Source organism: Enhydrobacter sp. (genome assembly GCA_025808875.1).
Lineage (GTDB): Bacteria > Pseudomonadota > Alphaproteobacteria > Reyranellales > Reyranellaceae > Reyranella.
In genome coordinates this window covers 2483809-2538783 of the sequence record CP075528.1, presented here as the reverse complement: position 1 = coordinate 2538783, position 54975 = coordinate 2483809, and the positions used below count along the sequence as shown (strand labels likewise).

The 54975-nt window shown below is 66.4% G+C and carries 57 protein-coding genes and 3 tRNA genes (2 of these 60 cut by a window edge); 29 read left to right on the top strand and 31 right to left on the bottom strand.

What is annotated here, in order from left to right; genetic code table 11:
* Together mfd and KIT25_12640 are read right to left on the bottom strand one after the other, a co-directional pair.
* A protein-coding gene (mfd, locus tag KIT25_12645; GenBank protein UYN97913.1) for a transcription-repair coupling factor crosses the window boundary here: on the bottom strand, positions 1 to 2192 show its 5' portion. Its footprint begins 1216 nt before the window's first position; the window shows 2192 of its 3408 coding nt (coding positions 1-2192); the start codon lies at positions 2190 to 2192; its stop codon lies beyond the left edge, outside the window.
* Between the two features lie 86 nt (positions 2193 to 2278).
* Entirely contained in the window at positions 2279 to 2584 is a 306-nt protein-coding gene (locus KIT25_12640) for a succinate dehydrogenase assembly factor 2 (GenBank protein UYN97912.1), read from the bottom strand.
* 33 nt (positions 2585 to 2617) lie between these two features.
* Here KIT25_12640 and recG point away from each other — a divergent pair, with 33 nt between their 5' ends.
* Complete coding sequence (recG, locus tag KIT25_12635; GenBank protein ID UYN97724.1) at positions 2618 to 4699, top strand: ATP-dependent DNA helicase RecG; 2082 nt, start codon at positions 2618 to 2620, stop codon at positions 4697 to 4699.
* A 3-nt stretch (positions 4700 to 4702) separates the two neighbouring features.
* On the opposite strand, the gene KIT25_12630 is transcribed toward recG, so the two are convergent.
* The 8 genes from KIT25_12630 to KIT25_12595 all read right to left on the bottom strand — a co-directional run bounded on the left by KIT25_12630 (position 4703) and on the right by KIT25_12595 (position 13532).
* Positions 4703 to 6703, bottom strand: coding sequence for a DUF4139 domain-containing protein (locus KIT25_12630; protein ID UYN97723.1), 2001 nt, complete (start codon positions 6701 to 6703; stop codon positions 4703 to 4705).
* A gap of 311 nt (positions 6704 to 7014) precedes the next feature.
* Positions 7015 to 7422: an iron-sulfur cluster assembly scaffold protein gene (locus KIT25_12625; protein ID UYN97722.1), complete on the bottom strand. Its 408-nt coding sequence runs from the start codon at positions 7420 to 7422 to the stop codon at positions 7015 to 7017.
* Positions 7419 to 8639 (bottom strand): SufS family cysteine desulfurase, encoded by a 1221-nt coding sequence (locus KIT25_12620; protein ID UYN97721.1) that lies wholly within the window; start codon positions 8637 to 8639, stop codon positions 7419 to 7421. Before KIT25_12620 ends, KIT25_12625 begins: the two co-directional genes overlap by 4 nt.
* A complete protein-coding gene (locus KIT25_12615) occupies positions 8636 to 10288 on the bottom strand; it encodes a molybdopterin-binding/glycosyltransferase family 2 protein (protein UYN97720.1) in 1653 nt (550 codons plus the stop codon). Before KIT25_12615 ends, KIT25_12620 begins: the two co-directional genes overlap by 4 nt.
* Positions 10285 to 11016 (bottom strand): XdhC family protein, encoded by a 732-nt coding sequence (locus KIT25_12610; GenBank protein UYN97719.1) that lies wholly within the window; start codon positions 11014 to 11016, stop codon positions 10285 to 10287. The genes KIT25_12615 and KIT25_12610 overlap by 4 nt, the downstream gene beginning before the upstream one ends.
* Complete coding sequence (locus KIT25_12605) at positions 11013 to 11339, bottom strand: XdhC family protein (protein UYN97718.1); 327 nt, start codon at positions 11337 to 11339, stop codon at positions 11013 to 11015. The genes KIT25_12610 and KIT25_12605 overlap by 4 nt, the downstream gene beginning before the upstream one ends.
* A gap of 3 nt (positions 11340 to 11342) precedes the next feature.
* A complete protein-coding gene (locus tag KIT25_12600) occupies positions 11343 to 12590 on the bottom strand; it encodes a VWA domain-containing protein (GenBank protein UYN97717.1) in 1248 nt (415 codons plus the stop codon).
* Positions 12591 to 12608: 18 nt separating this feature from the next.
* Positions 12609 to 13532, bottom strand: a complete 924-nt coding sequence (locus KIT25_12595; protein ID UYN97716.1) for a MoxR family ATPase — start codon at positions 13530 to 13532, stop codon at positions 12609 to 12611.
* A gap of 108 nt (positions 13533 to 13640) precedes the next feature.
* Here KIT25_12595 and KIT25_12590 point away from each other — a divergent pair, with 108 nt between their 5' ends.
* The gene (locus tag KIT25_12590; protein UYN97715.1) at positions 13641 to 14384 is read left to right on the top strand and encodes an SDR family oxidoreductase; all 744 of its coding nucleotides are present in this window, start codon (positions 13641 to 13643) and stop codon (positions 14382 to 14384) included.
* Positions 14384 to 15790, top strand: coding sequence for an amidase (locus KIT25_12585; GenBank protein UYN97714.1), 1407 nt, complete (start codon positions 14384 to 14386; stop codon positions 15788 to 15790). Before KIT25_12590 ends, KIT25_12585 begins: the two co-directional genes overlap by 1 nt.
* 10 nt (positions 15791 to 15800) lie before the next feature.
* Here KIT25_12585 and prpB read toward each other — a convergent pair whose 3' ends face one another.
* Genes prpB through KIT25_12565 form a run of 4 tightly spaced genes read right to left on the bottom strand, consistent with a single transcriptional unit; the run spans position 15801 to position 18704 of the window.
* Positions 15801 to 16721 (bottom strand): methylisocitrate lyase, encoded by a 921-nt coding sequence (prpB, locus tag KIT25_12580; GenBank protein ID UYN97713.1) that lies wholly within the window; start codon positions 16719 to 16721, stop codon positions 15801 to 15803.
* A gap of 26 nt (positions 16722 to 16747) precedes the next feature.
* Positions 16748 to 17668 (bottom strand): hypothetical protein, encoded by a 921-nt coding sequence (locus tag KIT25_12575; GenBank protein ID UYN97712.1) that lies wholly within the window; start codon positions 17666 to 17668, stop codon positions 16748 to 16750.
* Positions 17653 to 18321, bottom strand: a complete 669-nt coding sequence (locus KIT25_12570) for a DUF1007 family protein (GenBank protein ID UYN97711.1) — start codon at positions 18319 to 18321, stop codon at positions 17653 to 17655. Before KIT25_12570 ends, KIT25_12575 begins: the two co-directional genes overlap by 16 nt.
* Complete coding sequence (locus KIT25_12565; protein ID UYN97710.1) at positions 18318 to 18704, bottom strand: acyl-CoA thioesterase; 387 nt, start codon at positions 18702 to 18704, stop codon at positions 18318 to 18320. Before KIT25_12565 ends, KIT25_12570 begins: the two co-directional genes overlap by 4 nt.
* 110 nt (positions 18705 to 18814) lie before the next feature.
* On the opposite strand from KIT25_12565, the gene parE reads away from it, so the two are divergent.
* From parE to KIT25_12550, 3 genes are all read left to right on the top strand, one after another.
* Positions 18815 to 20836, top strand: a complete 2022-nt coding sequence (gene parE, locus KIT25_12560) for a DNA topoisomerase IV subunit B (protein UYN97709.1) — start codon at positions 18815 to 18817, stop codon at positions 20834 to 20836.
* A 70-nt stretch (positions 20837 to 20906) separates the two neighbouring features.
* The gene (locus KIT25_12555) at positions 20907 to 21464 is read left to right on the top strand and encodes a hypothetical protein (protein UYN97708.1); all 558 of its coding nucleotides are present in this window, start codon (positions 20907 to 20909) and stop codon (positions 21462 to 21464) included.
* Between the two features lie 43 nt (positions 21465 to 21507).
* On the top strand, positions 21508 to 22554 hold the full coding sequence (locus tag KIT25_12550) for a quinone-dependent dihydroorotate dehydrogenase (protein UYN97707.1): 1047 nt from the start codon (positions 21508 to 21510) through the stop codon (positions 22552 to 22554).
* On the opposite strand, the gene KIT25_12545 is transcribed toward KIT25_12550, so the two are convergent.
* The 3 genes from KIT25_12545 to KIT25_12535 are packed head-to-tail and all read right to left on the bottom strand — an operon-like array spanning position 22546 to position 25073.
* A complete protein-coding gene (locus KIT25_12545; protein UYN97706.1) occupies positions 22546 to 23736 on the bottom strand; it encodes a Rieske 2Fe-2S domain-containing protein in 1191 nt (396 codons plus the stop codon). The genes KIT25_12550 and KIT25_12545 overlap by 9 nt on opposite strands.
* A 38-nt stretch (positions 23737 to 23774) precedes the next feature.
* Complete coding sequence (locus KIT25_12540; GenBank protein UYN97705.1) at positions 23775 to 24650, bottom strand: hypothetical protein; 876 nt, start codon at positions 24648 to 24650, stop codon at positions 23775 to 23777.
* Positions 24651 to 24656: 6 nt separating this feature from the next.
* Positions 24657 to 25073 carry a DUF350 domain-containing protein gene (locus tag KIT25_12535; GenBank protein ID UYN97704.1) on the bottom strand — a complete coding sequence of 139 codons (417 nt, stop codon included), beginning with the start codon at positions 25071 to 25073 and terminating at the stop codon, positions 24657 to 24659.
* 91 nt (positions 25074 to 25164) lie between these two features.
* On the opposite strand from KIT25_12535, the gene KIT25_12530 reads away from it, so the two are divergent.
* The 5 genes from KIT25_12530 to KIT25_12510 are packed head-to-tail and all read left to right on the top strand — an operon-like array spanning position 25165 to position 29616.
* Entirely contained in the window at positions 25165 to 26070 is a 906-nt protein-coding gene (locus KIT25_12530) for an EamA family transporter (GenBank protein ID UYN97703.1), read from the top strand.
* A 3-nt stretch (positions 26071 to 26073) separates the two neighbouring features.
* Complete coding sequence (locus KIT25_12525; protein ID UYN97702.1) at positions 26074 to 27234, top strand: CoA transferase; 1161 nt, start codon at positions 26074 to 26076, stop codon at positions 27232 to 27234.
* Positions 27231 to 28775: an acetyl-CoA acetyltransferase gene (locus KIT25_12520; protein UYN97701.1), complete on the top strand. Its 1545-nt coding sequence runs from the start codon at positions 27231 to 27233 to the stop codon at positions 28773 to 28775. Before KIT25_12525 ends, KIT25_12520 begins: the two co-directional genes overlap by 4 nt.
* A gap of 7 nt (positions 28776 to 28782) precedes the next feature.
* Complete coding sequence (locus KIT25_12515; protein ID UYN97700.1) at positions 28783 to 29124, top strand: phytanoyl-CoA dioxygenase family protein; 342 nt, start codon at positions 28783 to 28785, stop codon at positions 29122 to 29124.
* Positions 29125 to 29178: 54 nt separating this feature from the next.
* The gene (locus tag KIT25_12510) at positions 29179 to 29616 is read left to right on the top strand and encodes a phytanoyl-CoA dioxygenase family protein (GenBank protein UYN97911.1); all 438 of its coding nucleotides are present in this window, start codon (positions 29179 to 29181) and stop codon (positions 29614 to 29616) included.
* Here KIT25_12510 and KIT25_12505 read toward each other — a convergent pair.
* The 5 genes from KIT25_12505 to KIT25_12485 all read right to left on the bottom strand — a co-directional run bounded on the left by KIT25_12505 (position 29586) and on the right by KIT25_12485 (position 35577).
* Positions 29586 to 30047 (bottom strand): GNAT family N-acetyltransferase, encoded by a 462-nt coding sequence (locus KIT25_12505; protein ID UYN97699.1) that lies wholly within the window; start codon positions 30045 to 30047, stop codon positions 29586 to 29588. The genes KIT25_12510 and KIT25_12505 overlap by 31 nt on opposite strands.
* On the bottom strand, positions 30044 to 32725 hold the full coding sequence (locus tag KIT25_12500; GenBank protein ID UYN97698.1) for a valine--tRNA ligase: 2682 nt from the start codon (positions 32723 to 32725) through the stop codon (positions 30044 to 30046). The genes KIT25_12505 and KIT25_12500 overlap by 4 nt, the downstream gene beginning before the upstream one ends.
* 67 nt (positions 32726 to 32792) lie before the next feature.
* Complete coding sequence (locus KIT25_12495) at positions 32793 to 33404, bottom strand: DUF2497 domain-containing protein (GenBank protein ID UYN97697.1); 612 nt, start codon at positions 33402 to 33404, stop codon at positions 32793 to 32795.
* A gap of 32 nt (positions 33405 to 33436) precedes the next feature.
* A complete protein-coding gene (locus KIT25_12490) occupies positions 33437 to 34834 on the bottom strand; it encodes a TolC family outer membrane protein (GenBank protein UYN97696.1) in 1398 nt (465 codons plus the stop codon).
* Positions 34835 to 34917: 83 nt separating this feature from the next.
* A complete protein-coding gene (locus KIT25_12485) occupies positions 34918 to 35577 on the bottom strand; it encodes a protein-L-isoaspartate O-methyltransferase (protein UYN97695.1) in 660 nt (219 codons plus the stop codon).
* A 133-nt stretch (positions 35578 to 35710) separates the two neighbouring features.
* Between KIT25_12485 and KIT25_12480 the strand changes: the two genes are divergently transcribed.
* Both KIT25_12480 and KIT25_12475 read left to right on the top strand, forming a co-directional pair.
* Positions 35711 to 35784 (top strand) — tRNA-Cys (locus KIT25_12480).
* A gap of 55 nt (positions 35785 to 35839) precedes the next feature.
* Positions 35840 to 35914: transfer RNA gene (locus tag KIT25_12475), tRNA-Asn, on the top strand.
* Between the two features lie 19 nt (positions 35915 to 35933).
* Here the strand turns inward: KIT25_12475 and KIT25_12470 are convergent.
* A complete protein-coding gene (locus KIT25_12470) occupies positions 35934 to 36395 on the bottom strand; it encodes a winged helix-turn-helix transcriptional regulator (protein UYN97694.1) in 462 nt (153 codons plus the stop codon).
* 132 nt (positions 36396 to 36527) lie between these two features.
* Between KIT25_12470 and KIT25_12465 the strand changes: the two genes are divergently transcribed.
* The 9 genes from KIT25_12465 (at position 36528) to KIT25_12425 (ending at position 44482) form a co-directional block, all read left to right on the top strand.
* Positions 36528 to 37142: an NUDIX domain-containing protein gene (locus tag KIT25_12465; protein ID UYN97693.1), complete on the top strand. Its 615-nt coding sequence runs from the start codon at positions 36528 to 36530 to the stop codon at positions 37140 to 37142.
* A 61-nt stretch (positions 37143 to 37203) separates the two neighbouring features.
* The gene (locus tag KIT25_12460; GenBank protein UYN97692.1) at positions 37204 to 38205 is read left to right on the top strand and encodes a cysteine synthase A; all 1002 of its coding nucleotides are present in this window, start codon (positions 37204 to 37206) and stop codon (positions 38203 to 38205) included.
* Complete coding sequence (locus tag KIT25_12455; protein UYN97691.1) at positions 38202 to 39113, top strand: ribokinase; 912 nt, start codon at positions 38202 to 38204, stop codon at positions 39111 to 39113. Before KIT25_12460 ends, KIT25_12455 begins: the two co-directional genes overlap by 4 nt.
* A gap of 10 nt (positions 39114 to 39123) precedes the next feature.
* The gene (locus tag KIT25_12450) at positions 39124 to 39825 is read left to right on the top strand and encodes an alanyl-tRNA editing protein (protein UYN97690.1); all 702 of its coding nucleotides are present in this window, start codon (positions 39124 to 39126) and stop codon (positions 39823 to 39825) included.
* Positions 39826 to 39839: 14 nt separating this feature from the next.
* The gene (sseA, locus tag KIT25_12445) at positions 39840 to 40700 is read left to right on the top strand and encodes a 3-mercaptopyruvate sulfurtransferase (GenBank protein ID UYN97689.1); all 861 of its coding nucleotides are present in this window, start codon (positions 39840 to 39842) and stop codon (positions 40698 to 40700) included.
* Entirely contained in the window at positions 40700 to 41554 is an 855-nt protein-coding gene (locus KIT25_12440) for an SDR family NAD(P)-dependent oxidoreductase (protein UYN97688.1), read from the top strand. The genes sseA and KIT25_12440 overlap by 1 nt, the downstream gene beginning before the upstream one ends.
* Positions 41551 to 42135, top strand: a complete 585-nt coding sequence (locus KIT25_12435; GenBank protein UYN97687.1) for a GNAT family N-acetyltransferase — start codon at positions 41551 to 41553, stop codon at positions 42133 to 42135. Before KIT25_12440 ends, KIT25_12435 begins: the two co-directional genes overlap by 4 nt.
* Positions 42136 to 42159: 24 nt before the next feature.
* Positions 42160 to 43353 carry a cystathionine beta-lyase gene (metC, locus tag KIT25_12430; GenBank protein ID UYN97686.1) on the top strand — a complete coding sequence of 398 codons (1194 nt, stop codon included), beginning with the start codon at positions 42160 to 42162 and terminating at the stop codon, positions 43351 to 43353.
* Positions 43354 to 43432: 79 nt separating this feature from the next.
* Positions 43433 to 44482 (top strand): mandelate racemase, encoded by a 1050-nt coding sequence (locus KIT25_12425; GenBank protein UYN97910.1) that lies wholly within the window; start codon positions 43433 to 43435, stop codon positions 44480 to 44482.
* Here KIT25_12425 and KIT25_12420 read toward each other — a convergent pair.
* Entirely contained in the window at positions 44479 to 44958 is a 480-nt protein-coding gene (locus KIT25_12420; GenBank protein ID UYN97685.1) for a transcriptional repressor, read from the bottom strand. The genes KIT25_12425 and KIT25_12420 overlap by 4 nt on opposite strands.
* A gap of 47 nt (positions 44959 to 45005) precedes the next feature.
* Here KIT25_12420 and hisI point away from each other — a divergent pair, with 47 nt between their 5' ends.
* The 3 genes from hisI to KIT25_12405 are packed head-to-tail and all read left to right on the top strand — an operon-like array spanning position 45006 to position 47138.
* Positions 45006 to 45431: a phosphoribosyl-AMP cyclohydrolase gene (gene hisI, locus KIT25_12415; protein UYN97684.1), complete on the top strand. Its 426-nt coding sequence runs from the start codon at positions 45006 to 45008 to the stop codon at positions 45429 to 45431.
* A complete protein-coding gene (locus KIT25_12410) occupies positions 45428 to 45919 on the top strand; it encodes a hypothetical protein (protein ID UYN97683.1) in 492 nt (163 codons plus the stop codon). The genes hisI and KIT25_12410 overlap by 4 nt, the downstream gene beginning before the upstream one ends.
* A gap of 16 nt (positions 45920 to 45935) precedes the next feature.
* A complete protein-coding gene (locus KIT25_12405; GenBank protein UYN97682.1) occupies positions 45936 to 47138 on the top strand; it encodes an MFS transporter in 1203 nt (400 codons plus the stop codon).
* Here KIT25_12405 and KIT25_12400 read toward each other — a convergent pair.
* On the bottom strand, positions 47095 to 48630 hold the full coding sequence (locus KIT25_12400) for a M81 family metallopeptidase (protein UYN97681.1): 1536 nt from the start codon (positions 48628 to 48630) through the stop codon (positions 47095 to 47097). The two genes, KIT25_12405 and KIT25_12400, sit on opposite strands and share 44 nt — an antisense overlap.
* Before the next feature lie 50 nt (positions 48631 to 48680).
* On the opposite strand from KIT25_12400, the gene KIT25_12395 reads away from it, so the two are divergent.
* A complete protein-coding gene (locus KIT25_12395) occupies positions 48681 to 49019 on the top strand; it encodes a hypothetical protein (GenBank protein UYN97680.1) in 339 nt (112 codons plus the stop codon).
* Here KIT25_12395 and KIT25_12390 read toward each other — a convergent pair.
* From KIT25_12390 to KIT25_12380, 3 genes are read right to left on the bottom strand one after another with little or no spacing between them, the layout of a single operon-like run.
* On the bottom strand, positions 49016 to 49903 hold the full coding sequence (locus KIT25_12390) for an NAD(P)-dependent oxidoreductase (GenBank protein ID UYN97679.1): 888 nt from the start codon (positions 49901 to 49903) through the stop codon (positions 49016 to 49018). The two genes, KIT25_12395 and KIT25_12390, sit on opposite strands and share 4 nt — an antisense overlap.
* A gap of 1 nt (position 49904) precedes the next feature.
* A complete protein-coding gene (locus KIT25_12385) occupies positions 49905 to 50234 on the bottom strand; it encodes a DHCW motif cupin fold protein (protein ID UYN97678.1) in 330 nt (109 codons plus the stop codon).
* 5 nt (positions 50235 to 50239) lie between these two features.
* Positions 50240 to 50863: an HAD-IA family hydrolase gene (locus KIT25_12380; GenBank protein UYN97677.1), complete on the bottom strand. Its 624-nt coding sequence runs from the start codon at positions 50861 to 50863 to the stop codon at positions 50240 to 50242.
* A gap of 24 nt (positions 50864 to 50887) precedes the next feature.
* On the opposite strand from KIT25_12380, the gene KIT25_12375 reads away from it, so the two are divergent.
* A complete protein-coding gene (locus KIT25_12375) occupies positions 50888 to 51436 on the top strand; it encodes a GNAT family N-acetyltransferase (protein UYN97676.1) in 549 nt (182 codons plus the stop codon).
* Between the two features lie 4 nt (positions 51437 to 51440).
* Here the strand turns inward: KIT25_12375 and KIT25_12370 are convergent, their stop codons facing one another.
* Complete coding sequence (locus KIT25_12370; protein ID UYN97675.1) at positions 51441 to 52055, bottom strand: TetR/AcrR family transcriptional regulator; 615 nt, start codon at positions 52053 to 52055, stop codon at positions 51441 to 51443.
* A 181-nt stretch (positions 52056 to 52236) separates the two neighbouring features.
* Between KIT25_12370 and KIT25_12365 the strand changes: the two genes are divergently transcribed.
* Positions 52237 to 52860: a LysE family translocator gene (locus tag KIT25_12365; protein ID UYN97674.1), complete on the top strand. Its 624-nt coding sequence runs from the start codon at positions 52237 to 52239 to the stop codon at positions 52858 to 52860.
* 259 nt (positions 52861 to 53119) lie between these two features.
* Here the strand turns inward: KIT25_12365 and KIT25_12360 are convergent, their stop codons facing one another.
* Entirely contained in the window at positions 53120 to 54097 is a 978-nt protein-coding gene (locus tag KIT25_12360) for a hypothetical protein (protein ID UYN97673.1), read from the bottom strand.
* A 19-nt stretch (positions 54098 to 54116) separates the two neighbouring features.
* A tRNA-Arg gene (locus KIT25_12355) sits at positions 54117 to 54193 on the bottom strand.
* Positions 54194 to 54778: 585 nt separating this feature from the next.
* On the opposite strand from KIT25_12355, the gene KIT25_12350 reads away from it, so the two are divergent.
* Positions 54779 to 54975, top strand: the 5' portion of a protein-coding gene (locus KIT25_12350; GenBank protein ID UYN97672.1) for a hypothetical protein. Its footprint extends 106 nt past the window's final position; 197 of the gene's 303 nt are visible here — the first part of the coding sequence; it begins with the start codon at positions 54779 to 54781; its stop codon lies off the right edge, out of view.

The following is a 54975-nucleotide window of genomic DNA, read 5'->3' as shown; positions in this document are numbered from 1 at the left end:
CGCTCCTTGTGAGCGACGCCGAAGTGCTGTTCCTCGTCGACGATCAACAGCCCGAGATCCTTGAATTCGATGCTCTTGGCCAAGAGCGCGTGAGTGCCGATCACGATGTCTGTCGAGCCGTCCTTGAGTGCCGCCTTGGTCTCCCGCACCTCCTTCGCGCCAACCAGCCGAGAAAGCCGCCCGATTCTCGCGGGCATGCCCTGGAAGCGTTCGACGAAAGTGCGGTGATGCTGACGGGCCAGCAAGGTCGTCGGTCCGATAACGGCGACCTGCTTGCCCGACAGGACGGCGACGAAGGCAGCGCGCAATGCGATCTCGGTCTTGCCGAACCCGACATCGCCACAGATCAGCCGGTCCATCGGCTTACCCGAACCGAGATCGTCGAGCACGTCCGCGATCGCCTGCAGCTGGTCGTCGGTCTCGGCATAGGGGAAGCGTGCGCAGAACTCCTCGTACAGCCCGTCCTGCGGTACCATGGTCTCGCCGCTGCGCACGGCCCGCTCGGCTGCGATCTTGATCAGGCGATCGGCCATGTCGGCGATGCGCTGCTTCAGCCTGGCCTTGCGCGACTGCCAGGCGACGCCGCCCAGCCTATCGAGTTGCGCGCCGTCCTCGGCTGCGCCGTAGCGACTCAGCACGTCGATGTTCTCGACCGGCACGAAGAGCTTGTCGCCGCCGTCGTAAGTCAGACGAAGGCAATCGTGGCGTGCGCGCTGAATCTCGAGGGTGACGAGCCCCTCGTAACGCCCGACACCATGCTCGCGATGCACCACCAGATCACCCTCGCTGAGAGCCGCCGCCTCGGCTATAAAACGTTCCGAGGGACGCCTTTTCTTCGTCGGTCGCGAGAGGCGGTCGCCGAGGATGTCCTCCTCGCCGATGACTTCCAGCGAATCGAGAACGAAGCCGTGGTCGAGCGGCCACACGGCGACACCGACGACACCTGCCGGCAGATGCCGCACCATGGCTTGGTCGCTGACGGGAACAGCGGTGATTCCGCCATGCTCCTGCAGGATATGCTGGAGACGCGACGCCGACCCTTCGGTAAAGGCCGCGACGACGACACGTCGGCCGGCAGCCTGCGCCGCCTTGACGTGATCGGACACGGTGTCGAACAGGTTCACGTCCCGTGACGTGCGCGCTTGCGCAAATCCTTCGTGGCGACGACCGCCGAGATCGATCGCATTCGGCGTGTCGGGCGGCGCGTCGAAGGTGGTGAACTGACCGATGCTGTGGCCGTCGAGAAGACGCTCCCATTCGGACGGCTTGAGATACAGCCGCTCGGGCGGCAGCGGCTTGTAGTCGGCGCCAGCCGACATGCCTCCCCTCGCGCCGGTCTTTAGCCGTGCGTCGTAGTAGTCGGTGATCAAATCATACCGGGCCTGCAACGCCTCGCCGACCTGATGGTCGGTGGTAACGATCGCGGCGGAGCAATAGTCCATGAGCGTTTCCAGCCGGTCGTGGAACAGGGGCAACCAGTGCTCCATGCCAACATGGCGCTGCCCTGCGGACACTGCCTCGTAGAGGATATCGTCCCCCGACACGTTACCGAACAGTTCGCGATAGCCACCGCGGAAACGCTCGATGCCCTCGCGCGTCAGCAGCACCTCCCTGACCGGCAGCAGCACGACTTCGTCTCGTGCCCCGGTCGACCGCTGACTCATGGCGTCGAACGAGCGGATGGATTCGAGCGTATCGCCGAATAGGTCGAGGCGCAGCGGCTCAGGGGTGCCGGGCGGAAACAGATCGATCAGCCCTCCGCGCATGGTGAACTCACCCGGTTCCATCACGGTGTCGGCTCGCGAGTAGCCGTTTTCGCCGAGGAATTTCGCCAGCCAGTCGGCGTCGAGGGTCTGGCCGCTGCGCAGCACGTGTGCGGCTTCGGCATAGAGGCTGCGAGGTGGAACGCGCTGCAGAACGGCACCAACCGAAGCAAGGACGAGGCGTGCCGGCTCTCCTGCTCTCCTCGGAGTCGCCAACTTGGCCAGGGTCGCCAGCCTTTCGGAGACGATGTCGGGGTGGGGCGACAGGCGATCGTACGGCAGGCAGTCCCAGGCGGGGAACACCAGCACCTCGCGCTCCGGTGCGAAGAAGGCCAAACCTTCCTGCAAGCGCTCGAGGCGCTGGCCGTCTCGCGCCACGTGCAGAATGTCCTGCCCGCCGGTGGTGCCTGCGATCTCGGCGAGCACCAGCGCGTCGGCGCCCTCCGGCAGTCCGGCGACGACCCAGCGACCGGGCCTGCGATGCAGGACGGAAAGCCGCTCGGCAAGCGTCGCCACTAGAACCTCACGCGAAATGCCAGCAGCTTACGCAGTACGGGCGTGTCGTCCTCGGGCGGAATTGCGTCCTTGCCGGTGACCCAATCGAAGATTTGGTTGTCACCTGTCGCAAGCAGGCGCTCGTACTGGTCGAGTTCGGCTTGGTCGAATTCGGCAACGTGGGTGCGCGCGAACTGGCCCAGGAGAATGTCGTTCTCCTTGTTGCCACGATAGACGCTGCGATAGAGCAAACGCTTGCGCCGCGTCTCGAGATCTACCCGGCTGTCCATTTTTCCCCAGGCTGGGTTCGAAAAGGGGCGTAGCATATAGACGCGAGCAATGGCCAAGTCACGGGGCCAATGCGCCCTCAGAACCTCACCCCTCTCTTTGCCCAAGCGACGGCCCTGCCCGGCATAGGGCCGCGACTCGGCAAGCTCGTGGAAAAGATCGCGGGACCGCAGGTCGTCGACCTGCTCTGGCACCTGCCCACAGCCGTGATCGACAGGCGCAACGCACCCGACGTGATCAATGCGGTAGCCGGCGAAGTCGCCACGATCACCGTCACCGTCGATCAGCACCACGTGCCGCACAACCCGCGTCAGCCCTATCGCGTCTGGTGCAGCGACGAGACCGGCCGTCTCTGTCTCACCTATTTCAATGGACGCGAGGACTACCTGAAGAAGCTGCTGCCGCCCGGCGAGGTGCGCGTCGTCAGTGGAAAGATCGAGATCTACCAAGGTGAAGCCCAGATCACCCACCCCGATCATGTCGTGCCCCTCGCCGAACGCGATTCCATCCTGCGCGTCGAGCCAGTCTACGGCCTCACGGCCGGTCTCACGCAAAGGCCGCTGCAGAAGGCGATTGCCGCCGCGATCGAACGCGCGCCGCCCCTCGAGGAATGGCAAGACAGGGCCTTCCTCGCACGCCGGAAGTGGAGCGACTGGAAGTCCTCGCTCGCTGCCGTTCATGCGCCGCAAGAGCCGAACGACCTGTCGCCGCAATCTCCGGCGCGGGCGCGGCTCGCCTTTGACGAACTGCTGGCGAGCCAGCTCGCGATTGCCCTGGTTCGACATCATCAGCGCACGCTCGCGGGACGCGTGACCTGGGGAACCGGTGTACTGCAGAAGCGCGTGCTCGATGCCCTTCCCTACCGACTGACCGGCAGCCAGACCTTCGCGCTCGCCGAGGTCGCGGCCGATATGGCCAAGCCCGAGCGCATGGTTCGCCTGCTCCAGGGCGACGTCGGCAGCGGCAAGACGCTGGTGGCCTTCCTGGCCATGCTGATCGCCGCCGAGTCCGACGCGCAGGCCGCGCTGATGGCGCCGACGGAGTTGCTGGCCCGTCAGCATCACGCCACTATCGCACCGCTGGCGGAGGCGGCTGGCATGACGGTGGCGCTGCTGACGGGTCGCAACGGCCAGCGTCAGCGCAAGGAGACGCTGGCGGGTCTGGCCGACGGCTCGATCCGGCTGGTCGTCGGCACTCACGCACTCGTCCAGGAGGACGTCGAGTTCTCCGACCTCGCCCTCGCTGTTGTCGACGAGCAGCATCGTTTCGGCGTGACCCAGCGCATGGCACTCTCGTCCAAGGCCCGGGCGGTCGACCTGCTGGTGATGACTGCCACGCCGATCCCGCGCACCCTGATGCTGGCGGCTTACGGCGATCTCGACGTGTCGAAGCTCACGGAAAAGCCGGCTGGACGACAACCGATCGACACGCGCGCGGTGCCGCTCGAGCGCATTGGCGAGGTCGTCGACGGCGTCGGGCGGGCCGTCGCCGGTGGCGCGCGGGTCTACTGGGTCTGTCCGCTCATCGAGGAGTCGGAGGATGTCGATCTCGCCAATGCCGAGGAGCGCTTCCAGCAACTCGGCGCCCGCTTCCCGGGAAAGGTCGGCCTCATCCACGGCCGACTGAAGAGCGCAGAGCGGGAAGCGGCCATGGCGGCGTTCGCCGACGGCCGGCTGTCGATCCTCGTCGCGACGACGGTGATCGAGGTCGGTGTCGACGTGCCGGCGGCGACCGTGATGATCGTCGAACATGCCGAGCGTTTTGGATTGGCGCAGCTCCACCAGTTGCGCGGGCGCGTCGGCCGCGGCACGGCGAAGTCGAGTTGCCTGCTGCTCTACGCACAACCGCTCGGCGAGACCGCGAAGGCGCGACTCGCCATCATGCGCGAGACGGAGGACGGCTTCCGCATTGCGGAGGAAGATTTGCGCCTGCGCGGTGCCGGCGAGTTGCTCGGAACCCGGCAGAGCGGCCTGCCCGACATGCGACTCGCCGACCTCGCGGCCCATGCCGAACTGCTGCAGGTCGCACGCGACGATGCGCGGCTGGTGATCGAGCGTGATCCCGATCTCGAGACAGAGCGGGGCGCTGCGTTGCGCGCCCTGCTCTATCTGCTCCGCCGCGACGACGCCGTTCGCACGTTGCGAGCAGGTTGAGGCTCAACCGAACTGCGAGGCGTAGGCACGTAGCGCGTCGCGGGCGGCCTGAACGGCCTTCTCAGCATCGCTACGGCGCTTGGCCAGCGCCTCGAGCTCGGTCTCCTGCCTGTCGAGCGTGGCGAGATAGCGGCGTTGCAGATCGCTGTTGGCGGGCACGTGCGCGAGGTTGTCGCGCAGCCGCGCCTGCTCCTGGACGATCTGCTGGCGCGCGCCTTCGAGACTGGCAACGACACGCTGGGCGTCGGCCACAGCCTGTTGGAGGTGCAGCACGCGCGTCAGCGCCTCGCGGGTCTTGGCGTCGAACTCACGGGCCTGGGCATAGACCCTGATTTGATCCGGGGTGCCGTCGAGCAAGCGAAGTTCCTGTTGCTGGACCTGCTCTTGCGCCAGTTCGAAAACCTGCGTCTGGTCGCCGCCCGGAAGCTGGAACGGAAGGCGGTAGTTGCCCTCGCTGATCTCGACGGCCTTGGCGTCAGGCCTGGCGAGCGTCCATCCCGGCAGGCGCCGCTGCACGATCACGAGCTGACGTGGTTCCTTGGCGGGTCCGCGTACACGGTAGGTCGTGGTCTGCCGCACCAGTCTCTGGAAACGCAGCACACCCTGCACGATCGTGCCGGAGGCGATGCGGTCGGTTTGCGCGGCGTCTCGCTCGACGACGATCTTTTCTTCGAGTGCATAGGCCAGCAGCCGAGTCTCGCCGACAGGGAAGCCGGACAGCCGCGCATCGCCGACATAGGCGACATTACCGGCCTTGTCGCGTTCGTAGATCGTCAGGATGCCCGGCGGCAGGCCGCTGTCGCCGTCGTTGCTCAGGCGCACCGCGGCAAGCGGATTGCGCGCCGCCGTCTCCGATTGATACAGCGCGAGCCGCTGCGCCGGCACCTGGCGGTCGAGGATCGGGATCGACAGGGTGCCGCCGCTCTCGACGCTGACGGCACGCGGGAACTTGAAGACGACCTGCGTCGCCGCGTCGGTCGCCTCGATCCGGTCAGCCGCCGATGCCATCGGGGGTGGAGGCGATGCGGTCGCCATGCGCTCCTGGAAGCGGTCTGTCTGGGCGGGCATCGGCGCCTGAATCGCCTTGGGGCGGCCGCTGGCCTCTACTCCGCCGCGGTCGATGCCCGGCATCAGGCGGCCGGCAACCTCGACCGGCACCTCGGGGCGCGCGACGTAGTAGGCTTCGTAGAGGGCCTGCCGGAACGCCACCGGCCGGCCGGAGACGAGCGTGAGCTCGACCTCCTTCCAGTTCTGCCCGCTCAAATTCTCGACGATGGCCCACCCCTGCAATCCGGCCTTCGGTGCCGCCGAGTCGGCTGGAAGGGTCAGACGATATGAGGCCTTCCACACCGGCACCTCGACGATGTAGGCGACGCGAACCGTGCGCTTGCCTTGGCCGCGGGCGGCCAGTTCGAGCGTGCGTGCTTCCCTGGCACGATTACCCTGGATGGCAAGCAATGCCTGGCCGACCTTGTCGCGCAGCACGGGATCGCTGAACTGCAGGTTCTCCGCCTCCTCGAGCAGAAACTGTTGCAGGCCGCGATCGGTGAAGAGCGTGACACGGGTGCGCGTGGTCGTCGCCTTGCCGTCCGCGAGCGTAACGGTCTCGGGTTCGACCGCGACAATGCGGCCCGACGCGGCACGGCTGCCGCCGACGCTCACCTGCGCGCCCTTGAGGGCGGCCAATAGCGCCGCGGGCGATTCGAGTGTGGCCTCGTCGAACGGCAGATCCTTGAAGGTCTGCTTCAGAGGCTCACGGCCGGGCAAACTCAATCCGCCGATACCGCCCTTGTCGTCATAGACGACCAGGCTCTTCAGAACATCGTCGACTTGCTCCAGCCCGACGGTGAGCCGCAGCGTCACGTCGTTCTCGACCGTCGCCTCGTATTCGAAGTAGCCGAGCCCTCCGGACGATAGCATGACGCGCTTGAGCGCCAGGTCCTGCGCCGCCGCCGGCAAGGCGACCACGACCGCCACGAGCATGACGATCCATCGAGGAATCATGAAAGGAACCTCCCGCTTCACTCGCTCCCACCGTGGGCCGGGACTGTGACGCAACCACGGCGCTCTTCCGACGAGAGGGTTGTCGGTGGAAGCCCTCACCGTGAGGTGGGCGATCCTGAACTCGCTGCGTCCTCGGAGCGTCCACGCGCCGTGGACTGGTCGGATGCCGATGGCATCGGCTTCCGAGGCGATTCGTCCACGAATCCTCACCGTCCCCGGAGTCCACTCACCCCCAGGCGCGATGTCTCACCGGGTGAGACATTCTAAACCGCTGATTTAGTTGGATATTCTCGAATGTCTCACCGCGGTTCCTAGGCCAAGGCATCCTTCAGGGCATCCAGCGGCAGGAGCACGCACTCATGCCGGGACTTGTAGCCGGCGACGGGCACGAATGCGTCGAACGGCGCGCCGGCTTCTCCCCGCTCGCGACCGATCGCCCGCTCGGCCTGCTGACGGACTTCCGCGATGCCGGCGGCGTTCCGGCCAACCGCCACCGCCGCGAGCGCCGATGCCGAGGCCTGGCAGAGCAAACAACCCCGGACCTGGTGGGCGACCTCCACGATGCGACCCTGTTCATCCAGACGGACATCCAGGACGACGCGGTCTCCGCACAGGGGATTGTCGCGCCGCGCCGACCGGCTCGGGTTGGCAAGCTTGCCCGCGCCTGTCTTGGCCTTGGCCAGGGCGACGATGCGCTCCTGGTAAAGCGGGTCGTTCATCGCAAGGTTCGCGCGGCATGCTCGACGCCCGTCAGCAGGGCATCGATGTCAGTGTTGTTGTTGTACGGCGCGATCGACACGCGCGTCGTGCCGTCGAGATCGAAGCGGTCCATCAGCGGTTGGGCGCAATGGTGCCCGGCCCTCACGGCGACGCCGAAGGAATCGAGCGTTTGCGCCACGTCGTGCGGATGCACGCCGTCGAGTTGGAAGGAGACCACCGGGTATCGGTTCTGCAGGCTGGGCGGGCCGAACAGCCGGCTGCCATCGACCCTTTGCAAGCCATCCATCAGTCGTTGCACCAATCCCATCTCGTGGGCGTGCGCGCCAGTCCAATCGAGGGCGCTCATCCAGGCACAGGCGGCCCCGAGGCCGATTGCCGGGCCGATCGGCGGCGTACCGGCTTCGAAGCGACGGGGCGGCGGTGCCCAGGTCGTCTCGGCGAATGTCACCCGCCCGATCATCGAGCCGCCGCCATGGAACGGCGGCATGGCATCCAGAAGTTCGGGGCGCGCCCACAGCGCGCCGATACCGTTGGGGCCGTACGCCTTGTGGCCGGCGAAGACGTAGAAGTCGACATCCAGGGCGGGCAAGTCGACGGGACCGTGTGGTGCACGCTGGGCGCCGTCGAGCATGACCTTGGCGCCGACACTGCGCGCCATCCCGACGATGGTGCGTACGTCGGCGAGCGCCCCCGTGACATTGGACACGTGTGCCACGGAGACGAGTTTCGTCCTGGGCGTCAGCAGCCGCGGCAGCGCCGCAATGTCGATGCGCCCGTCCTGCGTGACCGGCAGCACGTCTATTTCCACTCCGCTTCGCGAGCGCAGGAGCTGCCATGGCACGATATTGGAATGATGCTCGAGCTCCGACAGCACGATCCGGTCGCCCGGCTTCAGCAACGAACCGTAGGAGTAGGCGACGAGGTTAATGGCCGCTGTGCAGCCACCCGTGAAGACGACTTCCATGGGCTCGACGCCCAGGAACGCAGCCACCTGGGCCCGCGCATTCTCGTAGGCTTCCGTCGCCCGCTCGGCGAGCCGATGGACGCCGCGCAGGACATTGGCGCGGCCGGTGGTCTCATACCGGCGGACCGCGTCGAGCACGGCGAGCGGCGTCTGCGCCGATGCGCCATTGTCCAGGTAGTGAACGGGCCGGCCGTCGATGACCTCGGACAGGATCGGGAACTGGCGCCGCACCGCGATGACGTCGAAACTCATTTCACTTCCTTGGTGCGCCAGGCCGCCAGCGCCTCTGGTGTGTCGATGTCCGTGACCGCGGCGTCGCCTTGCATCTCGACCTCGCACACCAGGTCCGCATGTTCGCCAATCAGGTGCTTGGCGCCGCTGTCTCCGGCGAGTCCGCCCATTTCGGGAAAGAAGCGCCGCGCCCACAACACCGGATTGCCGCGCTTGCCGCCGACGGTGGGTACGCAGATCGCCCGCCCTTCGACCGGATTGAAGGCCGCCATCAGGCGATCTAGCAATGCGGCGTTCACGCTGGGCATGTCGCCGAGCTGGACGATGACGGCGTCCGTGTCCGATCGAAGTGCCGCGATGCCGGCCCGGACCGAAGTGCTAAGCCCGTCGGCATAGTCCGGATTGACCACGAAACGCAGGCGCGCATCCGAAGGGAGGGCATTCTCCACGGCCGCCCTGACCTCGCCCGCCATATGACCCAGCACGACAACGACTTCGACAGCCTGGGACGCGAGCGCCGCTTTCATTGCGTGCACCACGAGTGGACGTCCTTTGGCATCGGCCAGCAGCTTGTTCGGTCCACCCATGCGCGTCGACCGGCCGGCTGCGAGCACCAGCACGGCGACTCGCGGCGCCTGCTGCGGTGCGTCGCTCTCGCCACCCTCGTCGTCGCGTGGCTGTGGTCGCGTTGGAATTTCAGCGAGCAGGCCACCGGCGCCCATCTTGACGATCTCGGCGCGGCCGACGGGGAGACCCGCCGCGAGCCGCTCGAGCACCATGTCGAAGCCGTTGTATTTCGGTGACTTGGCGCAGCCCGGCAGGCCGAGCACCGGCCTGCCGTCGAGTTCGCCGGTCAGTAGCAGGTTGCCGGGATCTACCGGCATGCCGAAATGAATGACCTTCCCGCCGGCTTCCTCGATACCCGATGGAACGACGTCATGACGGTCGACGATCGCCGATGCACCGGCGACCAGGAAGAGGTCGCATCCTTCGGACCTCAATTCGACCAGTGCGGCAGCGATCGCCTTGGCATCGTGTGCGACGCGCCGTTCGCCCACCAGTTCGCTGCCGAGCGAGGTCAGACGCTTGCCGGTCGTACCGACGGCCTTGTCGAGAACCTTGTCGCGCGTTCCCGGCAGTCTGGTCTGCACCAGGCCGGCCCGCATCTCCTTGAACGGGACCACGGATACCAGCGGCCGGTTGGCCGAATGCGCGACATCGATGGCTCGCTGCACGGCGGTACGCGGCGCGGCGTAGGGAATGATCTTGACTGTCGCCACCATCTGCCGCGGTTCGACACGTGCGTGGGGCGGCAGGGTCGCGACGGTGACCGATTCATCGAGCTCGTTGAGCTCGTCGATGCGCTGCTGGTCGACGATCGCCAGGCCGGCTTCGCGCGCGAAGTGATTGCAGCGGCCGGTGAACGGCGCAGTGACCTCGATTCCCTCGCCTGCCAGGGCCTTCGCGACGGCTGCCGCCGCCTCGTCCTCATGCATGTCGCCCGCATCGAGACGCGCGGCAATGACAGTCGATGCGCCAGCTGTCTTCAGTCTGGCGACATCGTCGGCCGACAGCACGCGCCCCTTGGAGAAGTTGACTCCGTTCGCGCGCCAGCTATGCGCCAGAATAGCGCCCTTGGCCTCGTCGATCGGGGTTTCCCCGAATCTCACGCAGCGGCCACCTTGGGGGCCGACAGCGCCTCCAGGCGACGCGCCCTCACCTCGACGATCTGGCCGAGGATCGACACCGCGATCTCGGCCGGCGACTTGGCGCCGATATTGAGGCCGACCGGGCCATGGATGCGGGCGAATTGCTCCTCCGTAATGCCGGCCTCCGACATCAGTCGCTCCTTGCGTTTGGCGTGGGTCCGCTTGCTGCCCAGCGCGCCGACGTAGAAGACATTCGATTTGAGCGCCGCTTCCAGCGCCGGATCGTCGAGTTTGGGATCATGTGTGAGGGTCACGACCGCCGTGGACACGTCGAGGCCCATTTTCTCGAAGGCCTCGTCCGCCCACTCCTGCACCACCTTCACGCCCGGGAAGCGGTTCGTCGTCGCCCAGGCGCCGCGCGGGTCGACGACCGTCACGTCGAAGTCGAGCATCGCGGCCATCGGCGCGAGCGACTGCGCGATATGCACCGCACCGACGATGATGAGCCGCGCCGGCGGCACGTAGACATTCAGGAAGATCTTCTGGCCGCCGATCTCGATCGTTTCGCTCCTGCCAGTGTCCATGGCGCGACGGGCAATCGACACCAGCGCTGCATCGGACGCCTGCGCGCCCTCCGCCTTGTCTCGATAGACGAGCGTCTCGGCCGCATCGCTCAGTCGGGTGGCGAGCACGATCGCACGCCGCTGTACGCGCGCCTCCTGCAACGCCTTGAGGGTTCCGTTTTTCATCGGTCGGTCACCTTCTCCACGAACACTTGCACCTTGCCGCCACAGGCCAGGCCGACATCCCAGGCCTGCTCGTCGGTGACGCCGAAGTCCAGCAAGCGCGGCTTGCCGTCGGCGATCGAGGCCAGTGCCTCCTTCACCACGGCACCCTCGATGCAGCCGCCGGACACCGAACCGACCATCGCGCCGGTGTCGTCGACCGCGAGCTGGCTGCCGACGGGCCGCGGCGAGGATCCCCAGGTGGTGATCACGGTGGCGATCGCGACGTCTTTGCCTGACGCCTTCCATTTGCCGACCTGGTCCAGCACATCCAGCGCATCGCTCATGGTCTACTCCTTGCGCAATTCAGTTTGCCAATCCACGAGTCGCCGGTCGACCCGGTGGGACGTTACGTCCAGCGCCGCGATCAGCCCGGCCAGGCTCTCGAGATTGTGCACCGGCCGGAACTCGTCGACATGGGGCATCATCGCCTTGTTGCCCTGAGACTTGGGCTCATAGCCGCCATATCGCAAGAGCGGGTTCAGCCAGATGAGCCGTCTGCAGGATTTGTGCAGACGCTCCATCTCCTCGCCCAGCCCGGCTGCGCCCTCGCGGTCGAGTCCGTCGGTGATGAGCAGAACGACGGCCCCCTGCCCGAGCACGCGGCGCGACCATTTGTTGTTGAACTCGTGGAGAGTCTGGCCGATGCGCGTGCCGCCCGACCAGTCCTCGACCTGTGCCGATGCCTTCTGCAACGCGATGTCGACATCCTTGCTGCGCAACGACCGCGTCACGTTCGTCAACCGCGTGCCGAAGGTGAAGCAGTAGACGCGATCGCGATCGTTGGTGATGGCGTGCATGAAATGCAGGAACATGCGCGTGTATCGCGCCATCGAGCCCGAGATGTCGCACAGAATAACGAGCGGCGGCGGCCGGCGGCGCGGCTCCCGTTTGCGCAACTCGGTCAGCCCCTCGGGACGAAGTGCCCGTCGCAGGGACGCTCGAAAGTCGATGCGCGGCCCGCGCCGGGCCGACCGATAGCGTCGTGTGCGTCGTTCCGGCACCGGCAGTCTCAGCCGCGATATGGCGCGCAGTGCCTCGTCGACCTCCGCCTGAGACATCTGCTCGAAGTCCCTGTGCTGCAGGATCTCGCGGTCGGACACCGTGAAGGTCGCCTCGATTTCGACCTCCGGCTTCTCCCCCTCTTCCTCGGGCGCCTCGCCTCGTCCGGGTTGCAAGGCCTCCTGCAGCCGGCGGCTGAGGGTCTTGCGTTGCTCGGGGTCGGCCGGGACATCGACCTGGGGCAGCAACATCTCCATCATCTTCTCGAGCAGGCGCGGGTTGCGCCAATAGACGTGAAAGGCCTGATCGAACAGCTCGCGCTGATCGCGCCGATTCACGAACACCGAATGGAGCGTCCAGTAGAAATCGTCGCGTTTCCTCAGCCCCGCTGCCTCCACCGCCTCGATCGCGCGCAGAACCTGTCCGGGCCCGACCCTGAGTCCGGCTGAGCGCAGCGTGCGCGCGAAATGCACGATATTGCTGGCGAGCCGGCCCGTTCCAGGAGGCTCGCGCGAGGCGTCGGTCAGGGTGTCCATGCGCGAGCCCCCGATGCGCTAACCCAGCGGCTGGGCGGCGATGTCGGACTTGACCTTGCGCAGGATGTCGGCCGCCTCCGAGCCCTGCAGGCGCTGGATGTCGTCCTGGTACTTCAGCAACACGCCGAGCGTGTCGTTGACCGTGCGTGGATCGAGATCGAGGGCGTTCAACTCCGAGAGTGCCGTCGCCCAGTCGATCGATTCGGCCACACCCGGCGACTTGAAAAGATCGAGCTTGCGCAGTTCCTGTACGAAGCCGACCACCTGGCGCGACAGCCGTTCGCCGGCGCCCGGTGCCTTGACCTTCAGGATTTCGAGCTCGCGCTGCAAGTCGGGATAGTCGACCCAGTGATAGAAACAGCGGCGCTTCAGCGCATCGTGGATCTCGCGCGTGCGATTGGACGTCACGATCACGATCGGCTTTTCGGCCGCCTTGATCGTACCGAGCTCCGGGATCGTCACCTGAAAATCGGACAGGACCTCGAGGAGATAGGCCTCGAACGGCTCGTCGGTACGGTCGAGCTCGTCGATCAGCAGCACCGGCGCGCCTTCGACATGGGGCCTCAGCGCTTCCAGCAGCGGCCGGCGGATCAGGAAGCGCTCGTCGAAGATGTCGGATGCCAGTTCGTTGCGGTCTTGGACGCCCTGGGCTTCGGCCAGGCGAATTTCGAGCATCTGGCGCGAGTAGTTCCACTCGTACACCGCCGAATTGATGTCGAGACCCTCGTAGCATTGAAGCCGGATCAGCGGTCGACCGAGAGCAGAGGCGAGAACTTTGGCGATCTCGGTCTTGCCGACACCGGCCTCGCCTTCGCAAAAGAGTGGCCTTCCGAGCTTCAAGGCAAGAAAGAGCACGGTCGCGAGGCTGCGATCGGCGATGTAGTCGCCCTTCTTCAACAGCTCGATGGTGGCGTCGATGGACGTGGGCACGGACGAAGACATGATACTCCGGAGAACTCGGGGGCGAGACGAAGGTATCAGTGTAGCGGATGGGTCGGTGGCCCGATATGGTAGGAATCGCCCCGACAATTCAAGCGCTTGGGAGGCAGCATGGGCCCCGACTTGTTCAAGGATCGATCCGCCATCATAACCGGTGGGGCCCGCGGCATTGGACTGGCTTGTGCGGCAAAAATCGCCGCCGGCGGCGGCCGGGTGGCATTGTGGGATCGCGACATCGCGCGCGCGCGCCAGTCGGCGACGGCACTTGAGGGCGCGATCGCCGTTGAAGTCGACGTGACCAGCGAAACCTCGGTGAACACCGCCCTGGCGACCACAGAGAAGCTGCTTGCGTCTCCCGACATCCTGATCGCCAGCGCCGGGATCACCGGCCCCAATACCACGGTCGCGCAATATCCCGTCGATGCGTGGAGGCAGGTGATCGACATCAACCTGACCGGCGTCTTCCTCTGCAATCGCGCGGTCGCGGCGGGCATGGCCGGGCGTGGTTGGGGGCGCATCGTCAACATCGCCTCGGTGGCCGGCAAGGAAGGCAACCCGAATGCGTCGGCATACTCCGCATCGAAAGCCGGTGTCATCGGCCTGACCAAGTCGCTTGGCAAGGAACTGGCGACGTCGGGCGTGCTGGTGAACTGCGTGGCGCCAGCGGTGGTGAAGACTGAATTGTTCAGCCAGATGACGGAGCAGCATATCCAGTACATGCTCTCGAAGATTCCCATGAACCGGTTTGGCGAGGTCGCCGAGGTCGCCGAGATCGTCGCCTGGCTAGCGTCACCGCTTTGCACCTTCAGCACCGCGGCCGTGTTCGATCTCTCCGGCGGAAGGGCGACCTACTGATGACCTTGCACACGCTCACCCTCACGGAACTCGCTTCGGGCCTCGAGGACAAGCGCTTCTCCTCCCGCGACATCGTCGACGCATTGCTCGCGCGCATCGAGAAGGCGGACAGCAAGCTTCATGCCTTCACCGAGATCTACGCCAGGGAGGCCCGCACCCTCGCCGATGCCGCCGACATGCAGCGCTCGACGGGCCTTCCGCTCGGCAGGCTTCACGGCCTGCCCATCGCCTACAAGGATCTGTGCGACATCACCGGTCGCATCGGCACCGGCGGCTCGAAGATGCTGGAGAAGCGCATCGCGACCGAGACCGCTACCACCGTCGAGCGACTGACCGCGGCCGGCATGGTGCCGCTCGGCAAGCTGCACATGGTCGAATTCGCGTTCGGCGGATGGGGCACCAACCCGCTCATGGGTGCGCCCTGGAATCCATGGGATATGAAGACCCATCGCGTGCCCGGCGGCTCATCGAGCGGCACCGGCGTCGCCATCGCCGCGCGCCTGACGCCGGCCGGCATCGGCAGCGACACCGGCGGCTCGGTACGGATACCCGCCGCCTTCAACGGGATTGTCGGCCTCAAAGTTACGTTCGGGCGCATTGGCCTCAACGGCACCATGCTGCTCAGCTGGACGCTCGATTCGATCGGCCCGCTGGCCCGCTGCGTTGAGGATTGCGCGCTGTTGTTGAATGCGCTCGCCGCCCCCGATCCTCACGACCCGGCCACATTCGGACAACCGTGCGAGGATTTCACGCAGGCGACGCGCGGCGGCGCGGTGAAGGGGATGAGGATCGCGCTTCCCGACGAGAAGCAGCTGCCGGACTTCATGCATCCTGCGGTGACGAGCGCATGGCGCGATGCGGCGCGCTCCTTCGAAGGGTTGGGCGCGACAGTCGTGCCGTGCAAGCTGCCCGACTGGTATTTCGATCTCTCGCAGCCGGCCGGAACGATCATTGCCTCGGAGGCCTTCTCGCTGCATCGTGACTACATCGAAGACACCAGCAAGGCGATCGGTCCCGGCGTACGCTCGCGCGCCTTGGCCGCCAAGCAGGTGCCGCCCGGCGCCTATGCCCAGGAATTGCGCCGCATGGCGGGCCGGCGCCAGGCCTTCGCCCGGTGGTTCGACGCTTACGATGCCATCCTGTTGCCCACCATGGCGGTGCCGGCGATCCCGCTTGCCGATGTCGACGAAGCCTCGCCCATGCCGGGCTACCTCACACGGCCGGCGAACTACCTGGGGCTCTGCAGCCTCGCCATGCCGGCCGGCTTCTCGTCCAGTCTGCCGATCGGTATCCAGATCGTCGGCAAGCCGTTTGCCGAGCGCGACGTCCTCAAGCTCGGCAAGGCCTTTCAGGACGCCACCGACTTCCATAGGCGCGCGCCCGACCTGGCGAGTCTCGGGCTGTGACGGTCGTGCCCTACCGTTGCGGCATGCCTTGGGGGACGACGGTCTTCACGATCGAGGCGTCGAGCGCCTCGTAGCCGGCGTAGTCGATGGTGGCGTACAGCTCGGCGCGGGTCTGCATCTCGCCGATCATGTTCTGCGTGCCGCCGTCGCGCCGGATCGCGGCGTAGAGCCGTTCCTGCGCCTTGTTGGCGACGCGCAGCGCCGACACCGGCCAGATCACCATGGCGTAGCCCATGGCCTCGAACTCGGAGGCGGTGAAGAACGGCGTGCGGCCGAATTCGGTCATGTTGGCGAGCAGCTTCACGCCGGGCATCGCCCTGGCGAAGGCGCGGAACATCTCGGCATTGTGCAGGGCCTCGGGAAAGATCGCGTCGGCGCCGGCCTCGAGATAGCGCTTCGCGCGAGCGACCGCGCCGTCGATGCCTTCGCTCGCCGCCGCATCGGTGCGCGCGATGACGCAGAGATCGCGCCGTGCCCTGGCGGCGGCCGCCACCTTGGCCGCCATGTCGTGCGGATCGGCGAGTTTCTTGTCGTTGAGATGGCCGCATTTCTTGGGCAGCAGTTGGTCCTCGATGTGGACGGCTCCGGCGCCCGCCTCCTCGAAGGCACGCACCATGTGCATGACGTTCAGCGCCTCGCCATAGCCCGTGTCACCGTCGACCAGCACCGGCAGGCCGCTCGCGCGGGCGACCTGACGAATGAAGAAGCAGACCTCGTCGATCGTGATGATGCCGAGATCGGGCAAGCCCATCGAGGCCGACATGCCCGCGCCCGACAGGTACAAGGCGTCGAAGCCGACCAACTTCGCCTGCAAGGCGGCCAGTCCATTGTGCGCGCCGGGGAGTTGCAGGATGCCCGGCCGCTCGATCAATTCACGAAATCGCCGTCCCGCCGATCCGGCAGGTTGATCGGCAGCAACAAGATACGGCATGGGCGTCTCCTGGCTTCGCGGCGCCACTACTTGAAGAAGCGCGACAAGGCGCCCAGCAGCAGCGTTCCGGCGGTGGCGATGACGATCAGCGACGCGGCAATGGCGGTGAAGCGGCCGATTTCCCTCGACCGGCCTTCGGCGATGATGAGGCGGTGCGCGGCCATCGAGATCATGCCGATGGCGCCGAGCGTGATCGCCATGCCCACCGCGATCGCGATCACGCCAATGACGCCCGCCCAGATCACCCCCATCGCCACCGACAGGAGCACGACGATGAGGGCGCCGGCGCAGGGCGCAATGCCAGCCGCCGTCAGCAGAATCCAGCCGGAAATACTGCGCTTCTGCGGGGCGTCGTGGTGATGATCGTGACCGTGATCGTGGTCGTGGCGATGTCCACCAGGCTCGTCGCCGTGATGGTGTTCGTGGAGGCGGCCGGTAATGCCCGCCCATAGCCGCCAGAAGCCGACCAGCAGGATCAGGACGTAGGCGAAGATCTCGACGTTGCGCACCTCGCGCAACGCGCCCAGCAGGCCGACGGTATAGAAGAGCTTCAGCACGGCGGCGAGAATCAACGCCGCGAGCGTGTGCGTGAAGGCGATCCAGGCGCCGGCCAGGATGCCCTCGATCCAGGCGTGCGGGCGGGTGCTGTCGAGGAAATAGGCGACGACAATGGCCTTGCCGTGGCCGGGCCCGAGCGTGTGCACCACGCCGTAACCGAAGCACACGATGATCAGCGTCCACAGCGCGAGCGACCCCGTCCCGGACTGGATGTCGCGCAACGAGACCGACAGCGTGCGCTGGATGCGCTGCTGGTATTCGGCCGAGTAGCGGGCGAGTTCGGCGACGCCGTCGCTGAACACCAGCCCCGCCCCGAGCACAAGCAGCAGCAGAATGCCCACCCAGAGGAAGGGGGAGCGCAGGACGTTGGTTCTCAGAGCGTCTGACACGTGACGAGGTCGGCAAAAACGGGATAGCCGCGAATGAACTCGGCCTTGTAGCTCGGATGCTTGGCGGCGGTGCATCCGGCGGGCAGCGCCGTCCTGTCGAGCTCGATGCGGATGAAGTCGTCGGGATCGAATGTGGCGATGGAGAAATGCGTCACCGGCTGGGGCAGTTCGAAGCGCATGACATAGACCAGGTTCCGCGGCCCGCGCTTCTGCGGCACCGGCTGCTCGACGCGCTTGTTGGACGGCATCGGTTGCCCGCCGTCGCCCGCCGAGCGGTCCCAGTCGGCCGGCTTGAAGCTGGCGGGATCGTCGACGCGGGCACTGAAGACCGGGCGCTTGGGCGGTCGGAAATCCTTGGCGCCGGTGTTGAGCCACGTCATGAAGCCGTACTTCTGCAGCTCCGGCATCATGTCGTTGGCCAGCAACTTGACCTCGTTGGCCGAGAACCTGCCGTCGCCGTTCTCGTCGATCAGCGGGATCTCGATCTCGCTGGAGAACGGATCGAAACGCCATTCGATCTCGACATGGGTGAACTTGCCGTCCTTGGTAACGACGCGCACGAGCTGGGAAATCCAGATGTGCGGATGCGCCGCGACGGCCGCCGGCAGCACCAGGACCGAGACCACCGACAGGATTGCGACGAGAAGCTTCATGCCCTTCCCTCGGGTGGCACCGGCCGAGGCCTGCCCTCGCCATCGATCGCCACGAACACGTAGGTGCCATGGGTCACCCGAATTTCGGCACCGTCATGGCGGCGTTGCACCATGGTCTCGAGGTCGATGGTGATCGACGTCCGGCCGATCCTGGCGACACGGCCGTAGATCGACACGACGTCGCCCACCTTGATTGGCTGCACGAACGTCATGGCGGTGATGGCCACGGTGGCGACCCGGCCCTTGGCGGCCCGTGCCGCCAGGACGCCGCCCGCGACGTCCATCTGCGACAACACCCAGCCGCCGAAAATGTCGCCATTGCCGTTCATGTCGGCAGGTTGCGGCACGGTCCGGATGATCGGATCGCGCGGGCCCTCGGCCATCGTTTCCCCACTGGATGTGGTTGCTTTCCTGCGGCTTTCCTACCATATCGATAGCATAGCGGCCATCCGGCGATCCCCTCGCGCGGCCGACACGAGACAAGAAGCAACAGATGGCAAAGAACGGCGACCTGTTCGAACGCTCGGGCGGCAAGCGTGCCGGTTCCGGGAAGGACACCTCCTACACGGCCCGCGACATCGAGGTGCTGGAAGGGCTCGAGCCCGTTCGCAAGCGGCCGGGCATGTATATCGGCGGTACCGACGAGCGGGCGTTGCACCATCTCGTCGCCGAAGTGCTGGACAATGCCATGGACGAAGCCGTTGCCGGCCACGCCGACACCATCCACGTCGAGTTGCTCGCCGGCAACAAGGTGCTGGTGCGCGACAACGGACGCGGCATTCCGGTCGACCCGCACCCCAAGTTCAAGAACAAGTCCGCGCTGGAGATCATCCTCACGACGCTGCACTCCGGCGGCAAGTTCAACAGCAAGGTTTACGCGACGTCGGGCGGCCTGCACGGTGTCGGCGTCTCGGTGGTCAACGCGCTCTCCGACGAGCTCGTCGTCGACGTGGCCCGCGACCGTCAATCCTGGACGCAGACTTTCTCGCGCGGCAAGCCCGCCTCCAAGTTGAAGGCCAACGGTCCGGCGCCCAACCGGCGCGGCACCACCCTCACGTTCCATCCCGATCCGGAAATATTCGGAAAGCAGCTCTTTTCGCCCGAGCGCCTCCATCGCATGGCCCGCTCCAAGGCCTACCTGTTCCGCGGTGTCGAGATCCGCTGGCGCTGCGACAAGAGCCTGCTGCCCAAGGGCGGCGGCGTGCCGGAGGAAGAGTCGTTTCACTTCGCCGGCGGCCTCAAGGACTACCTGGTGTTCGAGATCGGCGAGCGGCCGACCGTGGTGCCCCAGCCCTTCGCCGGTGAGGCCAGGACCGAGACTAACGGCAGCAAGGGCGGCAAGGTCGAATGGGCGGTGTGGTGGCCGACCGACGAGGACGGCTTCGTGCGTTCGTACTGCAATACCGTACCGACCGCCGAGGGAGGCACCCACGAATCGGGTTTCCGCAGCGCGCTCGTGCGAGGTCTCAAGCGCTATGCCGAGCTGACCGGCAACCGCAAGGGCTCCATCATCACGGCCGACGATGTCTTCGATGGCGCAGCCGGTCTCGTGTCGGTGTTCATCGAACAGCCGCAGTTCCAAGGCCAGACCAAGGAGAGGCTGGTCTCCGTCGAGGCGACCAAGCTGGTCGAAACCGTCGTGGGCGACAATTTCGAGCACTGGCTGACCGGCGACAAGGAAGCGGCCAACGTGCTGCTCGAGCATGTCGTGGAGAAGGCCGAGGAACGGCTGCGCCGCCGCCAGGACCGCGAGCAGCAGCGCAAGACCGCGACGCGCAAGCTGCGCCTGCCGGGCAAGCTCGCCGACTGCTCAAACAGTTCGGCCGCCGGCACCGAGATCTTCCTGGTCGAAGGCGATTCGGCCGGCGGCTCGGCGAAGGCCGCGCGCAACCGCGAGACCCAGGCGATCCTGCCGTTGCGCGGCAAGATCCTGAACGTCGCCAGCGCCAGCGCCGACAAGCTGCGCGAGAACCAGGAAGTCCAGGACCTCATCCAGGCGCTGGGCTGCGGCGCCGGCGCCCACTACAGCGACGATCGCTTGCGCTACGAGCGCGTGATCATCATGACGGACGCCGACGTCGACGGCGCGCACATCGCCTCGTTGCTGATGACGTTCTTCTACCGCGAGATGCCGAAGCTGATCGAGAACGGCCATCTCTTCCTCGCCCAGCCGCCGCTCTATCGTCTGAGCCGGGGCGGCCGCACGGAGTATGCAATCGACGACGCCCACAAGGACGAGCTGCTGCGCACGACCTTCAACGGCACGGCCAAGGTCGAGATCAGCCGCTTCAAGGGCCTGGGCGAGATGCAGTCGGTACACCTGCGCGAAACCACCATGGACCCAGCCAAGCGTGTGCTGCTGAAGGTCGACATACCGACCGCAGCCGACGCCGAGCAGCGCCGGGAATCGATGCGTACGGCCGCCCTGGTCGAGGATCTGATGGGCCGCAAGCCGGAGAAGCGCTACGCCTTCATTCAGCAGAACGCCAAGTTCGCCCGCGATCTCGACGTCTGAGCGCGCGAGAATGTGACGTGTGTCGCAGCCGGCAGGACGGCATAGTGTCGGCAGGAGAGAGGTAGCGTCCATGCACAAACGAATGGCGATTGCACTGGCGGCTCTGTCGATTGGAACGGCAGCCTCGGCGGCAACGCTCGGCGGCTACGATTACGCCACCCAGTATTCCTACAGCGAATTCTTCACGGCGACCGACGGCAAGACGTTCCGGGTCATCCTCGACGGCAACCCCTTTCCCGGCCTGCCTGTCGACGAGGTGGCCCGCCGCATGCTGCCGGTGATGCAGGCGGCGAAGCCCCCGCCCCGCCTGACCTTCACCTACGACGTCCCGGCCGAGAAGCCGCGGCCGGACTACCGGATGGTGCTGGTGTTCGATCCCGCCAACGACCTCGGCGCCGATCGGGTATGCGAGGGCGTGTCTCGGCACAAGCCTGGCACGCCCGGCCGGGTCTATGTCTTCGCCGTCTACTGCCGCAACGATCAGGCGATGTCGCAGGTCACGGGCTGGACGTCCACCGGCACTCCTGACGACCGAAACATGGATGATCTCTACCGGCAGCTTTTCTCGGTTCTGTTCGACCGCTCGCCCGGCATCATGCCGCGCAGCGACGGGCCCAGCTTTCGGTAAGAGCGGCGAGCGCTCCACAGGAAACGTCTGCTAACTGTCGGCGATGGTCAGCTGGTATGCCCTCGCCGACAGCGTGCTCTCGCGTCTTGACGCCGAAGCCGCGCACGGCCTCGCCATCCGTGCCCTCAAGTCAGGACTGCTGCCGCAGGATCGTCAGAGCGACCCATCGCCTCTCGCGGTCGAAATCTGGGGGCGCCGCCTGCCGAATCCGATCGGACTTGCCGCCGGCTTCGACAAGAACGCCGAAGTGCCCGACGCGATGCTCGGCCTGGGGTTCGGACTGGTGGAGATCGGCAGCGTCACGCCGCGACCACAGATCGGCAATCCCCGACCCCGGGTTTTTCGCCTCCGGGAGGATCGCGGTGTCATCAACCGTATGGGTTTCCCTGGCGAGGGGCTCGATGCCGTGCGTTCGCGGCTCGCGTGCCGTCCGCGGCGAGGTTTCGTCGGAGTCAACATCGGTGCCAACAAAGACAGTCCCGATCGAGCTGCCGACTATGTCACCTGCGCCGCGGCACTCGCCGCCTACGCGGACTATCTCGTCTGCAACGTCTCCTCGCCCAACACTCCGGGACTGCGCAGCCTGCAGGGCCGTGGGCAGCTGACGGACTTGCTGAAACGGGTCAAGGACGCGATGGCGCCGACCGCCGTTCCGCTCGTGCTCAAGATCGCGCCCGACGCCACCGAGCTCGATCTGGACGACATCGTCGCCGTGGCGAGAGAACTGAGGATCGATGGCATCATCGTCGGCAACACCACCTTGTCGCGCCCCGCGACACTGCGTTCGCAGCGGCGAGACGAAGCCGGGGGCCTGTCGGGAGCACCGCTAACCGCCCTTTCCACCGAGGTGCTTCATCAGACGGCGCGGCGCGTGGAAGGGCAATTCCCGCTGATCGGCTGCGGCGGCGTCGGTTCGGGTGCGGACGCGTACGCCAAGATTCGCGCCGGGGCGACGTTGGTCCAGGTCTATTCGGCGCTCGTGTTCGGCGGCCCGCCGCTCGTTCGTCGCATCAAGGACGAATTGGCGGAACTGCTGCGGCGGGACGGCTTCACGTCGGTGCAACAGGCGGTCGGCGCCGACCTACGCTGACGGATCGTCGAGAAACTGCCCGGCATCGAATTTCACGTAGGCGTCTTCCTCATTGAAGGCAACGCCAAGCGGGTCGCCGCCGGCCGCCACGATATCGACCTGCTTTTGCAGCAGAAATCGCAGCATCCCCACGCCCTGGTCCGAGGACATAAGGTGCTCTTCCGAGTGGAAGGCGATCGGCCCCTGCCCGACCTGCGCCTCGGTGTCGCCGGGAAACTTCTGGTGCTCCTCGGGCGAAAGCTCGTCCCAGGTCTTGCCGTTGTAGCGCGACCTGAACTTGGCGAGCTCGCCCTTCTCCTTGACTCGGCCGGCCACGTAGATGCGGTAGTGCGTGTCGTCGATCGGCAGCGTCCAGCCGATCGATTCGACCATGCCATACTGCGCCACGCGTGGGTTGGCGACGACGCGGAGGGTCGGCAGGACCGCCTCGGTGACACGCCGGAAGGTCTTGCCGCCCGGCCCAGGCCGAATGGACGTCGCCTTCACGCCCATCGCGCCGTATTCGAACTTCACCTTGGGGAACGCCGCCATCTGTTCGACGAACTGCGGACCACTGAACGAGCCGTGCAGGATCGGCACATGGTACGGGTCGACGACATTCTCGAAATGCTGCAGCCAGTTGCACGGCGCGATGACGATGCCGCCGCTGCCGATGCTCGAGTCGTCAGCCTCGACGAACTCGCCGGGCTCCATCACCTCGAGGCATTCGTAGCGCGGCAGGATCGGCTTCTTCTCGGGTGGCCCGAGATAGGCGAACACCAGGCCGTAACGTTCCTGGGTCGGATACCAGGGTTGCCGCACGCGCTGGCACTGTGGCCCGGTCGGGTTGGGCTCGGCCGGCATCTCCAGACATCGACCTTCGATGTCGAACAACCAACCATGGTAGCAACAGCGAATGCCACGCTCCTCGATCTTGCCGTAGTAAAGCGTCGTGCCGCGATGACAGCAGCGCGGGTAGACAAGGCCGGTCCTACCTTGGCCGTCACGGAACAGGATCAGCTCTTCCCCCAGGATCTTGACGGGCCGCGGCGTCGCGCCAGCGTCCGTGGCCATGCCCACGGGATGCCAGTAGCGCCGCAACAGTTCTCCCATGGGGGTCCCGCGCCCAACCATGGTGAGGGCTGCATTGTAGCTGGGCTGTTTCAGCGCATAGGCCGAGCCCGCATCCTGGATGACGCTCATGGCGCGATCCTATCGAGGCGAGCCATGGGTGCCTAGGCTCAGCTCCGGGGTCGAGTCCGACCGCTGACCGAGCAAAAGACGAGGGAAACTGCGCCGGAATCGCGCACACGGCGGCCCTGACCAATGTAGTCGATGCCGTCGATCGATGTCGGACCGGCATCGACGATGGGAACGTCCGCCGGAAGGATCTCGCGCAACCGCGAGATCGGCGTCGTGACGACGCGCGCCGCCTTCTCCGAGTGAAGAACCGTCACCCCTTGGACAGCGCCAGTCCGGTCGACTTGCGGGCCTCCCGAAATGCCGCCCAGCGATCCAAAACCAGGCGGATCGCGTCGTTGTTCAACCCACACCCAACCTTGCTCGACCGGAGTCCCTGGCCCGCCCAGGCGCACGCGCGCCATGCCGACGAAGCGTGTATAGACCGAGCTAGGGGTTCCCTGTGGATAGCCGAAATGAAAGCCGGTCTGATTCATGACGGGCAACCGCGCAGTGACGTCGATGCGCGGCGCGAGGTCGCGCAGCTCCATCGTCGCGATGGCGACATCGGCAACGGGGTGGATCGTGAAGTGCTTGAACCCCTGCCATTGCCCGCGAATCCGAACATAGGCGGTTGCACAGTTCTCGAGGACGTGTCCAGCCGTCACCCAGGTTCCGGGTGCAACTTGAAAAGCGGTTCCGATCGAATCGCCTTTCCGTTGTGCATCCTGCACCCACATTTCATAGGCCGGCTCGGTTGGAGTCGGTCCGGTCGGCGGCCCGAGAGACCGTGAGTTCCACCACGCCTCGCCGGCCGGCGGTAACGGCCGGCGAGGTCCATCGAACTCATCGGGCGTCAGCGATTCCAGCCGTTCGATGGCGGTGATGAGTGCAACGATCACCACCCATATCAGCAATCGACCGAACCAGGTGTTCACGTCGAGTCAGCCTGCGATGGCCGCCGAATTGATCACCGCGACCGATAGATGCGTCGCCCCCAATGCGATGGCCGACGCCATCTCGCCATTCTCGATGCGCTGGACGAGATCGCGAAAGACGAGACTTGCGACGAAGAACGTGCCCAGTTGCACGACGAGCGCGATGACTCCCCAAATGATGATGTCTGGAATGGAGACGCTGCGTGCCAGGCACATGCCGAGCGGGAGGGCGATGGAAACGATGGCGGCGCCGAACGCCAGGGCGGCGGCCGAATTGTTCTGACGGATGAGCCGGGCTTCGCTGTGGGGCGTGAAGGCCTGGTAGATCAGGACGCCGCCGACCAGGATCAGCAAGGTCACGGCAAGCTGCGAGGTGAACACCGGCAGCGCGCGCAAGGCGCTGGTGAAGATTGCGTCGAACATCCTCCGCCCCCATCCTGCCGCACCGCGGAAAACGATACCGCAGACGCGCCCATGGGGAGGTCATACACTCCCCGCCCCGGGAGACCAAGTATTGCCCCTCTGGATACCGATTACCATCGCGGCGGCGCTCTGCCAGAACATCCGCACGACGATGCAGCAGAAGATTCGCGGCGTGCTGAGCGTCGATGGCGCGAACTTCGTCCGCTACCTCTACGGCGCCCCGCTCGCCCTCGGCATGCTCGCGTTCCTGGTCTTCGGCACCGGTCGCGAGGTGCCGACGATCGGCTGGTCCTTCCTCGGTCTCGTGACTATCGCCGGCGTGGCCCAGATCGTTGCCACGTCGCTGATGATCCACTCCTTTTCTCTCCGCAACTACGCGGTCGGGACGGTCTACTCGAAGACCGAGACGGTGTTCGTGGCACTGTTCGCGACGTTCATCGCGGCCGAGCCGCTCAAGGTCGGCGCCTGGCTCGGCATCCTCGTCTGCCTCGGTGGCGTCGCCATCCTGAGCGTCCGCGGATCGTTCGAGAACGTGCGCAGCGTGCTGGCAGACCTGACCCACAAGGGTGCTCTCTACGGCATCCTGTCGGGTGCCGTCTTCGCCATCGCGGCCGGCACCATCCGAGAGGCCTCGAAACTGCTTCCTGACGGCGACTTCCTGGTGCGTGGCATCACCACGCTGGCCTGCATGAACACGATCCAGGTCGTGCTCATGGCCGCTTACCTCGCGCGTCGCGATCGGCCGCAACTCGGCAAGGTCTGGGTCAATTGGCGCTCCTCGATATGGGTCGGCGTGTTCAGCGTTCTGGGTTCAGCCGGCTGGGCGCTCGCCATGACCCTGGAGAACGCCGCGCTGGTGCGCGCCGTTGGCCAAATCGAGCTGGTCTTCACCTTCATCGCCTCCCGCCTCGTCCTCAAGGAGCGTCCGTCCGTCGGCGAATGGATCGGCAGCATTGCGGTCGTGGGTGGAGTTGTCCTCATCCTCATAGCGAGCTGATTCATGACCGATCTGCCCCGGCCCCTTACTGGCGTGCGCGTCCTCGATTTCTCGACCACCATCGCCGGACCTCACTGCGCGCGGCTGATGGCCGACATGGGAGCCGACGTCATCAAGATCGAATCGCCCGAGGGCGACCTCATGCGCTCGAGGCCGGTCCAGCGCAACGGCGCCGGCACGATGTTCGGTCAGCTCAACGCGGGCAAGCGCTGCATCGTGCTTGACCTGAAGAAGCCCGAGGCCATCGCCGCCGTGAAGAAACTGGTGAAAACCGTCGACATCGTGCTGGAGAACTACCGCCCCGGCGTGATGAAGCGGTTGGGCCTCGATTATCCGGAACTCGCCGCGGTCAATCCACGAATCATCTACGGCGCGATCTCGGGCTACGGACAGACCGGGCCGGCTGCCGGCCGTCCGGCCTATGCGCCGGTGATCCATGCCTCGACCGGCTACGACATGGCCCATCTCTACTACCAGCAAGGCCGCGAGCGTCCCGACAACTGCGGAATATTCGTGGCCGACTACGCGTCGGGCGCCTATGCGCTGGGAGGCATTCTGGCCGCGCTGCATCAGCGCCATGTGACCGGCAAGGGCCAGATGGTGGACGTCTCGATGTTCGAGGCCTTGGTCGGCATGTTGCTCGGCGAGGTCAACCGCGCACAGTTCGACTTCGAGATGCCATCGCGTCCCATGTATGGACCCGTCGAGGCCAGGGATGGTTACGTGATGCTCGCCACCGCGAGCGAGCGCACATTCCAGGACATGGCAACCGCGGCCGGCCGGCGCGACTGGCTGACCGATCCGAGGTTCGAGAAGTACACCGACCGGCGCATGAACTGGCACCTGTTCGTCGAGGAATTCGAGACGTGGTCTCGGACTTTGACCGTCAAGGAATGCGTTGCGGCTCTCGAGAAGCACGGTGTGCCCTGCTCCCCCTACCTGACCGTCACCGAGGCGCTGAAGGATCCGCAAGTCGAGCATCGCGGCTCACTCTGCCCGATCGAGGACAGTGCGGGCAGGTACCTGTCGCCGGCGCCGCCATTCCGTTTCTCCGGCTCACCGCTGCAAAGCGGGCCGAGAGTGGCGAACCTCGGCGAGAATACCAGGGCCGTCCTGACGGAAGCCGGGTTGTCGGCATCCGAGATCGAAGAGCTCGTGAAATGATCGAGCCGCGTACCCCCATCCTGATCGGCTGCGGCCAGATCACCGATACGACCGGTTCGCCCTCCAGCGCGCGCTCCGTCGTGCAGTTCTGCGCCGACGCGGCGAACCTCGCCCTCGAGGACGCCAGGGCGGCCATCGGCGGGCATGCGCTGGGTCACGAGATCGATGCCATCGCCGTCCTCGAGTTCTTCAGCGACATCAGTCCGCGTTTCGCCTCGCCGTTCGGCCGGTCGAGCAACCCTCCCAAGAGCGTCGCGCGCCGCCTCCATGCCCAGGCGCGGCAACTCATCTATACCCATTCCGGCGGCAACATGCCCCAGTACATGGTCAACCGGTTTGCCGAGGAGATCGCGCGCGGCGATACCGAGCTGGCACTGGTATGCGGCGCCGAACTGTTGCGCTCCACCCAAAGCGCCCGCAAGGCCGGCCTGAAGATTGACTGGAACGAGGATCCCGGCGAGGAACCAACCCGCGTCGGGGACAAGCGGTTCGGCTTCAGTGAGGAGGAAAATCGGCACGACCTGCGCGCAGCGATCCACTTCTATCCGCTGCTCGAGAATGCAATCCGCGGTTGCCTGGGGCGCGACGTCTCCGCTCACATGACGGCGATGGGACGCCTGTTCGAGCGTCTCGCCGCGGTAGCCAAGGACAATCCACTGGCGACACGGCGCCAAGGGTACACGGCCGAGGAGCTCTGTGCGATCACGGACGACAACCGCTGGATCTGCTTCCCATATCCAAGGTTGATGAACTCCAATGCCATCATCGACCAGGCCGCGGCCGTACTCATGACCTCGGTCGAGAAGGCACGCGAGTGGGGCATTCCGGAGGACCGATGGGTGTTCCTCCACGGCTGCGCCGACGGCACGGATACCTGGGTCGTGTCCGAGCGCGAGCGGCTCGACGAGTCGCCGGCGATCCGCGGCTGCGCCCGCGTGGCTCTCGACATGGCGGGCAAGGCGACCGCCGATATCTCGGCCTTCGACCTCTATAGCTGCTTCCCGTCGGCGGTCGAGATCGCAATGCGGGAGATCGGTCTGGCCGAGGACGATCCCCGGCCGATCAGCGTCACCGGCGGCCTGCCGTTCTTCGGAGGGCCGGGCAACAACTACGTGACCCACGCCATTGCCGAGATGATGAACGTCGTCCGCTCCAAACCGGGTTCGTTCGGCATGGTGACGGCCAACGGCAACTACCTGACCAAGCATTCGGCGGGCGTCTATTCGACGGCGCCGGCGATGGGACCATGGCACCGCCAGGATCCCAAGCTGCTGCAGGCCGAACTCGACGGGCGTCCGAAGAGAAGGGTCGAGACACGGCCGCGCGGCACCGGCACGATCGAAACCTACTGTGTGGCCTACGGCAGGGATGCTCCCGAGAAGGGCTTCGTCATCGGCCGGCTCGACGGGTCGGGCGATCGTTTCGTCGCGGTGGCGCCGAACGACCCGGCCCTGCTTGCCGACATGCTGACGCGCGAGCAACTCGGGCGTAGGATCGCCGTCAGTGAACAGGACGGTCGCAACGTCTTCCGCCCCCTGTGAGGAAACCATGCCCAATGTGCTGAGCGCCGCCCAAGCGGCCGAGTTCGACGAAAAGGGATTCACCTATGCCCGCGGCCTGTTCTCGGCCGACGAGGTGAGGCTGCTGGCCGAGGCAATGGAGAAGGACCCCGCCGTCCGTTCCTCGATTCTCGACCGCCGCGACGGCGAAGGTCGCTCGACGCGCATCGCCTTGTGGAATCGCGCGGGAGACAGCGTCTATGGGCTTGCCGCGCGGTGCCGCCGCATGGTCGACACGTCCGCTGCGCTGCTCGGCGGTCCGGTGTATCACTATCAGTCGAAGCTGACGGCCAAGGAGCCGGAGGTCGGTGGCGCCTGGGAATGGCACTAGGACTATGGCTACTGGTACTACAATGGCTGCCTGCGGCCCGATCTCCTGTCGGTGATGATCGCCCTCGACGACGCGACCAGGGAGAACGGCTGCCTGCAGATCGCGACAGGGTCTCACAAGCTCGGCCGCATCGACCACACGCCGCTGTCGCCGACCCAGAACGAAGTCGACCCCAAGCGCATGCCCTTCATCCTCGACAAATGCCCGATCGAATACTGTGAACTGAAAGCGGGTGATGCCCTGATCTTCCACTGCAACGCGATCCACCGCTCCGATGCCAACCGCTCCGCAAGTCGGCGCTGGACCTTGCTGATCTGCTACAACCGGGTCGACAACGACACCTTCGTCCGCGACGACGATCGCTACTACGTCCCGCTCGACGTCGTCGACGATGCGGCGATCCTGCGCGCCGGGCTGCGTTTCGCGCGCGGCGACAATCAGGAGCACTTCGCGTCGCGGCCCTACGTTCCCGATCTGCGCAAGGCTTCGTAGTTCCTGAGGCGGTACTTCGGCCCATCCTCCTCGCCGACGGCGACGAAGCCGAGGCGCAGCATCAGCCGATGCGACCGCTCGTTCGGCAGGTCGACGCCGGCCAGGATGCGGTCGAGCTTCAGGACCTCGAAGCCATGGCGCAACGCCGCCTGCGCCGCCTCGTAGCCGACACCCCTCCCCCACAGCCGCTCGTCGATGGCGACGACCAGCTCCCGGGTGCCATCCTTCCGGCGCAGCGCGACAAAGCCGATCACGCTTGCCTCCTCCACGATCGCCCAGGCGACATCCTTTCGGGCCACCTCGACGATGGCGCGCGTCTGCTCGCGCGTCGGCGCTTCATCGTCGAACAGGTAACGTTTTACGCCCGGCTGGCTGAAGATCGCGTGAAGCGCGTCGCCGTCGCAGGCCGCGACGGTGCGCAGGACGATCATGCGTCCAGTTGCTCGAGCGCCCTGGCGAGGCGCTTGCGCGTCTCCTCCGCCTGCAGGCGCCGTTCGCGCTGCTCCTCGACGACGTCCTCCGGCGCGCGCGCGACGAAGTTGGCGTTTCCGAGCTTGGCATCGATCTTGACGACCTCGTCCGCGAGCTTCCTCATCTCCTTCTGGAGCCGGCCGCTCTCGGCCTTGAGATCGATCACGTCGCCGACCGGCAGCGCGTAGGTCGCCTCGCCGACCACGATCTGCAGCGAGCTCTTGGGGACCGCTGCCGCCGACGGGTCGACACCCTCCACGCGGGCCAGGCGCTCGATGGCTGCGCGATGCGTTTCCAGGCGCTTCTTCGTGGCCGCGCTCGCACCGACGACCAGCAGCCTGAGCTTGGCGCCTGCCGGCACGTTCAGCTCCGAGCGTGCAGAACGGATGTCCGAAATCACACGGACCAGCCAGTTCATCTCGGCGTCCGCCGCTTCGTCCTTCGGCAGCGGCGACGGCCAGGGCTGGCCGATCAATGCCCCGTGCTCGGCGCGATGGCCGAGCTGGTCCCAGATTTCCTCGGTGATGAATGGCATCACCGGATGCAGGAGCTTGGCCGTCTCGCGCAGCACGAAGGCGGTCACGGCGCGCGTCTCTTCCTTGGCCGGCCCGTCCTCGCCCTGCAGGACCGGCTTGGTGAGTTCGACATACCAGTCGCAGACCGTACCCCAGACGAACTCGTACAGCGCCGTCGCCGCGTCGTTCAGGCGGAATTCAGCCAGCGCCTCGTCGACAGCGGCGTTGGCGCGCGACAGCTCACCCAGTATCCATTTGTTGACGGTGAGCCGCGCTCCGGTGGCATCGAATCCCCCGGACAGCGTGGCGCCATTCATTTGCGCGAAACGCGTGGCGTTCCAGAACTTGGTTGCGAAATTGCGCGATCCCTCGACGCGCTGCGTCGACAGCCGCAGGCGGCCTGCGTTGTTGGCCGCCATCGAGGCCATGGTGAAGCGCAGCGCGTCGGCGCCGTACTTGTCGATCAGTTCGAGCGGGTCGATGATGTTGCCCTTCGACTTGGACATCTTCTGGCCCTTCTCGTCCGTCACCAGCCCATGCAGGTAGACGGTGCGGAAGGGCACATCCTTCATGAAGTGCATGCCCATCATCATCATGCGGGCGACCCAGAAGAACAGGATGTCCCAGCCGGTGACGAGAACGCTCGTCGGATAGTACCGCGCCAGCTCCTTCGTCCGCTCAGGCCATCCCAGCGTCGAGAACGGCCACAGCGCCGAGCTGAACCAGGTGTCGAGCACGTCGGGATCGCGCTGCAACGGCACGTCCTTGCCGTAGTGGGCGCGGGCCTCGGCCCTGGCCTCGCCCTCCGTCGGCGCGACGAAGACCTTGCGGTCAGGTCCGTACCAGGCCGGAATCTGATGGCCCCACCAGAGCTGGCGCGAGATGCACCAGGGTTCGATGTTCTCCATCCATCGGAAGAAGTCGTCACGGCCGCGTTCGGGCACGAACGTGACACGTCCGTCCCGCACCGCAGCGATCGGTTCCTGTGCCAACGTCCGGGCGTCGGCGTACCATTGCTCGGTCAGGAACGGCTCGACCGGCACGCCGCCACGATCGCCGTACGGCACGGCATGCGTGTGGGGCTCGATCTTCTCGACCAGGCCCGCTGCCTCCATGTCGGCCACGACCTGCTTGCGCGCCTCGAAGCGGTCGAGGCCGCGATACTTCTCCGGCGCCTTGTCGTTGAGCCGCGCGAACTTGTCGAAGATCGAGATCGCCTCGAGCTTGTGGCGCCGGCCGACTTCGAAGTCGTTGAAATCGTGTGCCGGCGTTATCTTCACCGCGCCCGACCCCTTCTCCGGGTCGGAGTATTCGTCGGCCACGATCGGGATGCGCCGGCCGACCAGCGGCAGGACGGCGTGCCTGCCGATCAGCCGCTTCCATTTGGGGTCGTCGGGGTGCACCGCCACGCCGGTGTCGCCCAGCATGGTCTCGGGCCGAGTCGTGGCGACCACGATGTGCTCGTCGCTGCCCTCGATCGGATACCTGAAATACCAGAGATGGCCCTTTACCTCGCGCGACTCGACCTCGAGGTCGGAGATCGCTGTCAGCATCTTGGGATCCCAATTGACGAGGCGATTGTCCTTGTAGATCAGACCGGCCCTGTAGAGATCGACGAACACCCTGACCACCGCCGCCGACAGGCCGTCGTCCATGGTGAACCGCTCGCGACTCCAGTCGCATGACGCGCCGAGTCGCCGCAACTGCCCGGTGATGGTGCCACCCGAATAGGCCTTCCATTCCCAGACCCTGGCGAGGAACTCCTGTCGATTCAGCAGCTTCTTGTTGGCGTCGCCGTCGGCAGCCCCCTCGACCGCAAGGCCGATGCCCTCCTGCTCGAGGTTGCGCACCACGACCATCTGGGTGGCGATGCCGGCATGATCGGTGCCAGGTTGCCACAGCGCGTCGTCACCCTTCATGCGACGCCAGCGGATCAGCACGTCCTGCAGCGTGTTGTCGAGCGCATGGCCCATGTGCAGGCTGCCGGTGACATTGGGCGGTGGAATGACGATGCAGTAAGGCGGCTTGGCCGAGTCCGGTTGGGCACGGAAGGCGCCGGCATCTTCCCACTCGGGATAGCGGCGGGCTTCGATCTCCTTGGGGTCGTAGGTCTTGTCGAGCATCTCTTGCCTTATGACGAAAAACGCCACGGGAAGCCCCGTGGCGTGTGAAGCTTCAGGGGGCCTTGAATCAGCGGCGTGTCAGCCGCGCGATCTCGCGTTCGACCGAGCGCTCGACGATGGCGGGCAGGTTCCTGTCCAGCCAATCCTTGAGCATCGGCCGGAGCATCTCCTTGACCAGATCTTCGATGGTCTTGCCGTCGGCACCCAGCGCGGGGCCCGGCTCGGTGACCGATGGCGGCATGACGTTCTCCTGGATGGCCTGGCTCAACCTGTCGAAAGCCGAGCTGGTGGCCCCGGCGACGCTCGACTCGACGAGCGGCTGATCGGCCGAGGAAGCAGACGCCGCGAAATTCGCCGGGGCGGCCGACGGCGCCGCCGCGGCGATCGGTACAGGGACAGGTTCGGGAGAAGGCTCGGCAGGCCTGCTATCGATCGGCGGCAAAGGCAGCGACGTCGTCGGCTGTCCGGGTTCGTCGCCTGCTTTCGGCTCCTCGATGAGGTCGGTGAGCAGCAGGATGTCGTCGCGCGACGACGTGCCGACACGACCGACGGCCAGTGGCCTGGGCTCGTTCGCAGCCGGCGATGGCGGCTCTGCGGCAGCAGTCACCCTGCCCCCGGCCTGGGTACGTGCCTCGTCGTCCGAGATGATCTTGCGAATCGACGACAGGATGTCGTCCATCGACGGATCGCTGTTCGTGCCCTTGGTGTCGCTCATTTCTTGCCTCCCGAGTCGCTGCTTCCCCAGCCGATCCAGCGAGACCCGACCTCGTTGTAGTATTTCTCCTCATCGTAGTATTCGACCGGCAGGCCGAGCGTGCGGGCGGTCAGGCGACCGATCCCCGACAAGACGCCGTAATAGTTCACCTGAACGTCGCGTCTGGCCGAAATCAGATTGACCTGCGAATTCAGCAACTCCTGCTCGGCGTTCAGGACGTCGAGTGTGGTGCGCGATCCCACGAGCGCCTCCTGGCGCACGCCATTCAGGGCCACTTCGTTGGCCCGCACCTGGGCCTGGAAGGAGGTGACCCGCGAGCGCGCCGAATCGAGTTGGCGCCACGACCTGATGACGGCTTCGGCCGACTGGCGCCGGGCGCTGTCGAGTTCGCTGCGCCGCTGTCCGACGAGCTCCTTGGCCTGGCGCACGCGCGACCATTCGCTGCCGTTCTGGTAGATCGGCACGGTAGCCTGCAGCCGCACGCCATACTGATAGTACTGATCGCCGATGATCTGCAGATCCTGCTGATACTGCATATAGCCGATCAGGTTGACCTGCGGCAGCAGCGCGCCGACCGCACTGTTCACGCCATAGCTGGCCGACGAGATGCGGTACTGCGCGCTAACGGCACTCGGCGCCGCATCCATCGCCAGCGCAACGCTCTCCTCTTCGCTGGTCGGCAGGGCGCCGATCAACGGTAACTCGCCAATCCGCACCGCGCGCTGGCCGGTGACGCGCTGAAATGCCGCCTCGTCGATGCGGACCTGCGCCTCGGCGAGCACGAGGTCGGCCTTGCCGCCCTCCAGTCGAGCCTCGGCCTGGGAAACGTCGGTAATCGTCAACTCGCCGACCCGGAAACGCTCGCGCGTGGCATCGAGCTGCTGCACGAGCACGCGGACGTTGTTGCGGCGCGCATCGACGATCCCGAGATCGCGCACGAGGTCGGCATAGGTCGTGATGGCCTGCAGCAGGACCGACTGCTCCGTGTTGGCGAGCTGGGCGCGCTGCGCCTGGATGTTGGCCCGCGCCGACTTGGTATCGGCCACGGTGCGGCCGCCGCGGAAGATCGGCTGCGTGGCCTGCAACGTCGTCGTACGGCCATTGAGGATCTGATAACGCGCAAGGCCCTGGCTGGGGACGAGGGAATCCGACTGGATCTTGTTGATCTCGGTCGCAAGCGTGACGGTGGGCCGCCAATTCGCCACTGCCTGGGCGAGGGTTTCGTCGGTTTGCCGCAGCACGGCACGCGCAGCAAGGAGGTCGGGATTGCTGTTGTAGGTTGCCGACAGGCTTTCGATCAGGCTTTGCGCGCGCGTGCCCGGCCCGCCCGCGGCGACGACGAGCACGCACACGGTCGCAGCGCAGGCGTGCCTCAACGTCGGCCGGATACGCATTGAATTACCCTCATATTCAGGCGGCAAGAGTATCATCGGCGAGGCCTGCTGTGATAGCCCCCGATTCGACGCGGCGCCGGCGTCTAGAACGTGAATCGCGCGGGCGGCGAGAAGCCCGGCAGGACCGGCGTGCCCGCATCGAACAGGGGTCGGCTCGACGAAACGCCGCCCGCCTTGACGGTCAGTTGGGCGACACCGAGCCTTCCGGCGGAGGATGCCTGCACGGTCGTCAGGCGTCCGCCTTCGGCAAGCTGATTCACGATCGCGGGAGAGAGTTGCCGCACCGCGCCCTCGACCAGGATGACATCGAAGGGGGCGGCGTCCGGTGCGCCGCCTTCGAGTGGCCCGATCGCCTGCCGCACGTTGTCGATGCCCATTTCCTTGAAAGCCCGTTCCGCGGCAGCCGCCAGCGTCTCATCGCTCTCGACGGCAACCACGGACTTCACCAGACGCCCGAGAAGGGCGGCGCCGTACCCTCTGCCCGACGCGACCACCATCGCCCGGTCGGTTTCCCGTGGCTGCAGGTACTGGATGAGTCGTGCGAGCACCATCGGTTCCATCAGAAAGCGACCGTTTTCCAACGGCACATCGTCGTCGGCATAGGCGATCGACCGCAGCGAGGCAGGCAGGAACTTCTCGCGCGGCAGCCCGCCCACGGCTTCGAGCAAGCGAACATCGGTCACACGATTGGGTCGAAGCTGGCCATCGACCATGTTGCGGCGGGCGAGCGCGAAATCCGTCATTGCGAAACCCCGAATGGATGCGACGTTTATATGCGCGAGCCGGCAAAAGCGTCAAAGGAGCCCCGGCCCCGCCCGCTTGACCCGCCTCAGAGGCCATGCCTATAGCACCGCCGCTCCAGAACCTTCACGGGGCGGCCTGGTGGCAGAGTGGCTATGCAGCGGACTGCAAATCCGCGTATGCCGGTTCGATTCCGGCCCAGGCCTCCAAACACGGCGGCCTTGCGTGCAGGCGACGGCTCTGCCACAAAGCCGCGCCTTCTGATCCGGGGTAGCTCAGCGGTAGAGCAATCGGCTGTTAACCGATCGGTCGCCGGTTCGAATCCGGCCCCCGGAGCCATCATCGACGACAGATCGTTTCAGGTCTTTGGCCGGCCGAGCCGCAGCAAGTCGTCACGCAGTCGCGCGGACGTCGATCGGTCGCCCATGGCGCGCTCGGCCTGCGACTGAGCCTCGCGCCAAAGCGGCAGCGCCCGAACCATCAGCGCATGCCCGCCAGCGGTCAGCAGAAGCCGCCGGCTGCGACGGTCGTCGCGGTCCTGCAGGCTGCGCACCAGGCGGCGACGCTCCAGCGCCTTGAGCGCTGCCGTCAGGGTCGTTCGATCCACCCCCAACAACGCCGCGACCTCGCCCATAGTCGGCACGCTTTCGCGGTTGATCGCCATGAGAAGGGAGAACTGGCCGTTTGTCAGGCCGAGCGGCCGCAACGCGTCGTCATAGCGACGCGCCAGCACCCGCGCCGCCCGCTGGAGATGTAAGCACAGGCAGACATCACGGACTTCGTGCGTGATCTGCAGCGGCAACGTCTCGGGCTTCGCCATCCACGACCATGGTGTTGATACCAACGTTCTCTGTCAACTATTGCAACGGCGCCCTCGCGCAGCTGCCGGAGGCCCTCGCAGGCCGGCCGAGATGATGCTATCGAGCGCGACATTGCCGCAGGAGTCGCGTCGATGGCCGATCCAGATCCATCACAGGAAACGTTCGAACTGGTTCGCCAGGAAGTGGCCTTTCGGGGTTACTTCGGCATCAACCGGTACTTCTTCCGGCACAGTCTTTTCCAGGGTGGGGTGAGCGGCATCATCAGCCGGGAAGTGTTCGAACGCGGCCAGGCCGGCGCCGTGATGCCCTACGATCCGCTGCGCGACGAGGTCGTGCTCATCCGGCAGTTCCGCGCCGGTTCCTACGTTGCGGGCCGGCATCCATGGGAGTGGGAAGTCGCCGCCGGCATCATCGAGGAAGGTGAGACAGCCGCGCTGATGGTGAAGCGCGAGGCCAAGGAGGAGACCGGCCTTGACATCGGCGAAATCGAGTCGATCTGCAATGTCATGCTGAGCCCCGGCGCGATGTCGGAGTCCTGCCACATCTTCGTTGGCCGCACGGACACGTCCAGGGCAGGAGGAATCTTCGGCGTGCCGACCGAAGGAGAGAATATTCTGGTCAGGGTGCTGCCCTTCGTCGACGCAATGGCCATGATCGAGCGCCGGGAAATCGGCAACGCGGTGGCCGTTATCGCCCTGCAATGGCTCGCCCTGCATCGCGACGAGATCCGGCGCCGCTGGCGCTGACGGCATCGAGTGAGCTACGGTCGCTTTGGGAGCGCGTGCGGGGTCCGGAAGGCGACAGATCATGAAGGTTCGGTCGGGATTCATCGATAGCATCGGCAACACGCCGCTGATCAAGTTGCGGGCCGCTTCCGAGGCCACGGGTTGCGAGATCTACGGCAAGGCTGAGTTCCTCAACCCCGGCGGATCGGTGAAGGACCGCGCGGCCCTCGCCATCATCGAGGACGCGGAGAAGAACGGGAAGCTCCGGCCCGGCGGTGTGATCGTCGAAGGCACCGCCGGAAACACCGGGATCGGCATCGCCCTGGTCGCCAACGCGCGCGGCTACCGATCGATCATCGTGATGCCGGAGACGCAGAGCCAGGAAAAGAAGGACATGCTGCGCCTGTGCGGCGCCGACCTCAGGCTCGTGCCGGCCCTTCCCTACTCCAACCCCGGCAACTATGTCCGCTACTCGGGCAGGCTGGCCGAGGAGATCGCTGCCAAGGAGCCCAACGGCGCCATCTGGGCCAACCAGTTCGACAATGTCGCGAACCGCGACGGTCACTATCGCACCACCGGCCCCGAAATCTGGGAGCAGACCGACGGCAAGATCGCTGGCTTCACCTGCTCGGTCGGCAGCGGCGGCACGCTCGGCGGCATCGCCCGTGCGCTCAAAGAGCGCGACCCGAACGTCAAGATCGCGCTCAGCGATCCCATGGGGTCGGCACTCTACAGCTGGAAGACGAAGGGCGAACTCAAGGCCGAAGGCAATTCGATCACCGAAGGTATCGGCCAGGGACGCGTGACGGCGAACCTGGAGGGCACGCCGATCGACATGGCCTACCAGATCTCCGACGAGGAAGCCCTGCCCGTTCTGTTCGATCTGATTGAGCACGAGGGTCTCGTCCTGGGCGGCTCGACCGCCATCAACATCGTCGGCGCAATGAGGCTGGCCCGGGAACTGGGACCGGGCAAGATCGTCGTCACCATCCTGGCCGACGGCGGACAGCGCTATCAGTCGAAGCTGTTCAATCCGGCTTTCCTGCGTGAGAAGAACCTGCCGCTGCCGTCCTGGATGAAATGACCATCGTCGTCTGCGGCAGCCTCAACATGGACGTCATCGCGCAAAGCGCGCGGCGTCCGGCCGCCGGTGAAACCGTGCTGGGCGCGACCGTAACCCTTCTTCCCGGAGGCAAGGGCCTGAATCAGGCGGTCGCGGCGGCGCGCCTCGGTGCTCCAACGGCGATGATCGGCGCCGTCGGCAACGACGCGTTCGGCTGCACCTTGCGCGGCGTGCTGGCGGACGAGGACGTCGACAGCACCGGCGTCCGGGTCATCCGCGGCGAGACCACGGGCGTGGCGCTCATCCAGGTCGCCGGCGGTGACAATGCGATCACCGGCGCCTCGGGCGCCAACATGTCGTTCGAGGCCCGGATGATCCGCCGCCGACCGCGCGCGGGAGAGATCTGGCTCGCGCAGTTCGAGACCCCGGTTGCCACGACCGAGTACGCCTTCCAAAGAGCGCGGGCTGCGGGAGCGCGAACGGTCCTCAACATGGCACCCATGATGCCTCACCCGGTCCGCCTCCTCCGGTTGGTCGACATCGCCGTCGTCAATGAACTCGAACTCCGCCAGGCGACCGGAATCAAGCTCACCCCGACCAGTTCCCGCCGGATGATCGTCGCGGCCTGCGAACGGCTTCGGCAGAAGGGCGTGGGTGCCGTCATCGCCACCCTTGGCGCTCGCGGCGCCATGGTCGTCGCCGGCGATCGGGCGACGGAACTCCCCGGGCATCGAGTCCGCGTCGTCGACACCACGGGGGCCGGCGACTGTTTCGTTGGCGCCCTGGCGGCCCAGTTGTCATGCGGCATCCCCCTGCTGGAGGCCGCCCGCTTCGCCAACGCCGCGGCGGCGTGTTGCGTCGAAGGTCTGGGTGCGGCCCCGTCGATGCCGCGTCGGAAGGACGTTGCGGCACGCTTGCCAAGAGCCTAAATCCCGCTTCATGGTCGACGAACTCTTCCGGCAGGATGCGTATCTCAGGGAAACGGATGCGACGGTCACGGCTGTCGACGAACGCGGCGTCCGCCTCGATCGATCTATTTTCTACCCGACGGGCGGCGGGCAGCCGGGCGACACGGGCCTGCTGCGCTGGCAAGGCGGCGAGTCGCGCATCGTCGATTCCGTGAAAGTCGAAGGAAGCGACGTGTTGCACGTGCTCGCCGCCGACGCACCCCGTCCGGCGCCCGGCACCAGTGTCCATGCCGTGCTGGATTGGGACCGCCGCTACCTTCACATGCGCATGCACACCGCCTTGCACGTGATGTCCGCCGTCATCAAAGGCAATGTCACGGGCGGCCAGGTCAACGCCGACAAAAGCCGCCTCGACTTCAACCTGGAAGGTGAAGTGCCGGCCAAGGAGTGGGTGACCGAGCAGATGAATGCCCTGATAGCCCTCGACCGCCCTGTCGTGCCGCAATGGATAACCGACGAGGAACTCGCGGCGCGACCGGAACTCGTGAAGACGATGAGCGTACGGCCGCCCATGAATGCCGGGCGCGTTCGGCTGTTGGAGATCGAGGGTGTCGACCTTCAGGCCTGTGGCGGTACGCACGTCGCGCGGACAGCGGAGATCGGCCGCGTGGAGTGCGTCAAGATCGAGAACAAGGGAAAAATGAACCGGCGATTCATCATCGCTCTGGCCTGAGAGGAATAGCCCTGATGGACTACGCAAGACCGGACGCTCTGGTCAGCACCGACTGGCTCGCTTCGCATCTCACGTCCCCCGACGTGCGCATCGTCGATGGCTCGTTCTTCCTGCCCGCACAAAAACGCGATCCCAAGGCCGAGTTCGCCGAACGGCACTTGCCAGGCGCCGTGTTCTTCGACATCGACGAGATCGCTGACACGTCGAGCCCGTTGCCTCACATGCTGCCCTCCCCGGAGAAATTCTCGGCGCGCGTGCGCAAGCTCGGCCTCGGGGATGGCAACAAGATCGTCGTCTACGACACGGCGCCGATGACCGGCGCCTGCCGGGTCTGGTGGATGTTCCGCGCCATGGGTCACAAGGATGTCGCCGTCCTCAACGGCGGCCTGCCCAAGTGGCTGGCCGAGGGAAGGTCGGTGACCGACGATCCGACCGTGCCGCGCGATCGGCATTTCACGGCGCGGCTCGACAATTCGCTGGTGCGCTCGATCGACGACGTGCGCGCACTGCTCGACAGCAAGCGCGAGCAGGTCGTCGATGCCCGTGCCGCCGCGCGCTTTCGCGGCGAGGTGCCAGAACCGCGCGCCGGCCTGCGCGGCGGTCACATGCCGGGCGCCTTCAATCTTCCCTACAACGATCTGCTGGATCCCACGACCGGGATGATGCTGCCTGCCGGCGAGCTCAAGGCCCGCATCGCCGCTTCCGGCGTCGACCTGTCGAGGAAGGTGACCGCGAGCTGCGGTTCGGGGGTCACCGCCTGCGTCATCGCCCTCGCTCTTTATCTCACAGGCGCTCCGGATGCCGCAGTTTACGATGGCTCATGGACCGAATGGGGCGGCCGCGCCGACACGCCGATAGTGACGGGCGCGGCCTGATGGACACCGCTCGCGCCGTCGTCGTCACCGGTGCGTCGACGGGCATTGGACGGGCCTGCGCGAGAGCCCTGGCGGCGAGCGGGTTCCGTGTCTTCGCGAGCGTTCGCAAGCAGGAGCACGCCGACGGATTGACCGCGGAGCTGGGCGCCAATGTCACTCCGCTCATCTTCGACGTGACCGACGTCGCAGGCGTGTCGGCCGCCGCCGCCGCGGTCGACGCGCAGCTCGCCGGCATGACTCTGTTCGGCCTCGTGAACAACGCCGGCATCGCCGTTGCCGGTCCGTTGCTGCATCTGCCGGTCGATGAATTCAAGCGGCAGCTCGATGTCAACGTTACCGGCCAACTCGTCGTGACGAAGGCGTTCGCTCCGCTGCTCGGCGCTGATCGCGCGCGCGATGGATCCCCCGGGCGGATCGTCATGATCACCTCGGTCGGCGGCCGGAACGCCCTGCCCTTCGCCGGCCCTTACGCGACGTCGAAATTCGCGCTCGAAGGCTTGTCGGAGGCGTTGCGTCGCGAGTTGATGCTGTTCGGCATCGACGTGATCATCGTCGCTCCTGGTTCCGTCGTGACTCCGATCTGGGACAAAACCGAGGACAACATCGCTCCCTTCACGGCAACGCCCTATGCCGGCGCACTCGAGCGGATGAAGACCTACATGCTCGCGCATGCCGCGAGGGGGTTGCCCGCAGAGCGCATCGGCGAGGCAGTGAAGACGGCACTCACGACCGGCAGACCGAAGACGCGATACACGGTGACGCCCAACCCGTTGCAGACCTTCCTCACCACGGCGCTGCCCAAGCGGATGATCGACAAAGCGATCGCCCGGCGTATCGGCCTGTTGCCCACATGACGGTCAGCGCCGGGCTCTTTGCCCATCAGCCGCAACCGCGTCGCGACGGCAAGCTGCTCGTCACCATCACCCACCTCGAGATCGAGCCGGCCGATTGGACGCGGCGCGGCGAGAAGCCGAAGCTAGAAATCGACCTTGCACGAGAACGTGCACCGACGGCGCCAGTCTACCGAGAACTTTATGATCAGGTGGGTCGCCCTTGGCTGTGGTACGAGCGCAGGCTGTTGTCCGACGACGCGCTGACCGACCTGATCAACCGGCCGGGCCATGAAATCCACGTTGCCCGGCACGAGAGGGCGCTGGCCGGCTACTTCGAGCTCTATGGCGACGAGATCGTGTTCTTCGGCCTGGAATACTCTTACATCGGGCGCAGGATCGGTCCTTGGTTGCTTGATCGCGCCATCGAGCGCGGCTTCGAGCGCGGCTCCAGGCGACTCTTCCTCGACACCAATAGCGTCGACCATCCGCGCGCGCTCGACACCTATCGCAAGGCGGGATTCCGCCTTGTGCGGCGGGTCGAGAAGGAGCTGCAGGACCCGCGCGTCCTGTGGCCGGACATCTATCGGTGGCCGCCGAAGTAACGGCTGTGCCATAGTCGCCGCATCATGACCGCGAAGAAAATTTATACCCGCCCCGACACCGTTTTGGCCGTCGCCGGCCGCGATCCCGACGCCAATTTCGGCATCGTCAATCCGCCCGTCTATCACGCCTCGACCATTCTCTCGAAAACGATGGACAAGTTCGAGAACCGCATTCCCTTCGAGGGTTTCGGGTATGGGCGCAACGGCACTCCCACGCAGAAGGCGCTGGAGGATGCGGTGGCTGCGATCGAGGGCGCGCATCGCTGCATCGCCGTGCAATCCGGACTTGGCGCAGTGACCGGCGCCATCGTCGGCTTCCTGAAGTCGGGCGACCACATGTTGCTCACCGACAACGCCTACGGCCCCGCCCGACGCTTCTCGAATACGACGCTCAAGAACTTCGGCGTCGAGACCACGTTCTTCGATCCGATGGTCGGCGCCGGGATCGAGAAACTGATCCAGCCGAACACCAAGATCGTCTATCTGGAGGCGCCGGGCTCGCAGACTTTCGAGGTGCAGGACGTCGACGCCATCTCAGCCGTTGCCAAGAAGCATGGGGCCACGGTCATCATCGACAACACCTGGGCGACGCCGCTCTATTTCAAGCCGTTCGAGCACGGCTGCGACATTTCCGTGCATGCCGGCACCAAGTACATCGTCGGCCATTCCGACGCGATGATGGGCATCATCTCGTGCGCGACGCGGCCGCTGTTCGAGACGGTGAAGACGGCCTGCCAGAACTTCGGGTTCCACGCCGCACCGGACGATTGCTACCTCGCGCTGCGCGGCCTGCGGACGATGGGCGTGCGCCTGCGGCATCACGAGCGGAGCGGCATTCACATCGCCAACTGGCTGAAGGATCGCCCGGAGGTCGACAGGGTATTGCACCCCGCCCTGCCCGATTGCCCCGGACACGACAACTGGAAGAGACAGTTCAAGGGCGCCTCCGGTTTGTTCGCGTTCACGTTGCGCGACGGCTTCAGCCGCAACGCCGTCGCCGCGATGCTCGACGGCATGGACATCTTCGGCATGGGCGCCTCTTGGGGTGGCTACGAAAGCCTGATGATCCCGGCCCATCCCGACCAGTATCGCACGGCCGTACCGTGGCCCAAGGGCAAGCACCTGTTGCGCGTCCATATCGGACTCGAGGACGTCGAGGACCTCAAGATCGACCTCGCCGAAGGCTTCGAGCGGCTCAATCGGGCGCACAACGCCTGAGGTCATGCGCATCGTCGATGTCCGGGAGAGATCAGTCGACATCTCCCGCTATCGCGATCCGACCATTCCATCGGGCGGGCTGACCACCAGCATCGTGGCGCTGGTCACGGACGTGTCGCGCGGCGGCAAACCCGTGATCGGTTACGGCTTCTCCTCGATCGGTCGTTTTGCGCAGAGCGGCCTGATCCGCGAGCGCTTCGCGCCACGATTGCTCTCCGCCAGCGACGTCGACCCGCTGACCGGCTGGGCCGCCATGATGAAGGGCGAGAAGCCGGGCGGCCACGGAGAGCGGTGCGTCGCGGTGGGTACCCTCGACATGGCGCTGTGGGACGCCGCCGCGAAGATCGCCGATCTGCCGCTGCACGCACTACTCAGAAAAACGTTCGGCGACCGCGGCACTCCGCGCGATCTCACGGCCTATGCCAGTGGTGGATATCTCTATCCACGCGACGATCTTTCCCGGCTCGACGGGGAGCTGAAACTCTTTGCCGACAGCGGTTACCGCCGCGCCAAGATCAAGATCGGCGCGAGTGACCTCGCCTCCGACCTGGCTCGCATCGAGATCGCACAGCGCGTGTTCCCTGCCCTCGCCGTCGACGCCATGAACAGCTACGACGCCCGGACCGGCCTCGATGCGGCCAGGGCCCTGAACGGCCGCGGTCTGTTGTGGTTCGAGGACATCTGCGATCCACACGATTTCGAAACGCAGGCGTCCGTCGCGGCGGTCTATCCATCGCCAATCGCGGCAGGCGAGCCAATGTTCTCGGCAGCGGAGGCGCGGCTGCTCGCGCGCCACGGCGGCCTGCGCGCCGACCGGGACATCCTGCTGTTCGACCCCGTGCATTGCTACGGCGTGTCTGGGTACATTCGCATCGTCGAGACAATGGAACAGGCGGGCTGGAAGCGATCGGCCTTCTGGCCGCACGGCGGACATCTCTTCTGTTTGCATCTGGTCGATGCGATGGGGTTGGGCGGTGTCGAGGTCAACCCCACCAGCTTCGCGCCGTTCGGGGGGCTGCCCGACGCGGTCCGGATCAACGACGGAGACGTTCGGGCGCCGGATCTGCCAGGCATCGGGTTCGAGGCGCAGGCGGCGGCATACCGTCTGTTCCGAACCCTGACGGACTAACCGCGTCGACAATCGGCGCAGATGCCGGTCACCTCGAGCGTCATGTCGCGAGCGGCGAAGCCGCGCCGGCTGGCGCTCGCCGCGACCGCGTCGGCAACGCCGTCGCTGTGCAGTTCCTCGGCGTTGCCGCACTCACCGCAAATCAGGAAGAAGCCGCGGTGATTCTCGCCGGGATGGCTGCAGCCGATGAACGCGTTCATGCGCTCGATGCGGTGTATCAGGCCGTTCTCGATCAGGAAGTCGAGCGCACGATAGATCGTCGGCGGCGCCGATCCGAGATCCTCCTTGCGCAGGGCGTCGAGCAGCGCATAGGCGCCGACCGGCTTGTGGCTCGACCAGACCAGCTCCAGTACGCGACGGCGCAGTGGTGTGAAACGCAAGCCCTTCGTGGCGCACAGCTTTTCGGCCGCCGCGATGGCGTCGTCGACGCAGTGCTGATGGTCGTGGCCCGTGGCCGCCTTGGTAGACTTTCTCACCGGGCGCGACTATACGCCCCCTTCCTCCTGCAGGCCAAGGCACGCCCATGCCCGTCGCTCCGACAACCTATTCGCAGGCGGCGATCGATTCCATGCTCGCCGCGATCAAGTTCGACGTCCACGGCCTGGTGCCCGCGATCGCCCAGCAGCACGACAGCGGCGAGGTCCTGATGATGGCGTGGATGGACCGCGCTGCCGTGGCGGAGACGATGCGCACCGGCCGCGTTTGCTACTGGTCGCGCTCGCGCAAGGGCCCATGGCGCAAGGGCGACACGTCGGGCCATGTCCAGATGTTGCGCGAACTGCGAGTCGACTGCGACGGAGACACCTTGCTGGCGCTGGTCCACCAGATGGGCGTCGCCTGCCATACCGGCCGGCACAACTGCTTCTTCCGCGCGATACGCGACGGCAAGCTCGAGGAGATCGCACCGGTGATCGTCGACATGCACGAGATCGGCAAGGAGCGAGCGTGATCCCGCGCGACGTCGCCCGACGGACTTTCCTCGCCGCAACCCTCCTCCTGCCCGCCGCTGCGTGCCAGCAAACATCGGACCTGTTCGGTCGCCGGACCGCGTCGACGTTGTCGCGCGGCGATCGCATGGTGCGCTGGCTCCAGAACAGCGGCCGCCCCGGCATGATGGCGCCCGAGACCTATGAATTGATGGGAATCCGCAATCCGAGCCCGGTGCGGGACATTCCGGTGCGGCAGATCACCGAGGAGGCGCGCGACGGGCGCTATGCCGTCAGCCTGGTCAACATCCGGGGCATCCACGAGTTCGTGTTCCATCGCCGCCAGGAAGAGCTGCTGATCTTCCATCACAGCGACACGAATTTTCGCCGGCTCGTCAGCGTGCGCTATCCGCGCACCGGCCGGCCGAGCATCATCCAGGACGTCGCCTTCGCCGAGAACGACTTCCATCAGCAGGTCACCTTCTGGTTCAACCGGATGCCGGGCCGTTGACGGCGCGGGTCCGCCGATGAGCGCCGTCATTCGCACGCCCCGCTCCGCGCGCCGGACGCTCGCGGTGTGCGGCGGGGTGCATGCACTGCACGACGGCTTCACCGACCTTCTCAACGTCCTCTACCCGCTCTTGCAGGCGCAATTCAGTCTGAGCTACGCCGCCGTCGGCGGGCTCAAGACCGTCTACTCGGCGGCGATGGCGAGCGGCCAGATCCCGGCGGGCCAGTTGGCGCGCCGCTTCGGTGGGGTCGTCGTGCTGGCCTCGGGGACGGCCTTGATCGGCGTCGGGTACCTGCTGGCGGGATTCAGCGGCTCCATGGCCGGCGCCGTGATCGGGCTGGCGCTGGCGGGGCTGGGCGGTGCGACCCAGCATCCGATCGCCTCGAGCCTGGTCGCGGCGGCCTATCCCGGCCTGCGCTCGCGCCCGGCGCTCGGCACCTACAATTTCACCGGCGACGTCGGCAAGGTCGTCCTGCCCGCCCTCTTCGCCCTGGTCGCGGCCTCGCTGGGCTGGCAGGAGGCGATGATCGTCATGGCGGGTGTCGCGGTGCTCGGCGCGGGCATCATCATCGCCACGATGCCGCCGCTGCATGTCTCGCCCGCGTCCGCCGAAGCCCGGCCGGTCGCCGGCCAGGATCGGCCGTGGGCCTACTGGCTGCTGTTCTCCATTCACATCGCCGACGGATTGGTGCGCTCGGGCTTCCTGATCTTCCTGCCGTTCCTGTTGCGCGACAAGGGAGCCGACCTGCCGACCATCGGGCTCGGCCTGTCGCTCGTCTTCGCCGGCGGCGCCGCGGGCAAGCTGGCGATGGGCTGGGTCGGCGCGCGGTTCGGTGTCGTGCCCTCGGTCGTGCTGAGCGAGCTCGCGACGACGGCGATGATCCTCGCCTTGCTGCCCCTGCCGCTCGTCGGCGCCCTGGCGCTGCTGCCGCTGGTCGGCCTCGCGCTCAACGGCACCTCGTCGGTGCTCTATGGCACGGTGCCAGAATTCGTCAGCGCCGAGCGGCGCACGCACGCCTTCGCCGTCTTCTACACCGGCGGTTCGATCGCCGGCGCCGTCGCGCCCCTCGGCTTCGGCCTGGTGGGCGATCTCATCGGGTTGGCGCCAGCGCTCGCCGTCGCCGGCTGCGTGGCGCTGGCAACCGTGCCGCTGGCCTGGGCGCTGCGGCCGGCCTTCAGGGCACCGGAGGTCCGCCCCACGTCCGGCCCATCGGGTTGAGCTTGATGCCCCTGCGGAGGTGTCTGTAGGGCATCTCCTCAGGGTCGGTGATGTGCGCGCCGGGCGAGCGCACGACGAGGATGGTCTCGGCGATGGGCTGGAAGTCGGCGCGAAAGTGCACCGTCGATTTCAGGCCGAGAATCGGCACCTTCGCCGGCTCGACGCCGACATGCCGGAACATCTCCTGATCGGCGGCCTGGATGCGCTTGGAGGCGAGCACGGCCGAGACGCCGCTCGCCTCGTCGGTGACCAGCGCCATCGGCCCGATCTGGAACCTGGCGCCGCCGTAGAAGGGGCCCGTACCGGTGAACCTGCCGTCGGCCACCTTGACCACGCGCCAATCGGCGACCAGTGGCTTCTCGTCGGCGTAGCCTACGACCGCGCCGATGCCGCGGCGCATGACATTGCCTTCGCCGGTCGTGGCCGCCTCGGTCGCGGCGCCTTCGTCGACGATCATGCCGATCACCGCACCCCTGGCCTTGTGCCGCATGAGCGCGGCGAGAAGCCCGACCGTGTCGGAGGTGCCGCCGGCGCCGGGATTGTCTTGCACGTCGGCGAGCACGATCGGCCTGCCCGCCGTCTTCGACAGCTCGATGGCGCGCAATGCCGCCTGGTCGGGGTCGAGCAGTTCGCCGGCGAAGGCCTTCTCCTGCGCCTTCACGGCGCCCGCGAGCTTGTCGGCGGCCGCCTCGACGGCCTCCTTGTCGTGGCCGTAGACGACGAGTGCCGGGCCGCACTGGGCGATGTCGGCGGGCGGGAATCCCGGCGTGTGGGTGACGCTGACGATGCCCTGGTTGTGGCTCTTCTCGCCGGCTTCCAGTTCGCCGACCAGGTCGAAGATGCTCTTGGCGGGCTCGATGAAGGTGCACTGCCACACCAGCGGGATGAGGAAGTCGAGTTGGCGGTAGGCGCGATGGACGGGCCGCTTCTCCCGGAGCAGCCTGTCGAGCAACTCGACGGCACGCTTTCCCGTTGTCGCCATGTCGATGTGCGGATAGGTGCGATACCCCACCAGCGCGGTCGCCAGGCTCGCCATCTCGGGAGTCAAATTCGCATGATAGTCGAGACTCGCCACGATCGGCAGGTCGCCACCGACCAGGCCGCGGATGCGTCGCAGCAGTTCACCCTCGCCGTCCTGGGTGTGCTCCGCCACCATGGCGCCGTGCAGGTCGAGATAGACCGCGTCGAATGGGCCAAGCGTGCGCAGATCCTCGGCGAACAGCCGCCACATGCGCTCGTAGGCATCCTCCGTGACGTAGGAAGCCGGCGGGGCCGCCGCCCATGCGAGCGGCACGATCTCGTGGCCGAGCTCGCGCAGTCGTTTCACCGCGCCGGCGACCGGAATGTTGAAGCCCTCGACGGCCGCGATCATCTCCGCCCCGCGCAGCAGGCCCGGCCAGGCGTCGGCGCGCACGAAATCGTCCCAGGTCGCCTGCTGGGGCGCAAACGTGTTCGTCTCATGCTGAAAACCGCCGACGGCAATGCGCGCCATGCTCACGCTCCCCCTTCACAATCGGACGCAACGGGAGGACCATAGCACGCATGCGGAGATTCCTGCTTCTCCTGCCGCTGCTCGCGTTCGGCGCCTGCGCCTCTACCGTGCGCTGGGAGAAGCAGGGTGCCGACCTGGCTACGATCGAGCACGATTCGCAGGAGTGCCGGGTCGCGGCACAACGCGAGGCATTCCGCTATTCGACCCCGCCCTTCCCCTACTGGTACGGGTTCGGCTACGGCGCGCCGTCCGCTTGGTTCGGACGCGGCTATTCCTTCTCGCGCCTGAGCTGGGAGACCGACCGGCTGTTTGCCGAGAGCCGGCTCGCTGCCTTCTGCATGCGCAGCCGCGGCTACGAGCTGGTGCGCGTCGAGGAGCCGAAAGGCTAGCCCGGCTTCGTCCCGTCCTCGATCGAGCGCAGCAGCACCGGCCAGTATTCCTTGCCGTGGCCGAGCGCGACGGCGCGTTCCATCAGCTCGCGCGCCACGTCGGAGCCGAGCGCCGGCACGCCCTTCTCCTCGGCCATCTCGATGGCATAGGACAGGTCCTTCAGCGCGTACTCGGTCGAGAAGGCCCGCTCGGGAAAAACCCCCGGCAGCATCGCCTTCATGCCGTGGTTCCTGAGAGCGAAAGAATCGGCCGAGCCCTTGGTCAGCGTCTCGAACAGCACCCTGCCATCGACGCCGTGCGCGCGCGCGATCGACAGCGCCTCGGCCAGCGCCACGCCGGTCTGGAACAGGATCATGTTGTTGAGGATCTTGACGGCCTGGCCCGCGCCCGCCTCGCCGCAATGCGTCACCTCGCTCGCCATGGTGCGCAGCAGTGGCTCGATGCGCCGGAAGGTCGCCTCGGTAGCCCCGACCATGATCGAGAGCGTGCCGTCGATCGCCGCCTGGCGGGTGCGCGCGACCGGCGCGTCCGCGAAAGCCGTGCCCTTGCCCTCGAACTCGGCATAAAGCCGGCGCGCCAGCGATACCGGCGCCGTCGACAGGTCGATCACGCTCCAGCCGGGCCGCGCCTTCCAGACCAGCCCGCCCTCGCCCAGGCAGACCTGCTCGACTTCCTTGCCGCCGGGCAACGACAGGAAGATGGTCGTGCACTCGGCCGCGATCTCTTCGACAGAGGCGCTCCTCACGCCATCGGCGGCAAGCCGCCCGAGCGGCGCGCGATCGCGGTCGGCCGCCAACACGGTTCTGCCGATCTTCGCGGCGAGATTGCGGCACATCGGCTCGCCCATGGTGCCGACGCCGATGAATCCGATCTTGTCCGTCATGTCAGTCCACGATGAAGAGTTTGGCGCCCTTTTCGGTGCGCGAACGATGGCCGAGCGTGTTGTCGGCGACCTGATAGCTCTGGCCGGGCTTCAACACCACCGTCTTGCCATCGGCCAATTCGGTGTGCAGTTCGCCCTCGAGGACGAGCAGCACGTGACCCTTCTGGCACCAATGATCGGCGAGATAGCCCGGCGTGTACTCGACCATGCGCACGCGGATGTTGTTGAAGGTGCGCGTGCGCCAGTAGGCCTTGCCCGTCTCGCCCGGATGCTCCGTGCGTTCCACGCCCTGCCAGTCCGTGGTGCCGAAGGGGATGTCGAACATCAGCATGGCCCTTACTCCCACCGCTCCAGCGCCCGCGCAAGGCTCTCGCGGCCGCGATAGAGCATGGCGCGCCAGCCGGCCATGCGGGCGCCGTCGACATTGGCCGCCTTGTCGTCGACGAACAGGATGGCCTGCGCCGCCGTCACGCCGATGCGCGCCTGCGCGTTGGTGAAGAAGACGCGGTCGGGCTTGCAGACGCCGAGCGCCGCAGAATAGATCATCTCGTCGAAATGCTGTCCGATCCCGACCGTGTCGCGGAGATGGGCGATGCGGTGATGCTCCTGGTTGGTGGCGGCGAACACCCGGCCTCCGGTGCGCCTTCGCCAGGCGTCGGCCATCGCCAGCACCTCGCGGTCGATCACGGCGTCCTTCTCGAACCAGTAGGCGACGAACGCCTCCAGCCGATCCGCCAGCCCCTTGCCGGCGAGATATTCCTGCAGCGCGGCATAAAGATCGAGGCGCCCGCGCAACACCTGCTCGAACGGCTCGCGCAGGAAGAATTCGGGCGCCAGCTCGCGGTCGTGGCTGAGCCCCCAGTCAGCCTCGAGGGTGGCGTACCACGGCGCGTCGGAGCCGGGCTGGGCGAGCGAGACGACGCCGTCGATGTCGAGGACGAGAACGGGGCTGGAGCTCATGGTCGCGCATGCTACAGCAGCGCCATGCAACTCGTCGTCCCCGCTCCGGAGCACCTCGAGGCCTATGCCGACGCCCTGCGTCGAGGCTGGTCACCCGACAACGTCCGCTTGGAGGCGGCGGCTCGCGAGGAACTGGCGCGGATCGCGCACGACCCGGTGGGCTTCCTGCTCGGGATGGACGACCGCCAGGCGCGCGGCGGACCGATCACCCTGCCCGATGGTCGCCAAGTGCCACGTTTGCCCGGCTACAGGCGGTGGATGTGGGATGGCACGTTCTGCGGATCTATCGGTCTTCGCTGGCAACCCGGTACCGACGCACTGCCTTCGTATGTCCTGGGACACATAGGCTACGCGGTCGTTCCCTGGAAACGCCGACGGGGCTACGCCACCCGGGCGCTGGCGTTGATGATGGTAGAGGCCAGGCGCGAGGGACTTTCCTCCGTCGAACTGACCACCGACCCCGACAACGAGGTCTCGCAGAAGGTGATCCTCGCCAACGGCGGTGCGTTCATCGAGCGCTTCCATGCGGCGCTCTACGGTAAGGACGAGCTGCGCTTCCGGATTCCACTCTGACGCTTCAGCGCGAGCCCGAGCGGACGATGGTCTCGACGACGGCGGCCAGCACGGCGAGGCTGCGGGCCTTGAGGGCACGCGAGGAATCGCGCTCGCCGATCTGGCCTTCGAGGACCAGGGTGATGAAGCCGTGCACGGTGGCCCAGGCGAAGTCGCTCATGCGGTCCTTCACGTCGGCCGAGGCGTCGGGAATGACCGCTTCGACCGCCCCCCCATGCCGCTCGCGCGCCTCCTTCGCCGCGGCCGCCAGGGCCGGTGTCTCGAAGCGGTCTGATTCGCGGTTGAACATGAGCCGGAACAGCATGGGATTGGCCGCCGCGAAGGCCATGTAGCCCACGCCCTGCGCCACCAGCCGGGCGGCCGGATCGTCGGCGGCCCGGCCGGCCTCCCTGGCCATGGCGGCAGAGAGCTCGCGCCAGCCGCGCGTGGCGATCTCGGCCAGCAGATCGTCCATCGACCTGAAGTGATGCGCCGGCGCAGCATGCGAGACCTCCGCCCGCCGCGCACATTCGCGCAGGGTGAAGCCGAGCAGCCCCTTTTCCTCCAGGAGCTTGCGGCCGGCGGAAACGAGCGCTTCGCGAAGCTCGCCGTGGTGATAGGGCTTGCCGGGCCTTGCCATGGCCGGACAAGCCCCCTTTGGCCTGTGGGAGTCAAGGAATTGGCATTGCCTGTCGGCGGCTAGATTAATTTTGACACAGAAAAGATCTCCGCCAACCACCCTCTTCTCGTCCCGCTGGCCCTTCCGCCGCTCACTCCGGTGCGGGATGACTTCGCTCCCTGGCTGTGTCTTCGTTAGCCTCATGACCCTCGAACTCTGGCTCGCCTTCGCCGCCGCCTCCTCCATCCTCCTGATCATCCCCGGCCCGACCGTCCTCTTGGTCGTGTCCTATGCCCTCGGCCAGGGCTGGCGAACGGCGCTGCCCATGGCGGTCGGCGTCGCGCTGGGCGACTTCACCGCCATGACGCTGTCGATGCTGGGCGTGGGCGCCCTGCTCGCCGCCTCGGCAACGCTGTTCACTGCCCTGAAATGGGTCGGCGCAGCCTACCTCGTCTATCTCGGCGTCAAGCTCTGGCGCGCCGGCGGTGCGATCGAGGCGGCGCCCCGCACCGATGCCGTCTCGGCGCCCAGGATGCTGGGCCATGCCTGGCTGGTGACGGCACTCAATCCCAAGAGCATCACCTTCTTCGTCGCCTTCCTGCCGGCGTTCCTCGATCCGCGCGCCGATTTCGTGACGCAGATGCTGGTGTTCGAGACGACGTTCCTGGTGCTCGCCTTCGCCAACGCCCTCGGCTACGCCCTGGTCGCCTCGCGGGCGCGCGGCATGGTCGCCAACCCGCGTGCGATCGGCACCTTCAACAAGGTCGGCGGCGGCCTGCTGATCGGCGCCGGCGTAGCGACGGTTGTCGTGCAGGCGCGGAACTGAGCTAGGCCATCGCCGCCAGCAGCTCGCCGCGCAGCCACTTGTTGGCCGGGTCGGCGTCCATCGCCTCGTGCCAATAGAGGAAGAGATCGAACGGTGGCACGGCGAACGGCAGGGCGAACAGCCGCGTGCCACCGCCGGACCGCAGCCCGCACCCTGCGGATCGTCGACGGCCCCGACGAGGTCCATCGCGATCAGATCGGCAAGCTCGAGCTCAGGAAGTACAACTGATACCGCGGGCCAGAGGTCCTCGGCCCCCCGTTCATCCCCGCTCCGCCCGGCGCATGTGACGCATGGCCGAGAACAGCAGGCCCGCGCCGATCAGCATGGCGACGACGCCGCCGGCGATGCCGAACCGGCTCCGCGAGGATTGCTCCGGCGCGTCTTCGACGATCATCGGCCGCGCCAGCGTCTCGTCGGGCAGATAGCGTATCGTGGTCTCGCGCTGCACGAGCCGCCCGTCGCGCGTGACCTTCTTCCAGAATTCTTCGCTGATCGCGGTGGGGCCGTAGTGATGCACGGCGCCTTCCGGCCCCTTCCAGGAAAGCCGCACCGCATAAGACATCGAGCCGCTGTCGCCCTGCTTGCGCGCCACCGCGTCGAGGATGGTCGCCGTCGCCTCGAGGCCGCGGCCTCTCATCGCCTCGTAGCCGCGGGCGTCGGACCAGGCATGGAAGGCCATGAAGCTGCCGCCGAACAGCAGCACGATGCCGAGCACGGTGCGCCGGAGCGGCACTTCGGTCCGACCGAGCTTCGCTGCGGCGTTGCGGCGTAACCAGATGGTGAGGCCGGCAAAGCCCGCCCATGACGCCAGCGCGATGTAGCCCGCGATACCGAGCCAGCGCTGAAGGGACTCGAGGCGGGCCGAGACGTCGGAGCGGACAACCGGCGACGTGCCGTCGTCGATCGCCCTGATCGGCAGGGCGGCGAGCCGCACCTGGTCGCCAGCGACAATGGTGCGCGCCAGACTGGGCGTCACCGGCACGTTGTCGTGCTCGCGCCACGCGCCATCCCTGCCCTGCCATTTTAGGTTCACCGAAAGGTCTTGCTCGACCAGCCGCGGCCGCCAGCCATCGACGGTCAGCGGCAGGCCGGTCTGCTGACGCGCCCCGGTGATCTGGCCGACGGCGTCGTAGCCGCGGTCGAGCACGCGCTGTATCTGGCGCTGGTTGTCCCAGACGCCGAGCACGGCCAGCGAGGCGAGGATGGCAACGAGCAGAAGCAGACGATGGGCGAGCATTGTCCGAAGTCGAAGAAGATGGCGCGCCCGGCTGGATTCGAACCAGCGGCCTACCGCTTAGAAGGCGGTTGCTCTAATCCCCTGAGCTACGGGCGCTCACCAGTGTTTTCAGGCACTTACCGGAAGACGATGCGAACCGCCAGCGCCATGCTGGGGACCGCTTGCTGGGGACTTGGTTCCGACTTCGGTCTCCCATCCCAACCATCGTAGCACGCCGTGGACCACCACCCCTCGACCCGCCCGCCAATATTTCCCCCATATTTTATTGTCGCCAGCGGTGTAACCGGTGTGACGCGTGTAACGAGCCGACAAAGAGCGAGCACCATCAACGACTTGCTCGCCTTCGACTGTGTTTCACCTCTCAATTTTCAAGGTGTGACGGTGTAACAGCTCATCCGTTACACCGTCACACCTCCACTTTCTCAAGGTGTAACGGCGAAGAGCGTCACACTTTGCTGTCGGCATCGATAATTGTTTGTAGGTGTAACACGGTTACACCGTTACACCGTTGGGCTAGGCACCGCCTGCTATTTGACGCGCTCCGCGCTCGACCGAACACGGAATGACTACGCCTTCGCGCTTCTGTTCCACCACCGCCGCGCGCATCATCGCGGGGCGCACAGCGCCAACGCCGGAGCGACGATGCCCTCTCTCAAAGACCTAGACGCTCAGATTCGAGCGGTGGACGAGCTGCTCGGCAAGAAGATGCCGGGACGGGCGCGGACCTCGCTGATGTCCGTGGCGCTCGCGCTCAAGAGCCGCCGCCGCCTGGTCGAGAAGCGGATGGCGAAGGACGAGCGCCAGCGGCGCAGCAAGGGGGACAGTAGCGACCGTGAGGCTCGTCAGACGGCGGCCCAGGCACGTCGTGATCAGCAAGC

What these genes read in the sequence shown, in the direction of transcription:
- KIT25_12640 (UYN97912.1), bottom strand. Translation starts at nt 2,584, where the DNA reads ATGCTACGCCCCTTTTCGAACCCAGCCTGGGGAAAAATGGACAGCCGG.
- recG (UYN97724.1), top strand. Translation starts at nt 2,618, where the DNA reads ATGCGCCCTCAGAACCTCACCCCTCTCTTTGCCCAAGCGACGGCCCTG.
- KIT25_12630 (UYN97723.1), bottom strand. Translation starts at nt 6,703, where the DNA reads ATGATTCCTCGATGGATCGTCATGCTCGTGGCGGTCGTGGTCGCCTTG.
- KIT25_12625 (UYN97722.1), bottom strand. Translation starts at nt 7,422, where the DNA reads ATGAACGACCCGCTTTACCAGGAGCGCATCGTCGCCCTGGCCAAGGCC.
- KIT25_12620 (UYN97721.1), bottom strand. Translation starts at nt 8,639, where the DNA reads ATGAGTTTCGACGTCATCGCGGTGCGGCGCCAGTTCCCGATCCTGTCC.
- KIT25_12610 (UYN97719.1), bottom strand. Translation starts at nt 11,016, where the DNA reads ATGAAAAACGGAACCCTCAAGGCGTTGCAGGAGGCGCGCGTACAGCGG.
- KIT25_12605 (UYN97718.1), bottom strand. Translation starts at nt 11,339, where the DNA reads ATGAGCGATGCGCTGGATGTGCTGGACCAGGTCGGCAAATGGAAGGCG.
- KIT25_12600 (UYN97717.1), bottom strand. Translation starts at nt 12,590, where the DNA reads ATGGACACCCTGACCGACGCCTCGCGCGAGCCTCCTGGAACGGGCCGG.
- KIT25_12595 (UYN97716.1), bottom strand. Translation starts at nt 13,532, where the DNA reads ATGTCTTCGTCCGTGCCCACGTCCATCGACGCCACCATCGAGCTGTTG.
- KIT25_12590 (UYN97715.1), top strand. Translation starts at nt 13,641, where the DNA reads ATGGGCCCCGACTTGTTCAAGGATCGATCCGCCATCATAACCGGTGGG.
- KIT25_12585 (UYN97714.1), top strand. Translation starts at nt 14,384, where the DNA reads ATGACCTTGCACACGCTCACCCTCACGGAACTCGCTTCGGGCCTCGAG.
- prpB (UYN97713.1), bottom strand. Translation starts at nt 16,721, where the DNA reads ATGCCGTATCTTGTTGCTGCCGATCAACCTGCCGGATCGGCGGGACGG.
- KIT25_12570 (UYN97711.1), bottom strand. Translation starts at nt 18,321, where the DNA reads ATGAAGCTTCTCGTCGCAATCCTGTCGGTGGTCTCGGTCCTGGTGCTG.
- KIT25_12565 (UYN97710.1), bottom strand. Translation starts at nt 18,704, where the DNA reads ATGGCCGAGGGCCCGCGCGATCCGATCATCCGGACCGTGCCGCAACCT.
- parE (UYN97709.1), top strand. Translation starts at nt 18,815, where the DNA reads ATGGCAAAGAACGGCGACCTGTTCGAACGCTCGGGCGGCAAGCGTGCC.
- KIT25_12555 (UYN97708.1), top strand. Translation starts at nt 20,907, where the DNA reads ATGCACAAACGAATGGCGATTGCACTGGCGGCTCTGTCGATTGGAACG.
- KIT25_12550 (UYN97707.1), top strand. Translation starts at nt 21,508, where the DNA reads ATGGTCAGCTGGTATGCCCTCGCCGACAGCGTGCTCTCGCGTCTTGAC.
- KIT25_12545 (UYN97706.1), bottom strand. Translation starts at nt 23,736, where the DNA reads ATGAGCGTCATCCAGGATGCGGGCTCGGCCTATGCGCTGAAACAGCCC.
- KIT25_12535 (UYN97704.1), bottom strand. Translation starts at nt 25,073, where the DNA reads ATGTTCGACGCAATCTTCACCAGCGCCTTGCGCGCGCTGCCGGTGTTC.
- KIT25_12525 (UYN97702.1), top strand. Translation starts at nt 26,074, where the DNA reads ATGACCGATCTGCCCCGGCCCCTTACTGGCGTGCGCGTCCTCGATTTC.
- KIT25_12520 (UYN97701.1), top strand. Translation starts at nt 27,231, where the DNA reads ATGATCGAGCCGCGTACCCCCATCCTGATCGGCTGCGGCCAGATCACC.
- KIT25_12515 (UYN97700.1), top strand. Translation starts at nt 28,783, where the DNA reads ATGCCCAATGTGCTGAGCGCCGCCCAAGCGGCCGAGTTCGACGAAAAG.
- KIT25_12510 (UYN97911.1), top strand. Translation starts at nt 29,179, where the DNA reads ATGATCGCCCTCGACGACGCGACCAGGGAGAACGGCTGCCTGCAGATC.
- KIT25_12505 (UYN97699.1), bottom strand. Translation starts at nt 30,047, where the DNA reads ATGATCGTCCTGCGCACCGTCGCGGCCTGCGACGGCGACGCGCTTCAC.
- KIT25_12500 (UYN97698.1), bottom strand. Translation starts at nt 32,725, where the DNA reads ATGCTCGACAAGACCTACGACCCCAAGGAGATCGAAGCCCGCCGCTAT.
- KIT25_12495 (UYN97697.1), bottom strand. Translation starts at nt 33,404, where the DNA reads ATGGACGACATCCTGTCGTCGATTCGCAAGATCATCTCGGACGACGAG.
- KIT25_12490 (UYN97696.1), bottom strand. Translation starts at nt 34,834, where the DNA reads ATGCGTATCCGGCCGACGTTGAGGCACGCCTGCGCTGCGACCGTGTGC.
- KIT25_12485 (UYN97695.1), bottom strand. Translation starts at nt 35,577, where the DNA reads ATGACGGATTTCGCGCTCGCCCGCCGCAACATGGTCGATGGCCAGCTT.
- KIT25_12470 (UYN97694.1), bottom strand. Translation starts at nt 36,395, where the DNA reads ATGGCGAAGCCCGAGACGTTGCCGCTGCAGATCACGCACGAAGTCCGT.
- KIT25_12465 (UYN97693.1), top strand. Translation starts at nt 36,528, where the DNA reads ATGGCCGATCCAGATCCATCACAGGAAACGTTCGAACTGGTTCGCCAG.
- KIT25_12460 (UYN97692.1), top strand. Translation starts at nt 37,204, where the DNA reads ATGAAGGTTCGGTCGGGATTCATCGATAGCATCGGCAACACGCCGCTG.
- KIT25_12455 (UYN97691.1), top strand. Translation starts at nt 38,202, where the DNA reads ATGACCATCGTCGTCTGCGGCAGCCTCAACATGGACGTCATCGCGCAA.
- KIT25_12450 (UYN97690.1), top strand. Translation starts at nt 39,124, where the DNA reads ATGGTCGACGAACTCTTCCGGCAGGATGCGTATCTCAGGGAAACGGAT.
- sseA (UYN97689.1), top strand. Translation starts at nt 39,840, where the DNA reads ATGGACTACGCAAGACCGGACGCTCTGGTCAGCACCGACTGGCTCGCT.
- KIT25_12440 (UYN97688.1), top strand. Translation starts at nt 40,700, where the DNA reads ATGGACACCGCTCGCGCCGTCGTCGTCACCGGTGCGTCGACGGGCATT.
- KIT25_12435 (UYN97687.1), top strand. Translation starts at nt 41,551, where the DNA reads ATGACGGTCAGCGCCGGGCTCTTTGCCCATCAGCCGCAACCGCGTCGC.
- metC (UYN97686.1), top strand. Translation starts at nt 42,160, where the DNA reads ATGACCGCGAAGAAAATTTATACCCGCCCCGACACCGTTTTGGCCGTC.
- hisI (UYN97684.1), top strand. Translation starts at nt 45,006, where the DNA reads ATGCCCGTCGCTCCGACAACCTATTCGCAGGCGGCGATCGATTCCATG.
- KIT25_12405 (UYN97682.1), top strand. Translation starts at nt 45,936, where the DNA reads ATGAGCGCCGTCATTCGCACGCCCCGCTCCGCGCGCCGGACGCTCGCG.
- KIT25_12400 (UYN97681.1), bottom strand. Translation starts at nt 48,630, where the DNA reads ATGGCGCGCATTGCCGTCGGCGGTTTTCAGCATGAGACGAACACGTTT.
- KIT25_12395 (UYN97680.1), top strand. Translation starts at nt 48,681, where the DNA reads ATGCGGAGATTCCTGCTTCTCCTGCCGCTGCTCGCGTTCGGCGCCTGC.
- KIT25_12390 (UYN97679.1), bottom strand. Translation starts at nt 49,903, where the DNA reads ATGACGGACAAGATCGGATTCATCGGCGTCGGCACCATGGGCGAGCCG.
- KIT25_12385 (UYN97678.1), bottom strand. Translation starts at nt 50,234, where the DNA reads ATGCTGATGTTCGACATCCCCTTCGGCACCACGGACTGGCAGGGCGTG.
- KIT25_12380 (UYN97677.1), bottom strand. Translation starts at nt 50,863, where the DNA reads ATGAGCTCCAGCCCCGTTCTCGTCCTCGACATCGACGGCGTCGTCTCG.
- KIT25_12375 (UYN97676.1), top strand. Translation starts at nt 50,888, where the DNA reads ATGCAACTCGTCGTCCCCGCTCCGGAGCACCTCGAGGCCTATGCCGAC.
- KIT25_12370 (UYN97675.1), bottom strand. Translation starts at nt 52,055, where the DNA reads ATGGCAAGGCCCGGCAAGCCCTATCACCACGGCGAGCTTCGCGAAGCG.
- KIT25_12365 (UYN97674.1), top strand. Translation starts at nt 52,237, where the DNA reads ATGACCCTCGAACTCTGGCTCGCCTTCGCCGCCGCCTCCTCCATCCTC.
- KIT25_12360 (UYN97673.1), bottom strand. Translation starts at nt 54,097, where the DNA reads ATGCTCGCCCATCGTCTGCTTCTGCTCGTTGCCATCCTCGCCTCGCTG.